Annotated in this window: 51 protein-coding genes, 3 tRNA genes and 1 riboswitch (1 of these 55 cut by a window edge); of the genes, 25 read left to right on the forward strand and 29 right to left on the reverse strand. The window is 60.9% G+C overall.

What is annotated here, in order from left to right:
* Window positions 1–26: 26 nt before the first annotated feature.
* Entirely contained in the window at window positions 27–881 is an 855-nt protein-coding gene (locus tag IFT59_RS16500; RefSeq protein WP_113165336.1) for a transporter substrate-binding domain-containing protein, read from the reverse strand.
* A gap of 103 nt (window positions 882–984) precedes the next feature.
* Here IFT59_RS16500 and IFT59_RS16505 point away from each other — a divergent pair, with 103 nt between their 5' ends.
* Window positions 985–2,907, forward strand: coding sequence for a glycosyltransferase family 2 protein (locus tag IFT59_RS16505; protein WP_192087569.1), 1,923 nt, complete (start codon window positions 985–987; stop codon window positions 2,905–2,907).
* Window positions 2,908–2,921: 14 nt separating this feature from the next.
* On the opposite strand, the gene IFT59_RS16510 is transcribed toward IFT59_RS16505, so the two are convergent.
* Window positions 2,922–2,995 (reverse strand) — tRNA-Gly (locus tag IFT59_RS16510).
* 71 nt (window positions 2,996–3,066) lie between these two features.
* On the reverse strand, window positions 3,067–4,161 hold the full coding sequence (locus tag IFT59_RS16515) for a 2'-deoxycytidine 5'-triphosphate deaminase (RefSeq protein WP_192087570.1): 1,095 nt from the start codon (window positions 4,159–4,161) through the stop codon (window positions 3,067–3,069).
* A gap of 73 nt (window positions 4,162–4,234) precedes the next feature.
* Window positions 4,235–4,313: riboswitch (SAM riboswitch) on the forward strand.
* Window positions 4,314–4,359: 46 nt separating this feature from the next.
* Here IFT59_RS16515 and IFT59_RS16520 point away from each other — a divergent pair.
* Window positions 4,360–5,550 (forward strand): O-succinylhomoserine sulfhydrylase, encoded by a 1,191-nt coding sequence (locus IFT59_RS16520; protein WP_062578956.1) that lies wholly within the window; start codon window positions 4,360–4,362, stop codon window positions 5,548–5,550.
* A gap of 166 nt (window positions 5,551–5,716) precedes the next feature.
* Window positions 5,717–6,109 carry a Co2+/Mg2+ efflux protein ApaG gene (apaG, locus tag IFT59_RS16525; protein WP_062453923.1) on the forward strand — a complete coding sequence of 131 codons (393 nt, stop codon included), beginning with the start codon at window positions 5,717–5,719 and terminating at the stop codon, window positions 6,107–6,109.
* A gap of 13 nt (window positions 6,110–6,122) precedes the next feature.
* Here the strand turns inward: apaG and IFT59_RS16530 are convergent, their stop codons facing one another.
* The 3 genes from IFT59_RS16530 to IFT59_RS16540 all read right to left on the reverse strand — a co-directional run bounded on the left by IFT59_RS16530 (window position 6,123) and on the right by IFT59_RS16540 (window position 9,475).
* Window positions 6,123–7,112 carry an Hsp33 family molecular chaperone gene (locus IFT59_RS16530; RefSeq protein WP_092663650.1) on the reverse strand — a complete coding sequence of 330 codons (990 nt, stop codon included), beginning with the start codon at window positions 7,110–7,112 and terminating at the stop codon, window positions 6,123–6,125.
* A 199-nt stretch (window positions 7,113–7,311) separates the two neighbouring features.
* On the reverse strand, window positions 7,312–8,229 hold the full coding sequence (gene argF, locus IFT59_RS16535) for an ornithine carbamoyltransferase (RefSeq protein ID WP_062453925.1): 918 nt from the start codon (window positions 8,227–8,229) through the stop codon (window positions 7,312–7,314).
* A 49-nt stretch (window positions 8,230–8,278) separates the two neighbouring features.
* Window positions 8,279–9,475, reverse strand: coding sequence for an aspartate aminotransferase family protein (locus tag IFT59_RS16540; protein ID WP_192087571.1), 1,197 nt, complete (start codon window positions 9,473–9,475; stop codon window positions 8,279–8,281).
* Between the two features lie 451 nt (window positions 9,476–9,926).
* Between IFT59_RS16540 and IFT59_RS16545 the strand changes: the two genes are divergently transcribed.
* Complete coding sequence (locus IFT59_RS16545) at window positions 9,927–10,466, forward strand: GcrA family cell cycle regulator (protein ID WP_062453927.1); 540 nt, start codon at window positions 9,927–9,929, stop codon at window positions 10,464–10,466.
* Between the two features lie 196 nt (window positions 10,467–10,662).
* Complete coding sequence (locus tag IFT59_RS16550) at window positions 10,663–11,097, forward strand: PACE efflux transporter (protein WP_062453928.1); 435 nt, start codon at window positions 10,663–10,665, stop codon at window positions 11,095–11,097.
* Here IFT59_RS16550 and IFT59_RS16555 read toward each other — a convergent pair.
* Entirely contained in the window at window positions 11,036–11,824 is a 789-nt protein-coding gene (locus tag IFT59_RS16555; protein WP_192087572.1) for an ArsR/SmtB family transcription factor, read from the reverse strand. The genes IFT59_RS16550 and IFT59_RS16555 overlap by 62 nt on opposite strands.
* Before the next feature lie 124 nt (window positions 11,825–11,948).
* Between IFT59_RS16555 and IFT59_RS16560 the strand changes: the two genes are divergently transcribed.
* Window positions 11,949–12,863 carry a DMT family transporter gene (locus IFT59_RS16560; protein ID WP_192087573.1) on the forward strand — a complete coding sequence of 305 codons (915 nt, stop codon included), beginning with the start codon at window positions 11,949–11,951 and terminating at the stop codon, window positions 12,861–12,863.
* Here the strand turns inward: IFT59_RS16560 and phoB are convergent.
* The 7 genes from phoB to phoR form a co-directional block, all read right to left on the reverse strand.
* Entirely contained in the window at window positions 12,845–13,528 is a 684-nt protein-coding gene (gene phoB / locus IFT59_RS16565; protein ID WP_062453930.1) for a phosphate regulon transcriptional regulator PhoB, read from the reverse strand. The two genes, IFT59_RS16560 and phoB, sit on opposite strands and share 19 nt — an antisense overlap.
* A gap of 125 nt (window positions 13,529–13,653) precedes the next feature.
* Window positions 13,654–14,367: a phosphate signaling complex protein PhoU gene (gene phoU / locus IFT59_RS16570; RefSeq protein ID WP_062453931.1), complete on the reverse strand. Its 714-nt coding sequence runs from the start codon at window positions 14,365–14,367 to the stop codon at window positions 13,654–13,656.
* Between the two features lie 51 nt (window positions 14,368–14,418).
* Window positions 14,419–15,234 carry a phosphate ABC transporter ATP-binding protein PstB gene (gene pstB / locus IFT59_RS16575; protein WP_062453932.1) on the reverse strand — a complete coding sequence of 272 codons (816 nt, stop codon included), beginning with the start codon at window positions 15,232–15,234 and terminating at the stop codon, window positions 14,419–14,421.
* A 15-nt stretch (window positions 15,235–15,249) separates the two neighbouring features.
* Entirely contained in the window at window positions 15,250–16,566 is a 1,317-nt protein-coding gene (gene pstA, locus IFT59_RS16580; protein ID WP_062453933.1) for a phosphate ABC transporter permease PstA, read from the reverse strand.
* Window positions 16,563–18,047 (reverse strand): phosphate ABC transporter permease subunit PstC, encoded by a 1,485-nt coding sequence (gene pstC / locus IFT59_RS16585; RefSeq protein ID WP_062453934.1) that lies wholly within the window; start codon window positions 18,045–18,047, stop codon window positions 16,563–16,565. The genes pstA and pstC overlap by 4 nt, the downstream gene beginning before the upstream one ends.
* 187 nt (window positions 18,048–18,234) lie before the next feature.
* Window positions 18,235–19,269: a substrate-binding domain-containing protein gene (locus IFT59_RS16590; protein WP_062453935.1), complete on the reverse strand. Its 1,035-nt coding sequence runs from the start codon at window positions 19,267–19,269 to the stop codon at window positions 18,235–18,237.
* Between the two features lie 195 nt (window positions 19,270–19,464).
* The gene (phoR, locus tag IFT59_RS16595) at window positions 19,465–20,781 is read right to left on the reverse strand and encodes a phosphate regulon sensor histidine kinase PhoR (RefSeq protein ID WP_192087574.1); all 1,317 of its coding nucleotides are present in this window, start codon (window positions 20,779–20,781) and stop codon (window positions 19,465–19,467) included.
* 97 nt (window positions 20,782–20,878) lie between these two features.
* Here phoR and ppk2 point away from each other — a divergent pair, with 97 nt between their 5' ends.
* The gene (gene ppk2 / locus IFT59_RS16600) at window positions 20,879–21,757 is read left to right on the forward strand and encodes a polyphosphate kinase 2 (RefSeq protein WP_062453936.1); all 879 of its coding nucleotides are present in this window, start codon (window positions 20,879–20,881) and stop codon (window positions 21,755–21,757) included.
* Between the two features lie 50 nt (window positions 21,758–21,807).
* Here the strand turns inward: ppk2 and IFT59_RS16605 are convergent, their stop codons facing one another.
* Window positions 21,808–23,079 (reverse strand): hypothetical protein, encoded by a 1,272-nt coding sequence (locus IFT59_RS16605; protein WP_156461797.1) that lies wholly within the window; start codon window positions 23,077–23,079, stop codon window positions 21,808–21,810.
* 295 nt (window positions 23,080–23,374) lie between these two features.
* On the opposite strand from IFT59_RS16605, the gene IFT59_RS16610 reads away from it, so the two are divergent.
* Complete coding sequence (locus IFT59_RS16610) at window positions 23,375–24,331, forward strand: NAD(P)H-dependent flavin oxidoreductase (RefSeq protein ID WP_192087575.1); 957 nt, start codon at window positions 23,375–23,377, stop codon at window positions 24,329–24,331.
* 116 nt (window positions 24,332–24,447) lie between these two features.
* Window positions 24,448–24,523 (forward strand) — tRNA-Thr (locus IFT59_RS16615).
* A 33-nt stretch (window positions 24,524–24,556) separates the two neighbouring features.
* Here IFT59_RS16615 and IFT59_RS16620 read toward each other — a convergent pair.
* Window positions 24,557–25,282 (reverse strand): response regulator transcription factor, encoded by a 726-nt coding sequence (locus tag IFT59_RS16620; RefSeq protein WP_192087758.1) that lies wholly within the window; start codon window positions 25,280–25,282, stop codon window positions 24,557–24,559.
* A gap of 2 nt (window positions 25,283–25,284) precedes the next feature.
* Window positions 25,285–26,517, reverse strand: a complete 1,233-nt coding sequence (locus IFT59_RS16625; protein WP_192087576.1) for a GAF domain-containing sensor histidine kinase — start codon at window positions 26,515–26,517, stop codon at window positions 25,285–25,287.
* Between the two features lie 239 nt (window positions 26,518–26,756).
* On the opposite strand from IFT59_RS16625, the gene IFT59_RS16630 reads away from it, so the two are divergent.
* The 5 genes from IFT59_RS16630 to IFT59_RS16650 all read left to right on the forward strand — a co-directional run bounded on the left by IFT59_RS16630 (window position 26,757) and on the right by IFT59_RS16650 (window position 32,176).
* Complete coding sequence (locus IFT59_RS16630; RefSeq protein ID WP_192087577.1) at window positions 26,757–27,764, forward strand: substrate-binding domain-containing protein; 1,008 nt, start codon at window positions 26,757–26,759, stop codon at window positions 27,762–27,764.
* Window positions 27,765–27,851: 87 nt separating this feature from the next.
* Window positions 27,852–29,336, forward strand: a complete 1,485-nt coding sequence (locus IFT59_RS16635; RefSeq protein WP_192087578.1) for a sugar ABC transporter ATP-binding protein — start codon at window positions 27,852–27,854, stop codon at window positions 29,334–29,336.
* A complete protein-coding gene (locus IFT59_RS16640) occupies window positions 29,333–30,274 on the forward strand; it encodes an ABC transporter permease (protein WP_062578936.1) in 942 nt (313 codons plus the stop codon). Before IFT59_RS16635 ends, IFT59_RS16640 begins: the two co-directional genes overlap by 4 nt.
* Complete coding sequence (locus tag IFT59_RS16645) at window positions 30,271–31,218, forward strand: ABC transporter permease (protein ID WP_174195545.1); 948 nt, start codon at window positions 30,271–30,273, stop codon at window positions 31,216–31,218. The genes IFT59_RS16640 and IFT59_RS16645 overlap by 4 nt, the downstream gene beginning before the upstream one ends.
* A 40-nt stretch (window positions 31,219–31,258) precedes the next feature.
* Window positions 31,259–32,176, forward strand: a complete 918-nt coding sequence (locus IFT59_RS16650; protein WP_192087579.1) for an SMP-30/gluconolactonase/LRE family protein — start codon at window positions 31,259–31,261, stop codon at window positions 32,174–32,176.
* A 172-nt stretch (window positions 32,177–32,348) separates the two neighbouring features.
* Here IFT59_RS16650 and IFT59_RS16655 read toward each other — a convergent pair whose 3' ends face one another.
* Both IFT59_RS16655 and IFT59_RS16660 read right to left on the reverse strand, forming a co-directional pair.
* On the reverse strand, window positions 32,349–32,603 hold the full coding sequence (locus IFT59_RS16655; RefSeq protein WP_062453958.1) for a DUF6074 family protein: 255 nt from the start codon (window positions 32,601–32,603) through the stop codon (window positions 32,349–32,351).
* Between the two features lie 115 nt (window positions 32,604–32,718).
* Complete coding sequence (locus IFT59_RS16660) at window positions 32,719–33,831, reverse strand: NAD(P)/FAD-dependent oxidoreductase (protein ID WP_197978147.1); 1,113 nt, start codon at window positions 33,829–33,831, stop codon at window positions 32,719–32,721.
* Between the two features lie 85 nt (window positions 33,832–33,916).
* Here IFT59_RS16660 and IFT59_RS16665 point away from each other — a divergent pair, with 85 nt between their 5' ends.
* Together IFT59_RS16665 and IFT59_RS16670 are read left to right on the forward strand one after the other, a co-directional pair.
* Window positions 33,917–34,867, forward strand: a complete 951-nt coding sequence (locus IFT59_RS16665) for a D-2-hydroxyacid dehydrogenase (protein ID WP_249407645.1) — start codon at window positions 33,917–33,919, stop codon at window positions 34,865–34,867.
* A gap of 29 nt (window positions 34,868–34,896) precedes the next feature.
* A complete protein-coding gene (locus IFT59_RS16670) occupies window positions 34,897–35,742 on the forward strand; it encodes a GNAT family N-acetyltransferase (RefSeq protein ID WP_192087581.1) in 846 nt (281 codons plus the stop codon).
* Between the two features lie 64 nt (window positions 35,743–35,806).
* Here IFT59_RS16670 and IFT59_RS16675 read toward each other — a convergent pair whose 3' ends face one another.
* Complete coding sequence (locus tag IFT59_RS16675) at window positions 35,807–36,199, reverse strand: PRC-barrel domain-containing protein (RefSeq protein ID WP_062453961.1); 393 nt, start codon at window positions 36,197–36,199, stop codon at window positions 35,807–35,809.
* 262 nt (window positions 36,200–36,461) lie between these two features.
* Here IFT59_RS16675 and IFT59_RS16680 point away from each other — a divergent pair, with 262 nt between their 5' ends.
* From IFT59_RS16680 to IFT59_RS16695, 4 genes are all read left to right on the forward strand, one after another.
* Complete coding sequence (locus tag IFT59_RS16680) at window positions 36,462–38,159, forward strand: long-chain-fatty-acid--CoA ligase (protein ID WP_192087582.1); 1,698 nt, start codon at window positions 36,462–36,464, stop codon at window positions 38,157–38,159.
* Between the two features lie 135 nt (window positions 38,160–38,294).
* A complete protein-coding gene (locus IFT59_RS16685) occupies window positions 38,295–39,548 on the forward strand; it encodes an alpha/beta hydrolase (RefSeq protein WP_192087583.1) in 1,254 nt (417 codons plus the stop codon).
* Between the two features lie 101 nt (window positions 39,549–39,649).
* A complete protein-coding gene (gene pgi, locus IFT59_RS16690; RefSeq protein ID WP_192087584.1) occupies window positions 39,650–41,266 on the forward strand; it encodes a glucose-6-phosphate isomerase in 1,617 nt (538 codons plus the stop codon).
* Window positions 41,267–41,442: 176 nt separating this feature from the next.
* Entirely contained in the window at window positions 41,443–41,607 is a 165-nt protein-coding gene (locus IFT59_RS16695; protein ID WP_082471821.1) for a DUF3096 domain-containing protein, read from the forward strand.
* A gap of 60 nt (window positions 41,608–41,667) precedes the next feature.
* Here the strand turns inward: IFT59_RS16695 and IFT59_RS16700 are convergent, their stop codons facing one another.
* The 4 genes from IFT59_RS16700 to pyrC form a co-directional block, all read right to left on the reverse strand.
* On the reverse strand, window positions 41,668–42,594 hold the full coding sequence (locus IFT59_RS16700) for a carbohydrate kinase family protein (RefSeq protein ID WP_192087585.1): 927 nt from the start codon (window positions 42,592–42,594) through the stop codon (window positions 41,668–41,670).
* Window positions 42,595–42,685: 91 nt separating this feature from the next.
* Entirely contained in the window at window positions 42,686–43,381 is a 696-nt protein-coding gene (locus tag IFT59_RS16705; protein ID WP_062453965.1) for an orotate phosphoribosyltransferase, read from the reverse strand.
* Between the two features lie 160 nt (window positions 43,382–43,541).
* Entirely contained in the window at window positions 43,542–44,717 is a 1,176-nt protein-coding gene (locus IFT59_RS16710; protein WP_192087586.1) for a GGDEF domain-containing protein, read from the reverse strand.
* 113 nt (window positions 44,718–44,830) lie between these two features.
* Window positions 44,831–45,874 carry a dihydroorotase gene (gene pyrC / locus IFT59_RS16715; protein WP_192087587.1) on the reverse strand — a complete coding sequence of 348 codons (1,044 nt, stop codon included), beginning with the start codon at window positions 45,872–45,874 and terminating at the stop codon, window positions 44,831–44,833.
* Window positions 45,875–46,127: 253 nt separating this feature from the next.
* Between pyrC and IFT59_RS16720 the strand changes: the two genes are divergently transcribed.
* A complete protein-coding gene (locus IFT59_RS16720) occupies window positions 46,128–47,054 on the forward strand; it encodes a tetratricopeptide repeat protein (protein ID WP_082471820.1) in 927 nt (308 codons plus the stop codon).
* A 39-nt stretch (window positions 47,055–47,093) separates the two neighbouring features.
* On the opposite strand, the gene IFT59_RS16725 is transcribed toward IFT59_RS16720, so the two are convergent.
* The 5 genes from IFT59_RS16725 to IFT59_RS16745 form a co-directional block, all read right to left on the reverse strand.
* On the reverse strand, window positions 47,094–48,131 hold the full coding sequence (locus tag IFT59_RS16725; protein ID WP_113109420.1) for a 4-hydroxyproline epimerase: 1,038 nt from the start codon (window positions 48,129–48,131) through the stop codon (window positions 47,094–47,096).
* A gap of 66 nt (window positions 48,132–48,197) precedes the next feature.
* Entirely contained in the window at window positions 48,198–49,727 is a 1,530-nt protein-coding gene (locus IFT59_RS16730; RefSeq protein ID WP_162734929.1) for a glycosyltransferase family 39 protein, read from the reverse strand.
* Window positions 49,728–49,840: 113 nt separating this feature from the next.
* Window positions 49,841–49,917: transfer RNA gene (locus IFT59_RS16735), tRNA-Arg, on the reverse strand.
* A 136-nt stretch (window positions 49,918–50,053) separates the two neighbouring features.
* Window positions 50,054–51,574 carry a sensor histidine kinase gene (locus IFT59_RS16740; protein ID WP_430255847.1) on the reverse strand — a complete coding sequence of 507 codons (1,521 nt, stop codon included), beginning with the start codon at window positions 51,572–51,574 and terminating at the stop codon, window positions 50,054–50,056.
* A gap of 206 nt (window positions 51,575–51,780) precedes the next feature.
* Window positions 51,781–53,817, reverse strand: a complete 2,037-nt coding sequence (locus IFT59_RS16745) for a methyl-accepting chemotaxis protein (protein ID WP_192087588.1) — start codon at window positions 53,815–53,817, stop codon at window positions 51,781–51,783.
* 484 nt (window positions 53,818–54,301) lie between these two features.
* Between IFT59_RS16745 and rpmH the strand changes: the two genes are divergently transcribed.
* The 4 genes from rpmH to IFT59_RS16765 all read left to right on the forward strand — a co-directional run.
* On the forward strand, window positions 54,302–54,436 hold the full coding sequence (rpmH, locus tag IFT59_RS16750) for a 50S ribosomal protein L34 (RefSeq protein WP_062578914.1): 135 nt from the start codon (window positions 54,302–54,304) through the stop codon (window positions 54,434–54,436).
* Window positions 54,437–54,461: 25 nt separating this feature from the next.
* Window positions 54,462–54,854: a ribonuclease P protein component gene (gene rnpA / locus IFT59_RS16755; protein ID WP_062453971.1), complete on the forward strand. Its 393-nt coding sequence runs from the start codon at window positions 54,462–54,464 to the stop codon at window positions 54,852–54,854.
* Window positions 54,854–56,662, forward strand: a complete 1,809-nt coding sequence (gene yidC / locus IFT59_RS16760) for a membrane protein insertase YidC (RefSeq protein WP_062453972.1) — start codon at window positions 54,854–54,856, stop codon at window positions 56,660–56,662. Before rnpA ends, yidC begins: the two co-directional genes overlap by 1 nt.
* A gap of 193 nt (window positions 56,663–56,855) precedes the next feature.
* Window positions 56,856–56,919 carry the beginning of a DMT family transporter gene (locus IFT59_RS16765; RefSeq protein ID WP_113109417.1) on the forward strand. It continues 893 nt past the right edge of the window, so 64 of the gene's 957 nt are visible here — the first part of the coding sequence; it begins with the start codon at window positions 56,856–56,858; its stop codon lies beyond the right edge, outside the window.

Consider the following 56,919-nt stretch of genomic DNA (forward strand, 5'->3'; position numbering starts at 1 on the left):
GTATCTTGAGAAAAAATTCCTTGGTCTCAATAGAGGCCGTTCGGGAAATAGCGCAGGTAGAGTTCCTGCAGGCGGCCGTTGCGCGACAATTCGGCCAGCGCCTGATCAAAGGCGGCGGCAAGGGTCGGATCGTTTCTGCGGACCATGATGGTCAGGCCCTCGCCTAGAAATTTCTGCGACAGGTAGGGGCCGTCGAACAGGCTGCAACAGGTCTCCGATGCCTCGCTTGCGACCCAGAACGGCAGGCGAAGGCCATCGGCAAAGACGGCATCCACTTGTCTCTCCTTCAGAGCTTCCAGCATGTCCTCGTAACTGTCGAACGACTTTTGCGTGAGCTTCGGGAAGAACGCTCTTAGCATCGCCTCATGCGCCGTTCCCGCGACGACACCGACCGGACGATCGCTGAGGTCCGATACCGTGGTCGCAGCCAGTGTCGCCGCGTTGTTGCGGGCAAACCTTGCCGGGATACCGAGATAGGGCCTGGAAAAAAGAAAGCGCTGCCGCAGCGACGGAGTTGCAGCGACCGCTGCCATCACGGCCTCCCCGCCCCCGTCTTCCAGGGTCTTTTCGAGATCCGCGAAGGGCATGGCCTGAATCTGGCACTTTGCCTCGATCTTCAGGACCGTGCAAATCTCGCGGGCGAGATCGATGTTGAAGCCTGACAGCCGGCCAGATTGATCTGCGAAATTGAAAGGGGGGAAATCGACAGTCGTCAGGATGCGCACGCGCAGGATTGTCGACAGATCCTGGCGCTCCACGCGTTCTCGTGCGTCAAACATCAGCGGAAGCTGGGTCGCCGGGGTAGAAGGCGGAGCGGTGGAGGCCGCAAGTGCCTGCGATGCGGACAGAAGTCCGTGTATCACCACCACCAAAAGCTGCATAAACTTGAAAACACCACTGCTTTTTAGGGATGTAATCAGGTATCGCATCTTTATGATCCGTGTGGGGCAATAGGGGTTCGTCTGCGGACGGTGTAGCAGCAACATGCGCTCAGAGGAACATGCTTCGCAGCCGACCTATCACGACGAAACGGGGGCGCCGCCGACCGACGAGACCGAGTCCGGGCAATTGCTCGACTTTCGTCCCGGCATCCAGGTCGAGCTGACAGCGCTTGCGGCCCTCGGTTTCTCGAAACCGTTGATCGCCAAGCTGGCTGGCCTCTCCAGGCAAAACGGGACGACGGTCGAGGCCGAGCTTCTGGCATGCGGCGACGTGAGGGAAGACGCCTATTACGGTGCCATCGCCCGTCTGCTGCGACTTCCCTTCGTCTCGTCGCTCGATCCCGCGCTTGTCGTTATCCTGCCCTCGACCGACGCCCAGCTGACACGCCCGACCATGGTGAGGATCGCCCATCGCAACAAGGCGCAGGAAATCGCCATCGTGCCGGAGGCGGCGCGACTTTCGCAGATTGCGGCAACGATTGCGACCCTGCCGCTTGTGGGCCGCGATCTCGTCATCACCACGCCGAGCGCCATTCGCGAATCCGTCTGGAAAGCCGATGCAGCGCGCCGCATCCGCGAGACCACGAATACCCTGTTCGAGCAGAGACCCCTGCTGTCGGCCCGCGTTGTGCTCGCAGGCCACCAGGGCTTTTACGGTGGGTCGTTTCTGACGACCCTTGCCTGTCTCCTGCTGATTGCACCGATCGATACGCTGCTTGCGCTGCATATCGTCCTGTCGCTCACCTATTTCTCGACGCTCTGTCTTCGGCTTTCGGCGATGATCCGGCAAACGTTGGTGGCGCCTGAACGCGTGCCAGTCGCTCCACCGTTCGGGCTGCTGCCGCGTTACACTATTCTGGTCGCACTCTACCGCGAAGAGGACATGGCCGAGCAGTTGGTCGCAAGCCTCAAGCGGCTGGACTGGCCCGCATCTCTGCTCGACATCAAGTTCGTATGCGAAATCGACGACCGGCAGACGATCGAAGCCTTGAAGGCGCTTGAGCCTGGCCCCCAGTTCGAGATCGTCGAAGTGCCGGCCTATGGTCCGCGGACGAAGCCAAAGGCTCTCACCTATGCGCTGAAAGGTGCGCGCGGCGAATTCACGGCAATCTACGACGCCGAGGACAGGCCGCACCCGCTACAACTCCGCGAGGCGTACCGGCGGTTTCGCGCGGCACCATCCGAACTTGCCTGCCTGCAGGCACCACTGATCATCACCAACGCCCGGGAAAGCTGGTTGAGCGCGTTGTTTTCGCTCGAATATGCAGCGCTGTTTCGCGGCCTTTTGCCGATGCTCGGGAGAATGAACATGCCGCTTCCACTCGGCGGCACGTCCAACCATTTCCGCACCAGCGCGCTGATCGCAGCCGGCGGATGGGATCCGTACAACGTGACGGAAGACGCCGATCTTGGCATGCGGCTCTACCGGCTCGGCTTTACCGCCGACGTGATGCGGCACCATACGCTGGAGGACGCGCCTTTATCGATCAAGGTGTGGACGTCGCAGAGAAGCCGCTGGTTCAAGGGCTGGCTGCAAACCTGGCTGGTGCTGATGCGCGACCCGGCGCGGCTGATCGGCGAAATCGGCATCAAGCCTTTCTGCGTGATCCAATTGCTGGTGGGCGGCATGCTTTTGTCATCGCTGCTGCATCCGCTGATCCTCGTCTTTCTCGGCGTCGGCTTCTCGGCAATGCTGCGGGCGCCGATCGACACGCTGCCGCTTGAGGTCGTCGGCCTGTTCGCGATCGACTTCACCAACATTCTCGGCAGCTATCTCATCTTCCTCGGCCTCGGCATCGGATCGATGACCGACCACGAAAAACGCCTCGTCGGCCGCCGCTGGGTTGCCGTGCCGCTCTACTGGATGATGACATCCTTCGCCGCCTGGAAGGCGCTACGGGAACTCAGGACAAAGCCCTTCCACTGGAGCAAGACACCCCACATGCCGCGCCGGAAGGAGAGCTGATCGGGAGAGGGGATTGGAGCGGGTGAAGGGAATCGAACCCTCGTATTCAGCTTGGGAAGCTGCTGCTCTACCATTGAGCTACACCCGCGTCGGGGGAAGGTTTCCAACAATGGGCCCTGTCTGTCAAGGTCGCCGGGGTGGAAGCGTCCGGGGGCGCTTCTAGCTGCGGAAATGCTTGGAGAGTTTGAGGCCCTGCGCCTGATAGTTCGAGCCGAGGCCGGAGCCGTAGAGGCCCTGGGGTTCTTCCAGCATGTGCTCGTAGACGAGGCGACCGACGATCTGGCCGTCTTCGAGGATGAACGGGACCTCGTGGCTGCGCACCTCGAGGACGGCGCGGCTGCCGCGGCCGCCGGCGGCTTCGTGTCCGAAGCCGGGGTCGAAGAAGCCGGCGTAATGGACGCGGAATTCGCCGACCAGCGGGTCGAACGGTGTCATTTCGGCCGCGTAGAGCGGTGGCACATGGACGGCCTCGCGCGAGACGAGGATGTAGAATTCATCCGGATCCAGAATCAGTTCGTTGCGGCCGCGGCTGTGGATCGGCTCCCAGAAATCGAACAGATCATGCTGGGCCTTCTTGTCGACATCGACGACGGCCGTGTGGTGCTTGCCGCGGTAGCCGATCAGGCCATCGTTGTCGCCGGCAAGGTCGATCGATAGCGCTATGCCGCCGCCGGAAATGTTCGGCTGCGCGGCGGCGACCAGCGTTTCGGCTCCATGCAGCGCCAACAGCTCCGGCTCCTGCAGAAGGGCGTTGCCGACGCGGAAGCGGATCTGCGACAGGCGCGAGCCCTGGCGCACGACGATCGGAAATGTGCGCGGGGAAATTTCGAGATAGAGCGGACCGCGATAGCCTGAAGGGATCTTGTCGAACTCCTGGGCGCGATCGGTGATGACGCGGGTAAAGATATCGAGGCGGCCGGTGGAGCTTTTCGGATTGGCCGAAGCCGACATCTCGGCCGGCAGATCGAGGCTTTCCATCAGCGGCACGATATAGACGCAGCCGGTTTCGAGGACGGCGCTTTCGGAGAGATCGATGACGTGCAGGCTGAGGCGCTCGAGCTTGTCGGACACGAGGCTCATCGGCCCCGGCATGAACGAGGCGCGCACGCGAAACGCCTTCTGGCCCAAGCGCAGATCAAGGCTCGCCGGCTGGATCTGGTCCTGATCAAGCGCCCTCTCGGACTTCAGCCGTCCTTGTTCGAAGAGCGCCGCAATTGCGCGGTCCGCCAGAATTCCCGTGTCGCGAGCCATCATGTCTCTTTCAGATTTTGGGGGCGACAAAACCAAATGCGGACCATTGACGCAAGCGGAAGCGAGGCGTAAGGCAGCTTTATCCCGTGGTGATTTGGCCGGTCGGCTTGCAGCCACGTTAAACAAGTGGCTAAAAAGACCGGGTTGAAAACCGGTCTGCGATTGCGGCCGGTTTTTTTGTATCACGAAGGTGATGAACACATGAGCAAATCCCCGAACAAGAACTGGCGCCCGGCCACCACGCTCGTCCATGGCGGCACGCTTCGCTCGCAATATGGCGAAATGTCTGAAGCCATCTACCTGACGCAGGGCTTCGCCTACGACAGTTCAGAAGCCGCCGAGGCCCGTTTCAAGGGCGAGGCCGACGGCTATATCTATGCCCGCTACGGCAGCCCCACCAACGACATGTTCGAAAAGCGCATGTGTGCGCTGGAGGGTGCAGAAGAAGCCCGCGCAACCGCCTCCGGCATGGCCGCCATCACGGCAGCGCTCATGTGCCAGCTTCGCGCCGGCGACCATATCGTTGCCGCGCGGGCCCTGTTCGGTTCCTGCCGCTGGGTTGTCGAAACGCTCGCCCCGCGCTACGGCATCGAATGCACGCTGGTCGACGGTCGCGACCTTGCCAACTGGGAAGCGGCGATCAAGCCCAACACCAAGGTGTTTTTCCTGGAAAGCCCGACAAACCCGACGCTGGAAGTGATCGACATTGCCGGCGTTGCCAAGCTTGCCAATCAGGTCGGCGCCCGTCTGGTGGTCGACAACGTGTTCGCAACGCCGCTCTTCCAGCGGCCGCTGGAACTCGGCGCCCATGTGGTCGTCTATTCCGCCACCAAGCATATCGACGGCCAGGGCCGCAGCCTTGCCGGCGTCATCCTTTCGGACCGCGAATGGGTTCTGGAGCACCTGCAGGACTATTATCGCCATACCGGTCCGGCGATGTCGCCGTTCACGGCATGGACACTGATCAAGGGGCTGGAAACGTTGCCGATCCGTGTTGCCCAGCAGACGTCCAATGCGGCGAAGATCGCCGATTTCCTGGCCGAGCAGTCCAAGGTCGCGAAAGTGATCTATCCCGGTCGCAAGGATCATCCGCAGGCCGATATCATCGCCAAGCAGATGACGGGCGGATCGACGCTGGTCTGCTTCGAGCTGAAGGGCGGCAAGGAAGCGGCCTTCAAGCTGCAGAATGCCATGGAGGTGGTCACCATCTCCAACAATCTCGGCGACACCCGCTCCATCATCACGCATCCGGCAACGACGACGCACAAGAACCTCAGCGACGAGGCCCGTACGGAACTGGGAATTTCGCCCGGCACCGTGCGCTTTTCGGCCGGCATCGAGGATGCGGACGACCTGCTGGAAGATTTCGCGCAGGCGCTGAAGCAGATCTGATCGACTTTACGCCGAACGATGGGTAGACCCGGAACGCTCCGGGTTTACCATATCAGTTATCCCTATCATCAAGAACGCGACATTGCCTCAGATGCAAGCCGCGAGAATTCTTGACCTTTCTCCCCCACTGTACGATATCGGCACGATGAGCAATCTTGAGGTGCCAATGTACCGCGCCCGCACCAGAGACATAGACGTCGCCGTCGAGCCCTATTATCTCGAGGAGCAGTCGAGCCCCGAGGACAGTCGTTATGTCTGGGGATACCGGATCGTGATCGAGAACAAGTCCTCGATCAGCGTCACGCTCGTGCATCGCTACTGGAACATCACGGACGAAAACGGGATCGTCGACGAGGTCGACGGACCAGGCGTCGTTGGCGACCAGCCGCGACTGGAGCCCGGCGACAGCTACGAATATTCGTCCGGGTGCCCGCTCGACACGCCATCCGGCGTCATGTTCGGCACCTACGATATGAAGACGGACGAAGGCGAGACTTTCAAAGTCGACATTCCCGCCTTCTCGCTGGATTCACCAGGCGTCGTGCGCGTTCTGAACTGACCCGCGAGGCGGATCAGGCGCTTTCGAATTCTTCCGTCACGAACTTGTAGGTGGTCGAGCAGAACTCGCAGGTTACCGCGATTTCTCCATCTTCCACACTCGCGTGGATTTCTTCCGCAGAGAACCCGTCCAGAACGCCCTTGATCTTGTCGCGCGAGCAGCTGCAGCGGTCGAACACCGTCTGCGGATCATAGACCCGCACGCCGCGCTCGTGGAACAGCCGGAACAGCAGCCGTTCGATCGCCACCTGCGGATCGGTCAGCTCGTCCGTATCGATGGTGCCGACCAGCGTGCTCGCCTCTAACCAGGCATCGTCCTCGACTTCGACGGCATCGCGTTCGTCACCGTCGCCGCCGTGCAGGTCGGGCTGGCGCATGCGCTCAGGCGCCTGCGGAAGGAACTGGGCGACAAGTCCGCCGGCGCGCCAGTTGTGGCGCGGGTTGCCGTCCTCGTCGCGGTCGATGAGTTCGGCGACGGCGAGGCGAACCCTGGTCGGGATCTGTTCGGACTGGCGGAAGTAGACGCCGGCCATTTCTTCAAGCGACGAGCCGTCCATCGGCACGATGCCCTGATAGGGCTGCATGCCGCGGCCCTGATCGATCGTCAGCGCAAGAAAGCCATGGCCGAGCAGTTCGGCAGGCGAGATCTTGCCGTTCTCGACGGCCTCGGCCAGCGCATCCTCGTCATAGCGGGCATAGGCGCGCAGTGCGTCCGGCGTGGAGAAATCGGCAACAAGCAGGTCGACCGGGCCGTCACCCTTGGTCTGCATGGTGAACTTGCCCTCGAATTTCAGTGAGGTGCCCAGCAATGCGGTGAGCACGACGGCTTCCGCCAGAAGCCGGGCGACCGGTGCCGGATAATCGTGCCGTCCAAGGATCGCGTTGAGAAGTGGCCCGAGCTGGACTGCACGGCCGCGCACATCGAGGCCATCCACCTGGAAGGGCACGACGCGGTCGTCGCCGGCAAAATCGAGTTCGTTCAGTTCAACAGTCGCTTCCGCCATGAGTTAACTCCTTCGCGCCGGCGCTCTCAGTTCCTCGAACGCTTTTACACAAGCGCCAGCCGCAGCGGAACCGCCGGCCGGGGATTTGAGAACGTTGACGATATCGTGTTGAAGCGCCGCACTCGTTCGGCGGCGCGCTTTGAAAGCCGTCAGATGGTGGCGGCTCTCATCGAATTCAAGTCGGAAGCGCTTTCGATCCTCAGACGATGCCGAAGCACCAGGCTAGGATCGACTTCTGCGCATGAAGGCGGTTTTCCGCCTCGTCGAACACTACTGACTGCGGTCCGTCGATGACCTCGTCGGTGACTTCCTCGCCGCGATGGGCCGGCAGGCAGTGCATGAAGAGCGCGTCCTTGTTTGCCTGATCCATCAGCGCCTTGTTGACCTGATAGGGCTGGAAGATGTTGTGGCCGCGCGCCTTGTGCTCCTGGTTCATCGACACCCACGTATCGGTGACGACGACATCAGCGCCGGTGACCGCCCGTTCGGCGTCGTGGCAGAGCATGATCTCGCCGCCATTGTTGCGCGCCCAGTTCAGGAACTTGTCATGCGGCTCGGAGCCCATCGGCACGGCCATGTTCATCTTGTAGCCGAACCGCGCCGAGCCTTCGACGAGCGAGTGCAGCACGTTGTTGCCGTCACCCGTCCAGGCGATGGTCTTGCCTTTGACAGGACCGCGATGCTCCTCGAAGGTCATCAGGTCGGCCATGATCTGGCAGGGATGGGTATCGTCGGTCAGCGCGTTGATAACAGGCACGGTGGCGTGCTCGGCCATTTCCCGCATGCGGTTGTGATCGGTGGTGCGGATCATGATCGCATCGACATAGCGCGACAGGACGCGTGCCGTATCGCCGATCGTCTCGGCGCGGCCGAGCTGCATTTCCGTGCCGGACAGGAACAGGGTCTCGCCGCCGAGCTGGCGCATGCCGACATCGAAGGAGACACGGGTGCGGGTGGACGGCTTTTCAAAGATCATCGCCAGCATCTTGCCGGCGAGCGGCTGGTCGCCCTTGCCGGCCTTGAAGGCCTGCTTGCGGCTCTTGGCGTCGTCGAGAATGGTGCGGAGATCCTCCGGCGAAACCGCCGAAAGATCCAGGAAATGCTTTGGTGATGCCATGCTATCGTCCCCTATCGAGGGGAACCGTTACCGGCACCCCTCATCTCGCTCAGGCTGTTTTCTTGAGTTCTGCCTGGGTCAGCTTTTCGGCTGCCCGTTCGATCCGTGCGAGCCCCTCGCGGGCTTCCTCGGCCGTGATCGTCAACGGCGGCAGAAGGCGCACGACGTTATCGCCCGCAGGTACCGACAGCATTTTCTCATCGCGCATTGCAACGACCAGATCGCCAGCAGGCACCCTCGCCTTGATGCCGAGCATCAGGCCTTCGCCTCTGATATCTTCGATCACATCAGGGAAACGGTCCTTCAGGCTTGCCAGTCCCTGGCGAAACACGAGCGCAACATCGCGGACGTTTTCAAGGAAGCCATCGGCCAGCACGACATCGAGCACTGCGTTGCCGCAGGCCATGCCGAGCGGATTGCCGCCATAGGTCGTGCCGTGAATGCCGGGCTTCATGCCGGAAGCAGCCTCTGCTGTTGCAAGGCAGGCGCCGAACGGGAAGCCGCCGCCGATGCCCTTGGCAACAGCCATGATATCAGGCGTGATGCCTGTCAGTTCGTGGGCGAAGAACCGGCCGGTGCGGCCAACCCCGCTCTGCACTTCGTCGAGGATCAGCAGCAGACCCCGGTCGTCGCAGATGCGACGCAGCTCGCGCAGGAATTCCTTGTCCACGACGCGCACGCCGCCCTCGCCCTGGATCGGCTCGATCAGCAGGGCGCCGGTGTTTTCGTTTATCGCAGCGTTGAGGGCATCGAGATCACCGAATGGGACCTGATCGAACCCTGGCGCCTTCGGGCCGAAGCCTTCCATGTATTTTTCCTGACCACCGGCGGCGATCGTCGCGATGGTCCGGCCGTGGAAAGCACCCTCGAAGGTGATGATGTGGAATTTCTCCGGATGGCCCTTGGAGAAATGATAGCGACGCGCCGTCTTGATGGCGGTCTCAAGCGCTTCGGCGCCGGAATTGGTAAAGAACACCTTGTCGGCGAACGTGGCATCCACCAGACGGCGGGCCAGACGCTCCTGCTCCGGGATCTCGTAGAGGTTGGAAAGGTGCCAGACCTTCTCGGCCTGCGACTTCAGCGCGTTTACCAGATGCGGATTGGAATGACCGCAGGAGGTGACGGCAACGCCTGCCCCGAAATCCAGATATCGCTCGCCACCTTCCGTCACAAGCCATACGCCCTCGCCTCGATCAAAGCGCAAAGGTGCCCGGGCAAACGTGTCGTAAAGTGCGGCTTCAGCCATGGCGACATCACTCCTCTGGGTAGGTTCCGACCCCCCTCTCCAGACCTCTCCGGAGACCGGGAATGCGGCCTGAAAAATCAAAAATGCCGCCCACCGGGCGGCGCGGGCACTATCATGGCTAAGTGCCTCCATGTCAACAAAACTTGGTGTTTTATAGGGCTTTCGGGGCATATGCCGCGATGCAACCTGATGCTGTATTGCGGCATTTCGGTCTGTGACAAAAATGACTCTTGAGGGCAGCAAGTTGGGGAAAACCGCGAAATCGATTCGCGGCGATTCGAGCGACTCTTGCCACGGAGTCAGCCACACACTAGGTTAATCCTCAATTACTAGAACGCATGCGGCGGAACTAGTCACCTCGAAGCATAGATTGCGTGGGTGCGGCGGATTTATTTCGCCGCAGAGGTGAACGGATTCTGTCTGCCAGCAACGTTCAAAGGCGGAGAACGGCATGAACTGGACTGATGAGCGCGTCGAGCGACTTAAAAAACTATGGTCGGAAGGTCTCAGCGCCAGCCAGATTGCAGCCCAACTTGGAGGCGTAAGCCGCAATGCCGTGATCGGCAAAGTGCACCGTCTCAACCTTCCGGGTCGCGCCAAAGCAGGCGGTTCGGCGTCGGCCAATCGCCCGGCATCTAAGCGCCCAGCGCCCGCAGCTCCGCGCGCGCCGAGCTTTGCCGGACGCGACACAGCCCGTCCCGCAGCACGGACGGTGGGTGCAAACGCACTCAAGGAAGATCAGGACGTCAACGTCGCCGAACCGGTGAAATACACCGCTTCCGGCAGCGTCGTTGTGCCGATCTCGCGCCGTCTGTCGCTGACGGATCTCACCGAGCGCACATGCAAGTGGCCGGTTGGCGATCCGCTGACGGACGACTTTCATTTCTGCGGTTGCGATGCGCAGGATGCGTCGCCCTATTGCAAATATCACGCGAAGCTTGCCTACCAGCCGGTGCACGAGCGCCGTCGTCCGGCTGCTCGCGCGTCCTAAGTCAGGCGGCTGCGGAAACAAGATCGAAGGCGGGCTCTGGCCCGCCTTTTGCGTTTTCGGCATGGCTGACTTGCGCTGAAAAAACTTGCCTCGCACTCCCTGGGCTCCTATTTCGGCCTCGAGAGAGGACGACCTCCCCCTGAATGGGCATAACGCCGGGACGACCCGGCATGAACCTCACCTAAAGGGGAAGATCATGCGCTCGATAAGAGACCGTATTCGCCACGCCATCAGCTTTGAAATCATCGGGCTTCTGATGATGGTGCCGCTCGGCGCTTTCGTCTTCGACATGCCGGCCGAACATATGGGCATTGTCGGCGTCGTGTCTGCGACGGTCGCGACCGGCTGGAACTACCTCTACAATCTGGGTTTCGACCGCTTTCTGCAGGCGCGACGGGGTACGACGCTAAAGACGCCTGCCTTGCGCATTGCTCATGCGGTGCTGTTCGAAATCGGTCTGCTGGTCGTGCTGATGCCGTTTATCGCGTGGTATCTGCAGATTACCCTTCTCCATGCGCTGACAATGGATATCGCGATCGCGCTGTTCTACGTGGTCTATGCCTATCTCTTCAATCTTGGCTACGACAAGTTGTTCCCGCTGCCGGAATGGAAGACCCAGGAAGCCGCCTGACCATCAGAGTTTCGGACGGTGCAATACGCCAGTCCGATGGAAGCCTGAATTTGTCAGCAAACCCGATCTCTCCGGCGCGCGTGATCCGCAGAGCCCGGGTTTCCTCTCGGCGGCTGATCCAGCCGACGCCAAGAGCGCGGTCCAGCAGCGCCGCACCCATTTGTCCCGCCAGATGCGGCCGTCGCTCGCTCCAATCGAGGCATGTCCGGCAGAGCGGGCGTTTCGAACGGGTCAGCTGGTCGAGATCGATCCCGAAATCACAAAAGAAACGCCGGCCTTCATCGGTGATCAGGCCGGCTCCATCGCCGAGCAGCAGATAGCCGTTGCCGGTCAGGGAGTCGGCGAGCGCGATGGCGAGACGGCCGGCCATGTGGTCGTAACAGGTGCGGACTAGCCGTAACGCCTCGTCTTTCGGGCCGACAGGATGATGGCGCTTCGGCCCATCCGCGGCGACTGCCATCAACGCGTGGATCGCGTGCGCGACTTCCGGAGAGGCAAGTCGGTAATAGCGGTGCCTGCCCTGCTTCTCGACCTCGATCAGGCGAGCCTGCGCCAGTTTGCCGAGATGGCCGCTGGTGGTCTGCGCGGTGACGCCGGCGTGGCGTGCCAGTTCGCCTGCCGTCAGCGCCTGTCCGCCCATCAGCGCGGACAGCATGTTGGCGCGCGCGACATCGCCGATCAGGCTTGCAACCTCCGCAATCGTGTTTCCTGAAACCATATTGGACATGATCCGGTTCTAGCACCGGAAAACTTTGCCGTCAGCGGTCAACGGTTCGGCCGTCGCCGAAGCATTTCTTTTCCTCTCTCCGCTAAGAGGGGCGGAGATTGCATGGATGGGGATAGGAACTGGAATGGCGGACACTAAAACAAGCATGGCAACGGATCTGTTGCTGCTCCTCACGCTCGCGACGCTTTGGGGCGCGTCCTACACGCTGATCAAAGTCGGTGTGGAGACGATTTCGCCTGTCACCTTTATTGCCGTCAGAACACTGGTCGCCGGGCTCATTCTCGCTGCGGCACTACGCCTTCGCGGATTGAAGCTGCCGACCGACCGGCAGACCTGGAAGCTTTTCACGGTTCAGGCCTGCCTCAACAGCGCGGTCCCCTTCACCCTGATTGCCTGGGCCGAACAGACGACCGATGCGGGCCTTGCCACCATTTTGAGTTCCACGACACCGATCTTCGCGTTTCTGCTGACGGCGCTGATCACGCGCCATGAAAGCGTCTCTGCGGCCAAGCTGTTTGGAGTTGCCGCAGGCATTGTCGGCATATGCCTGATCGTCGGCATTGAGGCGCTTGCCGGCTCGGGCGAGAACCTCTGGGCTCAACTCGCCATCGTGGCGGCGACGATCTGCTATGCGGCGGCTGCCATCTTCGGCAAGAATTTTAAGGGATTGGACCCGATGATGCCCGCCGCGGGATCGCTGATTGCAGGCGCGGCCATCCTCATTCCCGTGAGCCTCGTGGTCGACAGACCCTGGACGCTGACTCCCAGCACCGATTCCATGCTCGCCCTGTTGGCGCTCGCGGTATTTTCGACGGCGCTCGCCTTCGTCATCTATTTCCGGCTCGTGCAGACGCTCGGCTCCGTCGGCACGACGGCGCAGGCCTATCTGCGGGTGCCGATCGGCGTTGGCATCGGTGTCGTGTTTCTCGGCGAAACGCTTGCCTCGACAGCCTGGCTCGGCCTGGCCTGCGTGGTGGCCGGTGTCATTGCCATGACGCTGCCGGCTAGGAGACGCGGTGCTCAGGCTTCCATCGAGTAGCCGGCACCGCGGACCGTGCGGATGACGTCCTGCATGTTGGAGAAGTTGAGTGCCTTCCGCAGGCGCCCCACATGCACGTCGACGGTGCGTTCGTCGACATAGATGTCATGGCCCCAGACGCCGTCGAGCAACTGCGAGCGCGAAAAGACGCGGCTGGGCGACGCCATCAGGAATTCCAGAAGTCTAAACTCTGTCGGCCCGAGGCGAACTTCGCGGCTCTTGCGGTGAACGCGATGGGTTTCGCGATCGAGTTCGATATCGCCGCATTTGAGGACGCTCGAAAGGACCTCCGGTCGGGCACGGCGCAGCATCGCCTTGACGCGGGCCATCAGTTCCGGCGTCGAGAAAGGCTTGACCACATAGTCGTCTGCGCCGGTGGCAAGCCCGCGAACGCGCTCGCTTTCTTCGCCGCGCGCCGTCAGCATGATGATCGGCAGGCGTTCCGTCTCCGGCCGCATACGCAGGCGACGGCAGAGTTCGATGCCTGAAACGCCCGGCAGCATCCAGTCGAGAATGAGAAGATCCGGAACGCGCTCCTGAAGCCTGATTTCCGCTTCGTCACCGCGAAGCACGGTATCGACCTCGTAACCCTCGGCCTCCAGGTTATACCGAAGGAGGACGCTGAGGGCCTCTTCGTCTTCCACGACTGCGATCTTCGGCTGCATTCCGACTTGCTCCGTCACTCGTCCCGAACTGCACTTAGATCCGCCAGATCCGCTCGCGCTGCTTCAGGTCATTGGTTTTGGCAGTTATCGTCCCGAAACCGGCAGGCGATTTCGGGAGAGCTGCATCATGTCCCGGCGGAGCCGAGCATGTTGGACGTATCGTCCTTCGGACGTTCGCCCTCCGGCTGTGCGCCGGTCGCGATGTAGTAGATGGTCTCGGCGATATTGGTCGCGTGGTCGCCGATGCGCTCGATGTTCTTGGCGCAGAACAGGAGATGGGTGCAGGTGGTGATGTTGCGCGGATCCTCCATCATGTAGGTGAGGAGTTCGCGGAACAGCGAGGTGTACATCGCGTCAATCTCTTCATCGCGCTGGCGGATGATTTCGGCTTTTTCCGCGGAGCGGTTGGCGAAGACATCAAGAACGTCCTTGAGCTGCACCAGCGCCAGTTCGGAAAGATGCTCCAGACCACGGGCGAGCTTGCGCGGGACGCCTGTTCCCTGCACGGCGAGCACGCGCTTGGCGGTGTTCTTACCAAGGTCGCCGACGCGTTCCAGGTCAGCTGCAATGCGCAGCGTGCCGATGATTTCGCGAAGGTCGGCCGCCATCGGCTGGCGCTTGGCGATGGTGACGATCGCCTTGTCCTGGATATCGCGCTCGGCATGGTCGAGAATGACGTCGTCCGAGATGACCTTCTGGGCCAGCGCCGAGTCGGAGTTGACGAGCGCACGCACGGCGTCACCGCACATCTGCTCCGCCAGGCCGCCCATTTCGGAGATCCGGCGGTTCAGGTATTTCAGTTCCTCGTCATAGGCCGAGAGAATATGGGTCGAAACCATGTGTCTGATCCTTGATGTCTGCAGTTGCGGCTGACGGGCTCTGCGCCCGCATCAGCCGAAGCGGCCCATGATGTAATCCTGGGTGCGCTGGTCATCCGGATTGGTGAACATCTTGTCGGTATCGTTTTCCTCGACCAGGTGGCCGAGATGGAACATTGCCGTGCGCTGTGAAACGCGGGCCGCCTGCTGCATCGAGTGGGTGACGATCACGATCGTGTAGTTGGCGCGCAGTTCGTGGATCAGTTCCTCGACCTTGGCCGTGGCGATGGGGTCGAGTGCCGAGCACGGCTCGTCCATCAGAATGACTTCAGGCGAAACGGCGATCGCACGGGCGATGCAAAGGCGCTGCTGCTGACCGCCGGAAAGGCCGGTACCGCCTTCATGCAGGCGATCCTTGACTTCTGCCCAGAGGCCGGCGCGCTGCAGGCTTGCCTCGACGATCGCGTCCATTTCCGTCTTGCCGCGGGCAAGACCGTGGATGCGGGGACCGTAGGCAATGTTCTCGTAGATCGACTTCGGGAACGGGTTCGGCTTTTGGAACACCATGCCGACCCGGGCACGCAGCTCCACGACGTCGATTTCCTTGTCGTAGATATCGTCGCCGTCGAGCGTGATCTTGCCGGTGACGCGGCAACCCTCGATCGTGTCGTTCATGCGGTTCATCGTGCGCAGGAAGGTGGACTTGCCGCAGCCAGACGGACCGATCAAAGCAGTGACGGTATTTTGGCGGACATTCAGGTTCACGTCATAAAGAGCGCGCTTGTCACCGTAATAAACGGAGACATCCTTGCCGATCATCTTATATGCAACGTCGTTCATTTTCTTGTCCAGCGCCTTCTCAACTGCAGCTTCTGACATCATGTTCATTGCTTCCCCCTTCCTCTACCAACGCCGTTCGAAGCGGCGTCGCAAGAGAATTGCGCCAACATTCATCAAGATCAGGAACAGGAGCAGGATCATGATCGCTCCCGAGGTTCGTTCAACGAAGGCGCGTTCCGCCTCGTTAGCCCACATGTAGATCTGTACCGGCAGCGCTGTCGACGGATCCATCGGCGTGGTCGGATAGTTCGCCACGAAGGCGACCATGCCGATCAAGAGGAGCGGCGCGGTTTCGCCAAGGGCGTGCGCGAGGCCGATGATCGTACCGGTCAGGATACCGGGCATGGCAAGCGGCAGGACATGGTGGAAGATGGTCTGCATCTTCGAGGCACCGAGCCCGAGCGCTGCAGCACGGATCGACGGTGGCACTGCTTTCAGTGCCGCGCGGGTGGCGATGATAATGGTCGGAAGCGTCATCAGCGTCAGCACCAGGCCGCCGACCAGCGAGGCCGAGCGCGGCAGGCCCATGAAGTTGATGAAGACCGCGAGACCCAACAGACCGTAGACGATCGACGGGACCGCTGCGAGATTGTTGATGTTGACCTCGATCAGGTCGGTGAACCGGTTCTTCGGGGCAAACTCTTCAAGATAGATCGAGGCTGCGACGCCGATCGGCAGCGACAGGACGAGCACGATCAGCATCATGTAGAAGGAGCCGATCAGAGCGACGCCGACGCCGGCTGCTTCCGGACGGCTGGACGCGCCGTTGAAGAAAATGCCGGTGTTGAATTCCTTGGCGAGCGCACCGCTGTCGGTCAGCTGCTTCATCCATCCGACCTGCTGGTCGGACACCTTGCGGCTGGTTTCCGCCACGTCGAGATTGATCTGGCCTTTCACGGCGCTGTCGATATCGCCGGCCGCCAGAAGCGAAACCGTCTGAGTCGTGCCGATGATCTCAGGATCGGAAACGACCATATCGCGCAGCTGGCCACGAACGCCGTCCGAAATCATCTGGTTGACGGCACGCAGGCCCTGGCGATCGGTTTCGGCGACGCCCAGAACCTTCGCCAGCGCATTGCGGGCGACGATCGGGTAGTTGGCCGTCATCAGCTTGGCCGGATCCGTAGCCCGCACATTATCCTTGTCGATGATCTGCTGCGAGAACTCGACAGGGATCGTGATCATCGTCTGCTGAAAGGCGGTATAGCCCTTCGAGACGACCGACCACAGAAGGAGCATCAGGAACAGGATGCCGAACGAGAGAGCAGCGATGCCATAGGCACGGAAGCGGCGCTCGGCGGCGTAGCGGCGTTTGATACCGATATCGCGACGGGCAGGCTTGGCCAAGACGCCGGCGGTGGAGGAAACCACGTCGGTCATTCGTACTGCTCCCGGTATTTGCGCACGATGTAGAGCGCGTAGATGTTGAGGCAAAGCGTGATCGCAAAGAGCGTGATGCCGAGTGCGAAGGCGACAAGCGTCTGCGGCGAGGTGAATTCAAGGTCGCCCGTCAGCTGGCTGACGATCTTGACGGTCACCGTCGTCATCGGCTCGAACGGGTTGAGCTGCATGCGGGCGGCGACGCCGGCGGCGAGCACTACGATCATGGTTTCGCCGATGGCGCGCGAGGCGGTCATCAGAAGTGCGCCGACGATGCCCGGCAGTGCTGCCGGCAGGACGACCTTCTTGATGGTTTCGGACTGGGTGGCGCCGAGACCGAGCGAGCCGTCACGAAGCGTTCCCGGCACGGCGGTTATGATGTCGTCCGACAGCGACGAGACGTAAGGGATCAGCATGATGCCCATGACGAAGCCGGCGGTGAGAACGCTCTGTGCCTGGATGAAGTTGGCGTAATCGCCGGTGACAAGGCCGTTCAGCTGCGAAGACAGGTCGCGCAGGAACGGGCCGACCGTCGTCAGGGCAAAGAAGCCGTAGACGATGGTGGGAATGCCGGCGAGAACTTCGAGCAGAGGCTTTGCCACGGAGCGGACACCGCGGGAGGCGTATTCCGACATGTAGATCGCGGAAAACAGACCGCTCGGGACGGCGACGAGCATGGCGACGAAGCCGATATAGAGTGTGCCGAGAAGCAGCGGGATAAGGCCGAACTGACCAGCCGAGTCCGTGGCGCCGGCGGCCGCAAAGCGCGGATCCCACACGGTGCCGAAGAAGAACTCCCACGGCGGGATGCTGGTGAAGAAGTGCGTCGCTTCCGTCAGCATCGAGGCAACGATGCCGACCGTGGTCAGGATCGCGATCGAGGATGCGACGACGAGGCTTGCGAGGATCACCTTCTCGACACGGTTGCGAGCCCGAAACCGCGGCGCGATGCGCGTGTAGGAAAAGCCGGCGCCGATCAGGGCTGCCAGAAGGACTACCGCGGTCATAACCCAGTTGCTGATCTTGGTCATGACGTTGAGATCGCCAGCGGACTCGACCATGTATGGTTCGGGGTCGCCGGCAAGCGGGACGCCCTTAGCGCCAAGCGCTGCGCGCAGTTCGACGGGATTTCCGCCGATGCGCTCGATCTCGTCCAGGCTCAATACGTTCATGCCGCGCGCGAGCGAGCTTACCATGCCGAAGGAGAGACCCTGTTCGGCCGGCGAACGCGCCTTTACGTCTTCAGGAAAGCCATCGAGGACAGTGGAGTTGATATAGAGGGGGCTGACGACCAGCCACGCGGCCAGGATGAGAACCGATGGCAGAACGGCGCAGAGTGCGACGAAGGTGCCGTAGTAGCCCGGACGTGAATGAAGCTTTGAGGAACGGCCGCCGGCGATTGCCAGGGCGTGCCTGGTTCCGACAACGTAACAAGCGATCGCAATTATCGCCAGAATCAATAAAATCAATGGTGTGCTCATTAAAATCCCCCGGCCTACCGCCATCGACGGCACCCATTACCGCACAAATCCCACCATCGGAATCAATATGTTTCGCCATCCAAAACGCAGCGACTGACGCCAAGCTTTGCTTCTGTCGCGCGACGGACAAGTCGCCGCCTGGCACGAAAGAAAACCGGCGCCGCAAGAAGCGGCGCCGGAATTTTGATTACATGGTCTTGCCGGCTTCGAAGTCCTTGCGGACCTGTTCGCGCTGATCGTCCGGAGCAGCAACCAGGCCGTATTCGGCGAGCGGGCTGTCAGGGCCGATCATTTCGTCGGAGATGAAGAACTCAACATATTCCTTGAGGCCTGGAATAACGCCGAGGTGAGCCTTCTTGACGTAGAAGAACAGAGGGCGCGACACCGGGTACTTGCCCGAAGCAATGGTTTCGGTGGAAGCAACGACATCCGAAACGGTCGCGACCTTCAGCTTGTCCATGTTGTTTTCATAGAAGGCCAGGCCGAAAACGCCGAGGCCGGTCTTGTTGGCCGAGATGCGGGCCAGCGTTTCGGTGTAATCGCCGTCGATGTCGACAGCTGCGCCGTCCTTGCGAACTGCAACGCACTTGGCAGCAGCCTGCTTGGCATCGGTGATGGCAGCCTTGATGACGTCGGTCGCGCCGGCTTCCTTGCAGCCTTCAGCCATGATCTTCTCTTCGAAGACTTCGCGGGTGCCGTGCTTGGAGCCTGGGATGTAAGCTGCGATCGGGCCCTTCGGCAGGGTCGCATTGACTTCCGACCAGTTCTTGTAAGGGTTGGCAACGAGCTTGCCGTCGACGACGACTTCAGCGGCCAATGCCTTGTAGAGATCCTTCGGGGTGATCTTCATGTCGCCGTTCGACGAGTCGGCGGCGAATACGATACCGTCGTAACCGATGCGGATTTCCTGAACGTCCGTGACGCCGGCAGCCTTGCAGGCTTCGGCTTCGCTCTTGTTGATCTTGCGCGAAGCATTGGCAACGTCGATCGTGCCCTCGCCGACGCCGGAGCAGAATGCCTTCAGACCGCCGCCCGTGCCGCCGGACTCAACAACCGGTGCCTTGAAGTTCGGGTTGGTCTCGGCAAAGGTCTCGGCAACGATCTTCGCATAGGGAAGAACGGTGGAGGAGCCGGCAACCTGAACCTGGTCGCGTGCGGATGCAACGCCGGCAAAGGCAACAGAGGCCACGAGGGCTGCTGCGGAAAGTTTGAACATGTTCATCGAAGTTCTCCCGGTATGGGTTTCCAGAAATCTTGTCATGCCGGCCTCTTAGACATTTGCCGGCTCTCGGCCCGCTGGTCATAGCCGCCCTTGGCCTTAGCTTTTATGTCACTTCGGTGAAACATTTGTGACAATTCAAGCTGTTGAAAATATTGACGTTCTGGAAGAGACCGGGAAAACTGGGTTGGTTTTATGTCAGAATCGGACGGTAAACTCCGTCCCCTTGCCGAGTTCCGACTTCACAAGCAGGCGGGCGCGGTGCCTGGTGAGGATATGCTTGACGATGGCAAGCCCCAATCCGGTGCCCTTCTTGGAGCGGCTGTCGGCGACGCTGACGCGGTAGAAACGCTCGGTCAGGCGCGGAACGTGCTCCGCCGGTATGCCCGGCCCCTTGTCGATGACATTGACTTCAACCGGCAGCCTGCCGCCGCCTTTCAGGAAGACATCGACGAACTTGCCCTCCTGGCCATACTTGCAGGCATTCTCGATGAGGTTCTCGATCACTTCGATCAGTTCGTCTCGATCGCCCAGCACATCGACCCTGCCTTCGGGAAGATGCAGGCGGATTTCGACGCCCAGTTCCTCAGCCAAAGGCAAGAGCGCGTCGCTGACATGGATGATCAGCGGCTTCAGGTCCACGGTCTGGTCCGGAGCAATATGCGACTTCAGTTCCAGCCGCGACAGCGAGAGAAGGTCGTCCACCAGTCGGCTCATCCTGGTCGCCTGGTCGAGCATGATGCCGAGAAAGCGTTCCTGCGCCTTCGGATCGCCGCGAGCCGGGCCCTGGATTGTCTCGATGAAGCCTCTGAGCGAGGCAAGCGGCGTTCTCAGCTCATGGCTTGCATTGGCGACGAAATCGGATCGCATCCGGTCGATGCTTCGCAGTTCGGAGACATCGCGGAACGACAAGAGGTAATAGTTTCCCATGCCAGGTGCCAGGTCGGCGATATCGATCGGCGCCACGCGCAGGATGAAGACCCGTTCGGACGGAAGTCGCTCGGAATGTTCGATCTGGTTGGGTTGTCCGGTCGCGATGGTTTCGCGCAGCATGTCGAGAATACCGGGCGACCGCAGCCGCGCCGTCAGATGGGTGCCGATCGGCAAATCGCCAAAGGACCGCTCCGCCGCCTTGTTGCGGTAGAGAACGGTGATGTCTCCACCCAGCACCACGACCGGCATGTCCAGCGTGCCGAGAGTTGCCGAGATCAGCGGCAGCGGGTCGAAGACGGGTGGCTCCGGAACAGGCATTTCAACCGGTACGACAGGCATCTCCGGCAAGGGCCGGGACAGTACGGCGACGACGAGGGGAAGCCAGAGCGCGAAGACCAGAAGATCGTTCGCGCCGGCAACAAAAGCGATCACCGCGATCGTCGAGAGCAGCAGAAGCAGCAGCCACTCGCGCCGGAAGCGAAGTGCCAGCTCTTGCGCAAACCCGCGCTCTTCCTTCGGCAACGCTTCCACGCGCGAACCCCTTTTTGTTTGGTCGAACTTGCGGTCATATAACGCTTGCATGACAGATATGCATCGGTCCTGAGGGAAACCTCAAGCCTTGCAAACCGTTGAAGCAGTCGCAGCCGTTTCGGCCGCCGAAGGAAAAAGGACAGCAATCATGGCAGAGACAAGCAGCCGGTCAGCGGAACTGGAAATCGATGGCAAGCTGAGGCATTTCGACATTGACGATCCGAAACTGCCCGGCTGGGTGCATGATCACGCGCTGGAATCCGGCGGCTTTCCCTATGACCACAAGTTGGACAAGGAGAAATACGCCAAGCAGCTGGAGAAGCTGCAGATCGAGCTCGTGAAGGTGCAGTACTGGCTGCAGGATACCGGCAAGCGGATGATTGCGCTGTTCGAGGGGCGGGATGCTGCCGGCAAGGGCGGTACGATCATGTCCATCCGCTCCTATATCAATCCGCGATCTGCACGCGTGGTGGCGTTGAGCAAACCTTCGCCCACCGAAGCGGGCCAGTGGTATTTCCAGCGTTACGTGTCGCACTTCCCGACGTCGGGCGAGATCGTGCTGTTCGACCGCTCCTGGTACAATCGCGCGGTGGTCGAGCCTGTCATGGGCTTCTGCAAGCCGGGCCAATACGAAGCCTTCATGAAGGACGTTCCGCAATTCGAGGAGATGATCGTCGACGACGATATCCATCTGTTCAAGTTCTGGCTGGATATCGGCCAGGAAATGCAGCTGAAGCGGTTTCACGACCGGCGCCACGATCCGTTGAAGATCTGGAAGCTTTCGCCGATGGACATCGCGGCACTGAACAAATGGCCTGACTACACCGCAAAGCGCGACCAGATGCTGGAGCGAACACACAGCAAGCTTGCGCCATGGACGGTGGTGCTGGCAAACGACAAGCGGCGTGCGCATCTGAACGTCATCCGCCACATCCTTGGATCCCTCGATTACGAAGGGAAAGACAGGGACGCGATCGGTGAGATCGACGACAAGATCCTCGGATTTGGCAGCAAGTTCCTGAAATAGAGAGAGACCGGTGAGCGAGCCGGACGACGTTGTCGTCCGGCGTTCGGGGTTCAGCCTGCGGGCAAAATGCGGACGGAGTAGAGCAGGACCGGTCTGTCGGAACCGTCGAGGCCGGTATTGATCAGGATGCGGCCCGGCGCGTTTGGCGCGATCGCCCGGTCGAAGCTGACCTTGAACAGGGCTTCCAGTCGCTCCTGGGTTGCTGTGAACCGATGTCTTGCGCAGCCCCCAAGGCTGCCGAAATCGCAGCGTATCGACATCTGGACACCTTGGTTGCCGCCAGCCTGGACGGTGACTGCGATGGTGGCCGGCCCGCCTGCCAGGCGCTGCAATACATCCGCCGGAACCGTGACGGCGATATCACCGCCGGTTTGCGGGGTTGCCGACAGGAGCCGAACGGCTGGACCTTCCGAACCGGTTGCAGCCTCTGCCTTTGCCTCGCGACCGACCTGCAACGTATCGATCTGCTTCGGTTCGAAGACCTGCGCCCATTCATCGGAAAAGCCGCCGCGAGGATCAAAGCGCGCATTGGGACCGGCCTGCGATTGCGACGCCCGGTTGGCGGCCTGCAGGGCCTCGTCCATCACCGACTGAACCAGACCCGAATTATAGAAATACCAGCAGGCGACGCCGACGACTGCAAGCGAGATGATCCATTTCAGCAGCCAGGAGATCAGCCGCTGACGACGGCTCTTGCGCGGCTTGGCTGCAGGGTTCGTCTCGGCGTCGCGCGATCCGCGCCGCTTCCTGCCGCGCTCGGGCTTGGCAACAGGCGGTTGGCCACGTTGCACGCGGTCCGGCTCGACCGAGGTCAGTCCATCCATCTGCGGCACTTCGGATGAAGCCGGACGGAAATCCGGTCGCGCGGCGCCGAGACTTCCGAGATCCCCGGCCGACTGGACATCGTTGGGCTGCCTCTGGTCATTTGCCGGGGATGGCGCGCGTGTTGCGCCGCCGAGACCGGTATCCGGATCGGGGACGGCTACCCTTTCATCCGCAACGATCGGGGCCGCGACATCTGGAGCTGCGGCTCTGGCCGTGGCGGCAGGTGCGACGACCGGGTCGATGACAGGATGAGTGATCTCGTCAGGCTCGATAGCGGGACCGGCCAGCCGGTCCACTTCCTCCGTCTCGATCTCGCGGATCTTTTCTTCCAGCCGCTTTTGCTGCTGCATGACAATCAGCTTGTCGGTCACGCCCTGGCGCTGCAGACCTGCTTCCAGCGCCTGTCGCGCCGACTGATAAATCCGTGCCCGCGTGTCGCCATCGGTCCGATCGGAACGATCAAGGGCATTCCTGATGGCTGTTTCCAAACCGCTCACTGCGGATCCTTCCGGTTGTGCATACCCGACTGCCGGCCTTGCTGAAAAGACGGCGTTAATTTTCGGTAACCTCTCCGTCGCCGAACTGCAAGCCGGTGGTCAATGGCCTTCCTTCGCCAAGATTGGGGAGAAGGTATGGTTAGGCTTGAGAATGCCGCGGAAACAGCCGCTTATCGAGCCGCCAGTGCGCAAGGCACGCATACCTTCCCCAGACGGAGCCATCTTTCCCGAGCCGAGTGCATCTGCTAAAACCGATATTACGTGTGCGTAAACGTAAACCAAAAGGAGATTGCCGATGCTTCCGGACGTGCTGAGACAAGGACTGCGAATTCCCGTCGTGGCGTCGCCGCTGTTCATCATCTCGCATCCGGCACTGACCTTGGCGCAGTGCAAGGCCGGCGTTATCGGCGCCTTCCCTGCCCTCAATGCTCGACCGGAAAGCCAGCTGGACGAATGGCTTGCCATGATGACCGAGGATCTTGCCACGTATAATGCGGCCAATCCCGACCGGCCCGCCGCCCCGTTCGCGGTCAACCAGATCGTCCATACGTCCAACAAGCGGCTCGAACACGATCTGACGATGTGCGTGAAATACAAGGTGCCGATCGTCATCTCCTCGCTCGGCGCAGTGCCGGAAGTGAATGCAGCCGTGCATTCCTATGGCGGCATCGTGCTGCATGACGTCATCAACAACCGGCATGCCAAGTCCGCGATCCGCAAGGGCGCCGATGGGCTGATTGCTGTCGCAACCGGTGCCGGCGGGCATGCGGGGACGCTGTCTCCCTTCGCGCTTGTCCAGGAAATCCGCGAATGGTTCGACGGGCCGCTGCTGCTGGCCGGCTCGATCGCCACCGGCGGCGGCATTCTGGCGGCACAGGCGATGGGGGCCGACATGGCCTATATCGGCTCACCCTTCATAGCCACGCACGAAGCGCGCGCGGTTGACGGCTACAAGCAGATGATCGTTGAATCCTCCGCCGCCGATATCGTCTATTCCAACTATTTCACCGGCATCCACGGCAACTACCTGAAGGGGTCGGTGACGGCGATGGGGCTTGACCCGGATGCGCTTCCGAGCGCCGATCCGACCAAGATGGATTTCGATGCGGCGGTGAGCGGCCCGAAGGCCTGGAAAGACATCTGGGGCGCCGGCCAGGGCGTCGGCGCCGTCAAATCAGTGACCTCAGTCGAGGATCTGGTCGGCCGCTTGGAGCGCGAATATGCAGACGCGCGCACAAGGCTCGCCCTCTGATAGTCCATAGAGCGCATCGATAAAATGTCACGCCAATCGAAAACCGGCTTGAAATCACGCCCCATTGCCTGTATCAGCGCCTTCACTCGCAGAAGGCAACACCTTGCCCTGCGTAGGCCGCTTTAGCTCAGGTGGTAGAGCACATCATTCGTAATGATGGGGTCAGAGGTTCGAGTCCTCTAAGCGGCACCATTTTTTCCCAACTCCCCACCGCCCACCCCCCAATCACATCCGCCCCGTCGCCTGCAAATCGCGTTCGGCGCGTTCTAGCGCGCTGGTGTTGAGGACTTTTCGCTGGAGGGCGACGGTGACGGCGCGTGTGCGGAGGTTGAACCAGCCTTCGCTGCCTTCGTGGTTGCGGCCGCAAGATTCGTAGACATCTAGTTTTTCGTAGAGCTGCTGCAAACGGTTCTGGACGCTGCGGAGCGACAGGTGCTTGCGGTGGGCGATCGCCTTGTCGGTGAGGCCGAGCGCGACATCGATGAGGATTTCGTATTCGACATCGCTGAGGCCGAGCGAATTGCCGAGGCTTTTCTGCTGGATGCCGCGCACCTCGCGGTCGATGACGCATTGGGATTCCATGAAGACGCTGCGCAGCGCCAGCTTCAACCGGTCTTCGGATGCGGATTTCAGGACATAGCCGTAGGTTGCGCCCTCGGGCACGATGCGCGAGACGCCGCGCACATAGGCCTCGTCGGAATAGTTCGACCAGAACAGGATTTTCGTATCGGGACGTTCGCGCCAGATGGTGCGCGCGGCTTCGATGCCGTTGCGCTCGCTCATCTGCAGGTCCATCACCACATGCTCGATGCGCGAGGAGCGCGCCTGCGCCTCGCCGATGAGGCCGTTTTCCGCCTCCACAACACTGCGGCACTCGGGAAGGGCCGCACGCACCGCCTCGTTGAGATAGGAGCGGTGAAGCGCGTCGTCCTCGATGATCAGGACATCCATCATCATCCTATCTCCATCCCGGTCGTCGGCTGTATCGGAAGGGTCAGCCGCACGAGCGTGCCGCGATCTTTGGCGCTGGTGATCTCGAACCTTGCGGAGATCAGCCGCGCGCGGGTCTTCATGTTGTCGATGCCGTGGCCGGCGCGGTTTTCGGGCGCGCCGATACCGCTGCCGTCATCCTTCACCTCGATCGAAAGAGCCCTGCCCGACTGGCTCAGCGCCACGTCGATCCGGTCCGCCTGGCCGTGGCGGATGGCATTGTTGACCGCTTCCTGGACGATCCGGAACAGGGCGATCGCGACCGTCGGATCAAGATCGCGAAGCGTGCCGCCGGTCTCGTCGGTCATCTCCCAGGTGATCGTCTGGCCGCTTTCGCGCACCGACCGCTCCAGATGGTTCTCGATCGCTTCGGCGACGCCGAACAGTTGCAGCACAGTGGGCTTGGCTTCCTCGATGATCTCGCGAAGATCGTGCATGCATTGCTGCATGGCCCGACAAAGCGGTTCCAGCGCATCGCCCGGCACGCTCGCAACACCCGTCAGCTTCTCCATGCGGCGCGTCAGCCGGGTGAGGTCGGCAAGGGTCTGGTCGTGAAGATCCATGCCGATCCGCTGTCGCTCCGCCTCCAGGGCCTCGGTCAGTTTCAGGGCGCCGAGCCGCAGACCTTCCTCGCGGGCGCTGGCTTCGGTCTGGATCACGGCCGAGCGCTTGGCCTGTTCGGCAGCCCGCAGCGCGAAGAAATAGGGTGCGAGCAGATCGGCCACGGCGCGGGCGTTCTCGACATCTTCCATCGTGTAGCAGTCGTATTGCCGGCTGGAACAGCTGAGCGCGCCGATCACGTCGCCCTGGGCTTTGAGCGGAACATGGAGACGGCTTTTCAGCGACAGCTCGATGATGGGGCTTGCAAACGCGCCCTCGAAATGAAAGCGCGGATCGGTCAGGGCATCGCCCGAGAGAAGATAATCCACCTCGCCGGCCAGCAGCGTGCGGATCGGGCTGCCGGTCAGGAGCGCCGGCGGCTCCTTGCTCCAGGCGGTGTCGAGGCCGCTCTCATAGGCGATGTGGTATTTGCCATCCAGCATCTTGATGCAGACATCGAGATGGTCGTGCGGGATGATATGGCTGATCTCCTCGCCCACCGCCTTGATGATCGCATCGAAATCGAGCTGGCCTGCCAGCAATCTCGAGATGCCGAGATAGCGGTCAAACAGCGAGTTGCGCGCCGGATTGAGCATGATCAGGCCTCCTCCCAGGCCCTGGCGATATTAAGCGCCAGCTTTTCAGTCACGTCCTGCGGGAACCCGCAGACTTTGCGCGAAAGCCCGCAGAAAGCGTGCTTGGATGCGCCTGTACAACATTAGAAAACTCCTCCATTCTCGGTTTACTGAGCAAAAGGGGCTCAGGGCAATCATTATCTCCGGACACCCGTTGAGGAGCGGCCCGGGGATATAGAGGGAGCTTTTGGGAGGAAATCATGAATATCAGAACGATGCTTGCGGCATCCGTTGCCGTCGCGTGCCTGTGTGGTCCGGCGCTTGCCGATACCGCATCCAAGAAGATCGCGCTTTCCAACAATTATGCCGGCAATTCCTGGCGACAGGCGATGCTGACGAGCTGGGACAAGATCACCAAGGAAGCCGTTTCCAAGGGCGTGGTCGCAGCCGCTGATCCGTTTACCACGGCCGAAAACCAGGCGACCGAACAGGCGGCCCAGATCCAGAACATGATCCTGCAGGGTTATGATGCGATCGTCATCAATGCCGCGTCTCCGACCGCACTCAACGGTGCCGTGAAGGAAGCCTGCGACGCCGGCATCACCGTCGTGTCCTTCGACGGTATCGTGACCGAACCCTGCGCATGGCGCATCGCGGTCGACTTCAAGAAGATGGGCGAAAGCCAGGTCGACTATCTCGCGAAGAAGCTGCCGAAGGGTGGCAATCTTCTCGAAATCCGCGGCCTTGCCGGCGTTTCCGTCGACGACCAGATCCATGCAGGCATCCAGGCAGGCGTTGCCAAGCACACCCAGTTCAAGGTGGTCGGCTCTGTTAACGGCGACTGGGCGCAGGACGTGGCCCAGCGTGCGGTTGCCGGTATTCTGCCGAGCCTTCCGGACGTGGTTGGCGTGGTGACGCAGGGCGGCGACGGGTATGGTGCGGCACAGGCATTTGCCGCCGCCAAGCGCCCGACGCCGACGATCGTGATGGGCAACCGCGAGGACGAGCTCGTCTGGTGGAAGCAACAGAAGGACAAGGACGGGTACGAGACCATGTCGGTCTCGATCGCGCCTGGCGTCTCGACGCTCGCCTTCTGGGTCGCCCAGCAGATCCTCGACGGCAAGGAGGTCAAGAAAGACCTCGTCGTGCCGTTCCTCAGCATCGACCAGGCCGGCCTCGAAGAAAGCCTGAAGACCACCCAGAAGGGTGGCGTGGCGAATGTCGAATATTCGCTGGCAGACGCTAAAAAGGTGATCGACGCCAAGTAGCGTCGCCTCCCGCGTGCCGGGCCGTGAGGGCTTCGACCTCTCGCGACCCGGCATGATTTCCCATCAGACAAACAGACTGCGATCTGCATGAGCGAAACCTTGAACCGACAAGAGGTTGTGGCCGCGCGCGGCATCCGTGTGACCTTCGGAGCCGTGAAGGCGCTTGATGGCGCCGACCTCGTGATCCACGCGGGCGAATGCGTCGGGCTGGTCGGCCATAACGGTGCCGGCAAATCCACCATCGTCAATGTCATCAATGGCGGCTTATCTCCCCATGAAGGCTCGCTCCGCTACAGCGGCAACGATGTGCGGGGCATTTCGGCTGCGCGTGCCAACGGCGTGCGCTGCGTATTCCAGGAACTGTCGCTGTGCCCGAACCTGACGGTCGGCGAAAACGCCCGCATCATGCATGCGGAGCTGAAAGGCTGGAACTGGCGCGGCCGGGCGCTTGCGCTGGTCGAAGCCCAGCTGAAGGACATTTTTCCCGGCCATGCGATCGATTGCGACAGCACTGTCGACGACCTCTCGATCGCCGAACGGCAGATGGTGGAGATTGCCATCAGCTTTGCCGGCATCTCGGCCCCGCCGAAACTGGTCATTCTGGATGAGCCGACGTCATCGCTCGATGCCGGACTTGCGGCACAGCTGATGGCCTATATCCGCAAGTTCGTGTCTGCCGGCGGATCAGTGCTGCTGATCTCGCATATTCTCGGCGAAATCCTCACCACCTCCAACCGCATCGTTGTGATGAAGGATGGACGCGTGGTGGCAGACCGCGCCGCCTCCGAGTTCAATAACCGTAGCCTTGTCGAGGCGATGGGCAATGTGGTGCGCGAACAGGAGCTATCGCGCCCCGCGGTTGCGAAGTCGGGCGCTCCGGTGCTTTCGATGCCGGCGCGGCGTGGGCGCGGGCACGGGAACGCACCGAGCAATGCCCTGCCGTTCGAAGCCTATCGCGGCGAGATGATCGGGCTTGCTGGTCTCGGCGGCCACGGCCAGACGCAGGCGCTGCTCGATCTTTACCTTGCGCGCAACAGCAACTGGTTTCCGACAAAGAAGCGCGACATTGCCTTCGTCGCCGGCGACCGCAGCCTCAACGGCACGTTCCCGCTCTGGAGCATCCTTAAAAACCTGTCGATCGCCTCGCTCGACCAGCTGTCATCGAAGCGGATGATCGATGGCGACCGGGAGACTGCGCTCGGCGAAGGCTGGAAGAAGCGGATCGAGATCCGCACGCCCGATATGGGCAACCGCATCCTGTCGCTTTCCGGCGGCAACCAGCAGAAGGTTCTGTTTGCGCGGGCGCTCGCCACGACCGCCGACATCGTGCTGATGGACGATCCGATGCGCGGCGTCGATATCGGCACCAAGCAGGAAGTCTACGAGATCCTGCGCTCGGAGGCCGCCAACGGCCGGACCTTTATCTGGTACTCGACCGAGATGGACGAAATCCGGCTCTGCGACCGGGTCTATGTGTTTCGCGAGGGCGCGATTGTCGCCGAACTGGTGGGTGAGGAGATCAGCGAGAAGAATGTGCTTTCTGCCTCGTTTGCGCAGGGAGAAGCGGCATGAAGATCTCGTCCGGCACCATTCGCCTGATCATTCCCGCCGCATCGCTGGTGCTGCTGCTGGCGGCCGTCTTCTATATGCAGCCGCGCGCCATGAGCTATAACGGCCTCAACCTGCTGTTCAATCTGGCGGTGCCGATCGCGCTTGCGACCATCGCCCAGATGCTGATCATGTCCGTCAACGACCTCGACCTGTCGATGGGCACGTTTGTGAGCTTCTGCGCCTGTGTCGCCGCAACGCTTTTGCAGACCTCGCCGGCACTCGGCATCCTGATCCTGCTCGGAGCGATCGCGACCTATGCCGTCATCGGCGTCGTCATCCATCTGCGCGAACTGCCGTCGATCGTCGTTACGCTCGGGATGAGTTTTGTCTGGGGCGGGCTTGCGGTGCTGATCCTCCCCTCGCCTGGCGGTACGGCACCGGGTTTTGCGCGATGGATCATGACCGCCAAGCCGCCGCTCGTGCCGATGGCGATCGTTGCCAGCATCCTCATCGCCGCCGTCACCCATTATATCGTGATGCGCTCGTCGTTCGGGGTTCTGATGCGCGGCGTCGGCGGCAACGACCGTTCGGTCGAACGGGCCGGCTGGTCCGTGATCGGCATCCGTGCCGGAACCTACGCGCTGGCCGGGCTGTTTGCCGTGCTTGCCGGTATCGCGCTGGTGGGGCTTACCACCTCTGCCGATGCCAATATCGCGCTGCGCTACACGCTGTTGTCGATCGCGGGCGTCATCCTTGGTGGCGGCGAGTTCGTCGGCGGCAAGGTGTCGCCGATCGGGGCCGTCATCGGGGCGCTGACGCTGACGCTTGCCGGGTCTTTCCTGTCCTTCATGCGGATTTCGCCGGACTGGCAGATCGGCGCGCAAGGGGCGATCCTGATCGTCGTGCTTGCCCTTCGCCTTGCCCTCAACCGTCTCGAAAAGCGGGAGAAGAGCCAATGACCATGCAACGTCTTCTCGTCGCCAAGCCGTGGATCTGGTCGTTTGCAGCGACTGCCGTCGTCTGGATCATCACCGTTCTCTTTACCGGCGGGGCAAGCTCGTTCGGCCTGTCGCAGGCAGCGCTGACCTTTGCCGCCTTTTCCGTCATCGTCGGCATCGGCCAGATGTTCGTGATTACGCTTGGGCCGGGCAATATCGATCTGTCCGTGCCGGCGACGATGACGCTATCAGGCACGCTTGCCCTGAAGCTGATGGACGTACAGGACGGCATGATCGTCGTTGGACTGCTCGCCTCTGTTGGCATCGGTCTCGTCGTCGGGCTGGGCAATTACATCCTGATCAAGCTCTTGCGCATTCCGCCGATCATCGCGACGCTGTCGATGAGTTTCATCGTGCAGTCGGTGGCGATCTGGAGCAATCGCGGCCTGCGCATCAAGCCGCCGGAAACGCTGGCGGAATTTGCCACATCCGGTTTGTTCGGCATTCCCAACGTGGCGCTCGTGGCGTTGGTCCTGTCGGCCGTCGCCTGGGTGCTACTTGAGAAGTCGATCTACGGCCGCTGGATCTCGGCGATCGGCCAGAGCACGTTCGCGGCCCGCATGACCGGCATTCCCGTCGATGGCACGCGGCTTGTCACCTATATGCTGTGCGCGGTTCTCGCTTCCGTCTGCGGTTATCTCCTGGCGAGCTTCTCCGGCGGTGCTGCGCTCAACATGGGCTCGGAATACCTGCTGATGTCGATTGCCGTCGTGGTCATCGGCGGCACGGCGGTGGCGGGCGGAAATTCGAACATACCGGGCATCTGGGGCGCCTCGCTGTTCATGTTCCTGGTCGTGTCGATGCTCAACACCTATGGTTTCGGCGCCGGTGTGCGCCTCATCCTTACCGGCACGATCATCATCGCCGTCATTCTTCTGGCCGGCGGTCGGCAATCGGGCCGATAATCTTCAAACAGTTCAGACAGTTTCAACCGGACGCAATGCCATGTCGCAGACATCTTCACATTACGAAATCCACGACGACCGCTTCCGGCACCTGATCGTTCCGAGTTCAGGCCTGGAGGAGCTCTATTCCGACTGCCGCTGGGCGGAGGGGCCTGTGTGGTTTTCCGATCTGCAATGCCTGATCTGGAGCGACATTCCCAACCAGCGGATGCTGCGCTGGGTGAAAGATGGCGGCGTTTCGGTGTTTCGCACCCCCTCCAATTTCACCAACGGCAATACCCGCGACCGGCAGGGGCGGCTTGTCTCCTGCGAGCATGGTGGTCGCCGCGTGACCCGCACCGAGATCGACGGCTCGATCACGGTGCTTGCCGAAAGCTATGAGGGCAAGCGGCTGAATTCACCCAACGACGTGGTGGTGCACTCGGATGGAAGCGTCTGGTTCACCGACCCGACCTACGGCATCAAATCCGATTACGAGGGCTTTCGGGCAGAGCCTGAACAGGCGACCCGCAACGTCTATCGGCTGGATCCGGAAACCGGCGAGATCGACGCCGTGGTGACGGATTTCGGCCAGCCCAACGGAATTGCCTTTTCGCCGGACGAAAAGATCCTCTATGTGGCCGACTCATCCTCCAGCCACGACCCGTCTGCGCCGCGTCATATCCGCGCCTTCGATGTCGTGGACGGCAGGCAGCTCAAAAACAGCCGGGTATTTTGCGATATCGACAACGGTCTTGCGGACGGGTTCCGCGTCGATGTCGACGGAAATGTCTGGACGAGCGCCGGAGACGGCGTTCATTGCTTCGGTCCCGACGGCAAGCTTTTGGGGAAAATCCTGCTGCCGCAGACGGCGGCGAACCTCACATTCGGCGGCCCGCGGCGCAACCAGTTGTTCATCACGGCAACGAAATCGCTCTATGCAATCTTCCTTGCGACGACAGGTGCTGGCCTTAGCTAAGCAAGTGTAAAATTAGCAAAACGCAATCCATGGTGAGGCAAGCTTCGGTTATTATTCAACAACCCGTCGCTCACCGCCAAGGAGCGTCACTCGGGAGGATTGGCTACCCGCCGTAGGCGGTCCTCCCGTCATTCACGCGTCACGCGATACCAGTCACGCGCTCCACGAAAAATCAGCCAGCCGATACGTCCGCGTCCTGTTCTGCAAACATCATCTGCAGTTCCATCTGGACGGCATGCATGAACAGTGCGGCCTGCCTTGAGATTTCCTGGTCGTCAGCGCCGCGCTGGCGCATGGACCGTGCAAATTCCGCCATTTCCGTTCTCCAGAACTGGTTGGCGGCGTGGCCATGAAGATCACTCAGGGTTTCAGCACATCGTCTGACATCACCAGTGCGTCGATCGGCCGGGAACTGTAAGAGCGTCATTTCAACTCCGTAAATACCGGGCGAATCGCCCGTACTGAGCGAAACAATGAGCTTTACTCCTTCACAAAAGCTGAACGAGGCTCGCAGAGGTGCGTTCCCAAACCTCGCGAAATCGTTAATATATTAGTTTTTCTAGATATTCGGAGATTGCCATCGACGATGTCAGCCCGGGCGACTCTATTCCGTAGAGCGCCGCATACCCCGGGTGGCCCGTTTGCGTCGGTCCCTGAATGATGAAATCTCCCCCGCCGCCTCCCTTGGGACCGACGACCTTGGGGCGGATGCCGGAATAGGCGGGAACAAGCGTGCCATCGGCAAGGCCCGGCCAGTAACGGCGGATGGCGGAATAGAACTTCTGCGATCGATCGGGATCGACGTCATAGTCGACCCTCTCCACCCATTCGACGTCAGGGCCGAACCGTGCCTGACCGGCCATGTCCAGCGTCAGATGCACGCCGAGCCCGCCGGGTTCCGGCACCGGATAGATCAGCCGTTGCGCTGGCGCGCGGGCCGAAAGGGAGAAATAGGATCCCTTGGCATAATGGCGTTCGGGGATGGTCGTGGGGTTGAGACCTTCGAGACCGGCGGAAATGCCCCACGCGCCGAGGCCCGCCGCATTGACGACCAGCTTTGCGTCGACATCGACAGGATCGGCTCCACCGACCGACAGGCGTACCGAATCGCCCCGCAAGGTGCCGCTGAGAACCGGCGAGTTGAGGACGATGCTGCCGCCGTTGTTCTCGATATCGGCGATATAGGCTTCCATCAGACGGTGGCTGTCGATAATGCCGGTCGAGGGTGAAAGCAGCGCCTTGAAGCCACGGATATCAGGCTCCATGGCCGCCAGTTCCGCGCCGTCGACCAGCCGGCAATCCTCGACGCCATTCGCCCACGCCTGCTTCAGCAGCTTGTCGAGATAGGCGACCTCTGTCTCGTTGGAAGCAACGACGAGCTTGCCGCAGCGCCGGTGGGGAATGCCGCGCTCCTCGCAGTATTGGTAGAGACTGTGTTTGCCGGCGACTGAAAGTGACGCCTTGAGGCTTCCTGTCGCGTAATAGAGTCCGGCATGGATGACTTCGCTGTTGCGGGCGGAGGTAATGCTGCCGGTCAGTGATTCGGCCTCCAGCACGATCACCTCGCGGCTGGAGAGCGCAAGGCGACGCGCGATCGCCAGCCCCACCACACCGCCGCCGATGACGACGCAATCGAGCTCCAGTATTTCCGCCATGCCCACTCTCGCAGTTTCCGCCTTCCACGCGGCATGACGGATGTTATACGAGAAATCCGGTGAGGCCAGAGGAGGAAAGCCAGTGCTGAAGATCGTATTCCTGGATCGCGACACGATCGGCCCTTCGGTAACGATCACAAGGCCGGGGTTTGCGCATGAGTGGATCGAATACGGTAAGACGCCGGAAGATAAGGTCGCAGCGCGCATTGCCGATGCCGATATCGTCATCACCAACAAGGCGCCGGTGCGTGCCGCCTCGATCGCGCAGGCATCGCGGCTGAAGATGATTGCGGTCGCCGCCACAGGTTATGACGTGATCGATCTGGCAGCGGCAAAGGAGCGCGACATCGTCGTTTCGAACGTGCGCGGTTATGCGGTCAACACGGTTCCGGAGCATACATTCGCGCTGATCTTTGCGGTGCGCCGCTCGATCATCGGCTTCCGGCAGGACGTGATCGATGGCGAATGGCAGAGGGCGAACCAGTTCTGTTTCTTCAACCATCCGATCAAGGATCTTGCCGGCTCGACGCTCGGCATTTTCGGCGGCGGGACGCTGGGCAAATCCGTGGCACGGATCGGCGAAGCGCTGGGCATGACCCCGCTCTTTGCCGCTCGCAAGGGATCGACGGAGGTTGCGCCGGGCTATACGGCGTTCAACGAGGTGCTCGAGCGCGCCGATATCATCACGTTTCATATGCCGCTGACGCCCGAGACCCGCGATATGATCGGCATCGCGGAATTCCGGCGGATGAAGCGCAAGCCGCTGGTCATCAACACGGCGCGCGGCGGGCTGGTGAACGAGGCCGACCTGGTGACGGCACTGAACGAGGGCTTGATCGGCGGGGCGGGCTTCGACGTGCTGACGAAGGAGCCTCCGGCACCGGACAATCCGCTGCTTGCCGTTCTCGACCGGCCGAACGTGATCGTCACGCCGCATGTCGCCTGGGCAAGCGACGAGGCGATGCAATCGCTCTGGGCACAGGTCATCGACCATGTGGAGAATTTCGAGAAAGGCGCACCCTCCAACGTTCTGTAGACAGTGTCGGTGGGTGGAGGTCTTGATCAATGCAGCGAACGGAAGCCGTCACGCGTCGCAGCCTTGCGGAAACAACGATGGAGGATGCAGCCGCCGCCTTCACCGAAGGCTTTCGCGGCTACGTGGTGAAATTCACGATTTCGCCTGAGGCGTTAGCTTTGCGCATGGCGCGTGAAGATGTCGACCCTGAAGCAAGCGAAGTGTTTTTCGACGGTGACAAGCCCGCCGGGACCCTGCTGATTGCGCGACGGGGGCGACGGTCGCGCGTCAGTGCGCTCGGCATCGGCCCGACGATCCGCGGTCAGGGCCTCGGGACCCGCGTCATGACGGATGCGATTGCCGCTGCAAGGGCACGGGGCGATGACGTCCTTATCCTCGAAGTGATCGATTCCAATATCCGCGCTCGTGACCTTTATCTGTCACTCGGCTTCGAGACGTCCCGCAGGCAGGTTGGCTTCAGCCGCAGCCGGACAAGGCCAGTACCGGACGTGCAAGCAGCAGCCGAATGCGACCAGATGGAAGTGGCCGCGATGCTGTTCTGTTTTGCGGATGCACACCCGACATGGCAGACGGATCCGGTCTGTTTCCGCCATCCCGGTTCGCCGCTGAAGAGCTTTTCGATCGGGACAAAGGCGGTCGCATTGCTTGATGATACCAAGCACGACGTGCGGATCTATGGTTTCGCGGTCGATCCGGCGGAACGGCGCAAGGGTCTCGGCCGCGCCTTGGCCGACAGCCTCGCGGCGCGCTATCCCGGTCGCAGGCTATATACGGCAGAGAATATTGCAGCCGGGTTGCTTGATCCCTTCATGCGCCGCATCGGATGGCGACGCAGCCGGCTGACGCAGTCCGAGATGGTGCTGAGGCTGGATTGAACGGAAACGCAAAAAGGCCTCGCACGCGGCGAGGCCTTTCGATCAAAAGTAGCTTATTGAGCGACTACATCCAGTATGGCGGGACGCCGTAGTAGTCGTAGACCGACTTGTCCTTGGCGCTGTAGAAGCTGTCGTCGTCGATATCCTTGTAGCGCGGCGCGCCGGAGATCTGGTCCTTGGTAAGGTCGATCCGGTAACCGTCCAGCTCCTCGTCGTAGTGAAGCTTTTCCCACGGCAGCGGATAGTAATCGTCGCCAATGCCAAGGAAGCCACCGAAGCTCAGGACGGCGTAGGCAACGCGGCCACCCTTTTTCTCCAGCAGAATTCGCGCAATCGAGCCGATCCGCTTGCCATCGGCGCCGTAAACTGCGGTGCCTTCGACCTTGTCGCTGGCAATCAGCGAAACGGTATCCTTGACATAGGGGTCCTGCCCCGCACGCGGTTCATGATGCATCATAACGCAACTCCTTTTTGTCGTGTCGTTATGGTTGAAAAACGGCTTGCGGCCGTGGAGGTTCCGCACTTTGCGTCCAAAAGCTTGTCGAGTATCAAGTCTCGGCACATTGACGCTTACGTCAAAGTTAGATAGCAATTCACGATAGGTTGCGCTGGTCTGTTGGGGCTGACGCATGGCATAATCATCGACGATGGCCGGCGGAGGAGGAAGCCGCCAGCCAGCTGCGCCTGATGCGCGCAGATCGATATGGGAGGAGACGCAGATGAGCGAATTGTCCAAGCAGCCCGCCACAGCGAGGGAAAAGATCTGGCTTGCCAGCTACCCGCCCGGCGTTCCCCCAGAAATCCCACCCCTGGCACATGCTTCGCTCGGCGCTCTCTTCGAAAATAGCTGCGCCCGTTATGCCGATCGCCCGGCCTTCTCGAGCATGGGCAAGGCCATCACCTTTCGCGAGCTTGAAGCCGAGAGCCGCAAGATCGGCGCCTGGCTGCAATCGACGGGCTTGCAAAAGGGAGACCGGGTGGCGGTGATGCTGCCGAACATCCTGCAGAACCCTGTCGTTGTCTACGGCATCCTTCGGGCAGGCTATACGGTCGTCAACGTCAACCCGCTCTACACACCGCGCGAACTGCAATACCAGCTGGAGGATTCGGGTGCCAAGGCGCTCTTCGTACTGGAAAACTTCGCCCATACGGTAGAACAGTCGCTTGCTGGCACCGATGTGAAGCATGTGGTCGTAGCAACGATGGGCGACATGCTGGGCCTCAAGGGCCATATCGTCAATCTCGTCGTGCGAAAGGTCAAGAAGCTCGTTCCAAACTGGTCGTTACCCTCGGCCACAAGCTTCAAGCAGGTGCTCTCCGAAGGATCGGGCCAAACCCTGACGCCGCAGGATGTGGGACCTCAGGATGTCGCGTTCCTGCAATATACGGGCGGCACGACGGGTGTTTCCAAGGGCGCGATCCTGACGCACGCCAATCTTCTTTCCAACGCATCGCAGATGGGCCTGTGGCTGGACACCGCCTTCCTGACAAAGCCGCGTCCGCCGCAATTGCAGTTCCTGTGCGCGCTACCCCTCTACCACATTTTCGCGCTGACGGTGAATTCGCTGATGGGGGTTGCGACCGGCAGCCACAATATCCTGATTGCCAATCCGCGCGATATCCCGGCCTTCGTCAAGGATCTGCAGAAATACAAGATCCACGTCTTCCCCGGGCTCAACACGCTGTTTAATGCGCTGATGAACAATGCCGATTTCCAGAAGCTGGACTTTTCGGCGCTGCTGCTTGTGTTCGGCGGTGGCATGTCGGTGCAGCGGCCGGTCGCCGAGCGCTGGCTTGAGATGACCGGTTGCCCGATTACCGAAGGCTACGGCCTGTCCGAGACGTCGCCGGTCGCCACCGCCAACCGGATGGATGTCCAGGGATTCACCGGCATGATTGGCTTGCCGATCTCGTCTACCGATATCTCGATCCGCGACGACGACGGGCTGGAGGTCGAACTCGGCGGCGTCGGCGAAATCTGCATCCACGGCCCGCAGGTGATGGCCGGATACTGGAACCGGCCGGACGAGACGGAGAAGGCGATGACCCCGGACGGATTCTTCCGCACCGGCGACATGGGCTACATGGACGCTGCCGGCTATATCAAGATCGTCGATCGCAAGAAGGACATGATCCTTGTCTCCGGCTTCAACGTCTATCCGAACGAGGTTGAGGAAGTCGTGGCGAGCCATCCGGGCGTGCTGGAATGCGCAGCAGTTGGCGTCAAGGACGAACATTCCGGCGAGGCGGTCAAGGTGTTCGTCGTGCGCCGGGATCCGGAACTGACCGAGGCCAATATCAAGGCGCACTGCATTGCCAACCTGACAAACTACAAGCGCCCTCGCTTTATCGAGTTCCGCGACGCGCTGCCGAAAACGAATGTCGGAAAAATTCTGCGGCGCGAGCTTCGGCAATAGCCATTCGTTGCGCTGCTGCGACAAGCGCTGCCCAACTGCCCCCCGTCCGAGGAGAGATCACCCGTTTGAGGTGGACCTTGGACGCCTGCTCCGTTAGCCGTTGAGGATAATTAACTTTTGGCATGTGGAGTTCGCTTGGATAGAAGCGCTGGACCCTTTCGTTGCATCGTCATTGCTGCGCTCTTGGCAGCCGCCCTTTCGGGCTGCGCCGGGCGGCCTGAAGGCGTGCTCGTTCCAGCCGCGGCAGGGGCTGCGGAAACCAAGGGCATATCCAAGGTAGACGTTCTCGTCGCCACCACCCGCCGACCCTCCGAGACGCCGGGCGTGCTGTTTTCCGGAGAGCGCGACAAGACCCCGAGCGTGACCGAAATCAGCGTCTCGATACCCCCCGATTCCGTCCGCAAGATCGGCGAGGTCCAGTGGCCGAAAAAGATCGTGGCGGATCCGACCAAGGAATTTGCGACGCTTTCGGTCACGCCGCTCTCGCCGCAGCGCGCCAGTGAGTGGCTGCGCGGCAACCTGCCGAAAAGCCGACGGGTAATGGTGTTCGTGCACGGGTTCAACAACCGCTACGACGACGCCGTCTACAGGTTCGCCCAGATCGTCCACGACAGCGGAACCGATGTGGCACCGGTCCTCTTCACATGGCCTTCGCGCGGCAGCATCTTTGCCTATAACTACGACAAGGAAAGCACCAACTATTCCCGCGACGCGCTGGAAGACATGCTGAGCCGGCTTTCCAAGGATTCCCAGGTCAGCGAAGTGACGATCATGGCGCATTCGATGGGTTCATGGCTGACAGTCGAGGCGCTGCGCCAGATGGCGATCCGCGACGGTCGCGTGGCACCGAAGATCACCAACGTCATCCTTGCCTCGCCGGATCTCGATGTCGACGTGTTCACCAACCAGTTCTCGGCGCTTGGTCCCAAGCATCCGAAATTCACGTTGTTCGTTTCGCGCGATGACCGTGCGCTCAATCTGTCGCGACGGATTTCGGGCAATATTGATCGGCTCGGGCAGGTGGATCCGACCGTCGAACCCTATCGTACCGAATTCGAGAAGGCCGGTATTACCGTGCTCGATCTGACGGCGCTGAAGGGGAACGATCCGCTCAACCACGGCAAGTTCGCCTCAAGCCCGGATGTCGTGAAGCTGATCGGCAACCGGCTGATCGCCGGCCAGGAAGTGACCGACAGCGATGTCGGACTTGGCGAGCGTCTGGGTGCCGTAGCACTCGGCACGGCGCAGACGGTTGGCAGTGCGGCAAGCGTTGCCGTCTCAACACCGATCTCGATCTTCGACCCGCGCACGCGGCGCAACTACGCCGAACAGGTAGATCGCTTCGGCCGCGCCATCGGCAACACGGCCGAAAGTGCCATCGTTCCGTAAGGCCAGAAGTCCAGGCACGCAGCGAACATCGCGCGCAGCGCTTGATTTGAACGCGAAAGCGAATAGGTTCCCACGCATCCATCCGAATGCGAGGAACGTCCATGCAGACCATCGTCAACGAGCTGAAATCCACTGCCGAGAAGACAAATGCCACGGATATCCGCGCGGCATTCGCTGCTGATCCCGGCCGGTTCGGGAAATTCAGCGTCAGCTTCGATGACCTCATCATGGATTATTCCAAGACTGCGGTGAACGGAGAGATCCTTGCCCTGTTCGAGACGCTGGCGGAAGCTGCCGGTGTTGCGAAAAAGCGCGATGAGATGTTTTCGGGCGTTGCCATCAACTTCACGGAAGACCGGGCCGTTCTTCACACCGCCCTGCGCAACCGTTCCAACACGCCTGTTATGGTCGATGGCCGGGACGTGATGCCTGACGTCAACGCCGTGCTTGCGGCGATGGGCAAATTTTCAGACGGCATTCGCTCCGGCAGCCTGAAGGGCGCAACGGGCAAGGCGATCACCGACGTCGTCAATATCGGCATCGGCGGCTCCGATCTCGGCCCGGTCATGGCAACGCTGGCTCTTGCACCTTTCCATGACGGCCCGCGCGCGCATTTCGTTTCCAATGTCGATGGCGCCCATATTGCCGACACGCTGAAGCATCTCGACGCCGAAACGACGCTCTTCATCGTGGCGTCCAAGACCTTCACGACGATCGAGACGATGACCAATGCCGCCACGGCGCGCAAGTTCATCGCCGACAAGCTGGGCGACGATGCGGTGAAGCACCACTTCTGCGCGGTCTCTACGGCGCTCGACAAGGTTGCGGCCTTCGGCATCGATTCCGACCGGGTGTTCGGCTTCTGGGACTGGGTCGGTGGTCGCTACTCGATCTGGTCGGCGATCGGCCTGCCGCTGATGCTTGCCGTCGGTCCTGAAAACTTCGGCAAGTTTCTCGATGGTGCACATGCGATGGACACCCATTTCCGCACGGCGCCGACCGCGCAGAACCTGCCGATGCTGCTCGGCCTGATCGGCTTTTATCACCGCAACGTGCTGGATTACCCGACCCGCGCGATCCTGCCCTACGACCAGCGGCTGCTGCGCTTTCCGGCCTATCTTCAGCAGCTGGACATGGAATCGAACGGCAAGGGCGTGACGATCGACGGCACCCCGGTCGAGGGCAATTCCGGCCCGGTCGTCTGGGGCGAACCCGGCACCAATGGCCAGCATGCCTTCTACCAGCTGATCCACCAAGGCACGAGCGTCATTCCGGCCGAATTTATGATTGCAAAGACTGGCTTCGAGCCGGAGCTTCGCCATCAGCACGATCTGCTGATCGCCAATTGCCTGGCGCAGTCGGCGGCCCTGATGAAAGGCCGGACACTGGATGAGGCCAAGGCGCAGCTGGCAAAGGCCGGCATGGACGAGGCGAAGGCCAGCCACATCGCGCCGCATCGGGTCTTCACCGGCAACCGCCCGTCGATCACCTTCGTCTACGACAAGCTGACGCCGTTTGCGCTCGGCCGGCTGATCGCGCTCTACGAGCACCGGGTCTTTGTCGAAGGCGTGCTGTTCCGCATCAATTCCTTCGACCAGTGGGGCGTGGAGCTTGGCAAGGAACTGGCGACCGGTCTTTTGCCAGTCGTGCAGGGCAAGGCCGCCGCTGACGACCAGGACGGCTCGACGCAAGGTCTGGTGAAGGCATTGATTGGCTGAGACGCCTTAGGATGAGCCGGGTTCGCCCGGCTCATCCTTGATACCACGGAAGCGCATGCCGCACTCGTCGTGATTGGCGCTCCGAGCAACCAATAGCTCCTCACCGAGTTTGTGAAGGCGCGGACACTTCTGCCGTTGCTGGCGAAACGCCCATAGTCTGACCAGGAGCCAAGACAATGCAATCGATCGTCTTCATACAGCCGCTCGTCGCGCTCATCGCGGGGATTGTCATCCTTCTGATGCCGCGCATTCTGAATTACGTGGTGGCGCTCTATCTGATCTTCATTGGCGTTACTGGCCTTTGGCCCAATGTGATGCAAAACATCCCGATGCCAAATTAAGCCTGTCCTGCCGCTGCCTCGTTCTTCAACGAGGACAGCTGGCAGGCGACACGGTCCTTGTCAGAGCCCGATCTCGTGGGCAAACGGCGGGTTCGCCCCTGCTCGCGAGACGGTGACTGCCGCAGCCTTGGCGCCGAGCGCCAGAAGGGCCGCAATCTGATCTTCGGACAGGCTTGCGACCTGTGTCTTGGTGAGCAGGTTCTGCATTTTCAGCGAGGCCAGCACACCGGCGTCGAACGTATCACCGGCACCGACGGTATCAACCACCGTCACCTTCTCGCTCGGCACGGTCACCTTGTGATTGGCGGTGTAGCCGACTGCACCATCGGCGCCGCGGGTCACGACGACGAGCTTTGCGCCGTGATGCAGCCAGTGGCGGGCAAGCGTGTCCTCATCGCCTTCAAGGCCGAACCAGGCAAGGTCTTCATCCGAAAACTTGACGATATCCGACATCGCCGCCATGCGGTTGATGCGGGCGAGATGCGAGGCCTTGTCCTTGATAAAGCCGGGACGGATGTTCGGATCGAGAGAGATGACGCGCTTGCCCTGCTCGCGGGCCATCAGCGCTTCGTAGGTCGAGCCACAGGGTTCCGGGATGAGGCTGATCGCGCCGAAATGCAGGGCTTCGCAATCGTCGCCGATCGCTGGCAGGTCGGCCTCGGTGATCATGCGGCCGGCCGTGCCCTCGTCATAGAAGGCGTAGGTGGCATGGCCATCCACCAGCTTGACGAAGGCAATGGTGGACGGGCGGGCGGTGATGGCACAGTAGCTGAAATCGACATTGCTGCCGCGCAGCGTCTCGCGCAGCACATCGCCCATCATGTCGTCGGCAAGGCCTGTGAAGAAGCCCGTGTCCACGCCGAGGCGCCCGAGCGCGATGGCCGTATTGAAAATGGCGCCACCGGCATAGGGCGCAAAGCCCTTTTCGCCAAGCGTGGTTTCACGCGGAAGCATGTCGATAAGAGCTTCGCCGCAGCACAGGATCATGGATTTCCTCCCAAGGAATTTGCCTGTTTTCGACAGGAATAAGCGAGCTTTTGTCCGTTGACCAGAGCAAAAGCTCGCGTTCCGCGAATGCTTAGCGCGGCAGTTCGCTGATGCCGCCGTTGCGGGCCGACCATGCCAGCGGGGCATCCAGAAATGCCTCGACTTCCGACAGCGTGTTCTCGTCGAACAGCTTCTGGTCGCGGGCGACCGAAAGCACGTTGCGCCATGTGGCAATGTGGTGGAACTGCACCTTGCCATCGGCAAAACGCAGCGCGCCCTCGTCGAAGATACCGTAGTAGAACAGGGCCATGCCATGATCGACGACGCCGCCGGCAGCGCGGATGGCATCGATGAACTTGAACATCGAACCGCCGGCCGTGGTCAGGTCCTCGATCACGAGGACGCGTGAACCTTCGGGCAGGTTACCCTCGATCTGGGCGTTGCGGCCATGGCCCTTGGGCTGCTTGCGCACATAGATCATTGGCAGCGCCAGGCGGTCTGCCAGAAGGGCAGCGAACGGAATGCCGGCGGTCTCGCCGCCTGCGATGCAATCGAATTTTTCAAAGCCGGCGTCACGCAGAAGCGTCGACACGGCGAAATCCATGATGGTGGAGCGGATGCGCGGGTAGGACAGCAGCTTGCGGCAATCGATATAGACCGGGCTCATCATGCCTGAGGCAAACTTGTAGTGCTTTTCGGCATTGAAATGCACCGCACCGATTTCCCACAGCATCTTGGCCATGAGTTCGGCCATAACGCTACGGTCCGGAAATGTGGTCTGAATCATGCGCCCGCTCCTTTGCTCGATTCATCGTGTCGCAAGTCCCGGCGGTAAGACCGCATGACATTCTTGTCGGAACTGCATCTAGAAACCACGCGCCGCAATATCAGCAAGCGGGAGACCGCGCCAGCGCAAGGCGGGTACGATTTACTGAATTCAGGCGTTTTCAGGCGCTGGTGCGATTTTCGCCCGACGACACTGACCGCAGGTAGCCTGAGACCTGGACGCGGTCACGCCCGGCCCGCTTTGCTTCGTAAAGTGCCGCATCGGCGAGACTGAGCACAGTTTCGAAAAGCACGCCCGATTGGGAACCCACCGCGATTCCGGCGCTGACCGTGCAGCGCACGCGGTCAACCCCGACCGTGATGTCACGGGCACCGAAACGATTGCGGATATCGTTGGCGATCCGCTCGGCGCGCCCCGGCAGAACATTGTCGAGAATGACGGCGAATTCCTCGCCGCCCAGTCGCGCGGTGTTGGGGCCCGGCGTTTCCACCAGCAGATCCTCGGCAAAGATCTTCAGCACTTCATCGCCGACCGCATGACCGTACTGGTCGTTGATTGTCTTGAAACGGTCGATGTCGAACACGATGACTGCGCTGGAGGTGCCCAGCATCCGACCGCCGTTGCGCTCGAACATGGCGCGGCGGTTCATCAGTCCGGTCAGCGCATCGGTCATTGCCTCGCGCCGATGCAGCGCTGCCATGCGCCACTGGTGAAGCGCCAGCGAGAGCGCGCCGATGCCTGTCATGCCGGCGATGCAGATGCCGATATTGAGCGTCTCGGCCCAGTTGTTCGGGGCGTGACCCAGCACCCACTGCTGGTTGGCTATGAGGACGGATGCACACAGAACGAAGGAAAATCCGCTCATCGCATAAAGGATGGCCATGCCGGTCAGCGGACCGGGCGCTTCGCTGCGCGCCAGCCAGTATTGCCATGCCGTACCGCCAAGAAGCAGCGCTGCTGCAATGTTCATCAGGATGAAGCCCAGCCCGTCGAGACCGCCGATCATCAGCGGCAGCCCCGGGGCGATCGCCGCAAGCGCCAAAAGTGCGGCAAGCCGCCAGGGCTTTGCACCGGTGCGGAACTGGACGGAGGCACCGTAGATAACGCTGAGGCCGGAGATCATGAACACGTATGCGACGGATGCGGTCAGGGTACCGGCTTCGGCCGTGTAGAAGCCATAGGCGAAGATGCCGGTTACCGTCATGCTCAATGCGATGACCAGCGTCAGCAGGAAAGAATCGGTCCGCCTTGAAAACCAGGTGCCGAACAAGGTCACCATCAGGCACGCGGCAGAAACGCCGAGTGCAAGCAGAAGAGATTTATAGTCTAGCGTCATGCCGGCAAACTCTTCGGTGATCGAAGTCAGGTAACGGGCGGAAAACTATCTCCCGTTTGTCTCCAAATTATTACCAAGCAACCGTCAAGCTTAAATTTCCTGCCAAATGCCGCTTAGGTTTCAACGACTTCCCAGTGCAGCGGAAACATCGGATCAAACACGGTGATGAGGCCAGCCCCCGTGTCCCGTTTGTCCGGGAAAGCAACCGGATCAGCCTGGCGAACCATCGAGATGCGTTCTTCGTTGGGCGCCAGACCATACCAAGCCGGGCCGTTCAGCGAGGTGAAGGCTTCGAGCTTGTCGAGCGCGTTATCCTGTTCGAACACATGGGCAAGGCAGCTCATGGTGTTGAGCGAGGTATAGATGCCGGCGCAACCGCAACCGCATTCCTTCAACGGATCCACATGCGGCGCCGAATCGGTGCCGAGGAAGAAGCGGGCATCGCCGGAAGTCGCAGCGGCTCTCAGCGCCAAGCGATGGTTTTCGCGCTTGGCGACCGGCAGGCAGTAATAATGCGGGCGGATACCGCCGACGAGAAGCGCGTTGCGGTTGATGATCAGGTGATGGGTGGTGATCGTTCCGGCCAGATTGGATTCGGCCGACTTGATATAGTCGATGCCGTCGGCCGTGGTCACATGCTCCATCGTCACCTTCAGTTCCGGCAGGCGCTTGCGCAGCGGATCGAGAACGGTCTCGATGAAGACGGCTTCGCGGTCGAAGATATCGACGTCCGGCGTCGTGACTTCGCCGTGTACGCAAAGCGGCAGGCCGATCTTTGCCATGCGCTCCAGCGCCGGCATCGCCTTGTCGAAATCGCGCACGCCACCATGCGAGTTGGTGGTGGCACCGGCGGGGTAGAGTTTGACTGCGGTGATCAGGCCGCTGTTCTTGCCGTCTTCGAGATCATTGGGATCGGTCTGTTCCGTCAGGTACAGCGTCATCAGCGGTTCGAACCGGTCGCCAACAGGCAGCGCCGCCATGATCCGTTCGCGGTACGCTCTTGCGTCTGCGGTCGTGACCACCGGCGGGACCAGATTGGGCATGATGATCGCGCGCGCGAAATGCCGGCTGGTATCGCCGATCACCCCTTCGAGAACCGCGCCGTCGCGCAGATGCAGATGCCAGTCGTCGGGGCGGCGGATACTGATGGTATTCATGGGGCCTCTGGGCGGTTGTTGGCGCTGGAAGAGTTCATCCCCCTTAGCATCAACATTCCGCTCAAAACAATCACCGCGACAACAAACTGACGCGGACGATAGTGTGGAACCCCATCACTACACGCCCCGATTACACGCAAATGTGCACAGGCTGGATACCATTTATCAATGAAAGCTTAAGATCGGCAGGAACCAGTCCGCATTTCCGGCGTTCGTCCACCAATCGAACAGTTCTACCAGCCGGAGCGAGAAGATGAAATCCCTTAATTCGAAAGTCAACAGGGGATTGGCAATTGCAGCAGGCGCTGCCGCAGCTTTCTGTGCATTGACGGTTTCCCTGAGTGCCCAAGAGCGTTCCAACCTCCTCGTGACTGTAGCTCTTCAGACCGAGTGCGACCAGCTTGCCGGCAGCCCGTTCGACGAGCAGCGCAATGGTTCATTTGCTCCGGTCGATATCGCAAACATCGACGTGAAGGCCGTTGATGCGTGCCGCACCGCTTACGAGGCGACCGGCAACCCGCGTTTCGCCTATCAGCTGGGCCGCGCGCTCAACAATTCCGAACAGGCCGATCAGGCGATGACGGCTTATAATGTAGCTGCCGAAGCGAACTACCCTGCAGCCAAGGTTAACTTCGGCATGCTGATGGGCCGCTTGGGTGACGAGCAGCAGGAATTCCGTCTCTATACCGAAGCCGCAAACGGCGGTAACCGGCTCGCAGCCTACAATCTTGGCGTCGCCTATCGCGATGGCCTGGGAACTCAGGTCGACGTCACCAAGGCGCTCACCTGGTTTGAAAAGGCAGCTGCTGAAGGCGACGATACCGCTGCGTTCAACATCGGCGCGATTTATGACGAAGGCACGATGTTGCCGGCCGACGATCAGACGGCGATCGCCTGGTACGATCTGGCTGCACAGCGCGGCAATACCGATGCGATGATCAACCTCGGCCTGATGTACGAAAGCGGCGAGGGCATTACGGCCGACGCGCAGAAGGCGGTCGACCTCTATCGCAAGGCTGCCGAGAAGGGCGACCTGTTCGGCGCACAGAAGGTCATGGAATTCCAGGAACTCGGCATGATCCCCGCTCAGCCGAAGCAGGACATGAACGAGGGTATGAACACGCTGGTTCTGAAGCAGGGCGACATTGAGACTCCTGCCAAGAACGGCAGAGATATCTAAGACCGTCGAGACGACGCAAGGCTCGCCAACGGCCTCCGCTTAGATCTCTCCGGCTGACGGACCCCAGACATCCGTCATCGCGAAACCATCGGCCAGTGGGTCGAACGGATCAAGCGCGATCTGGTGCAGACCAAATGTGAACCCGCGTCCCGCTATCGTCGGAATGATCGCAGGTTTACCGGCAACCGTCGTTTCGGCAGCCAATCCCACTTCGAACTGAGTGCCGATGATGGAGCGCGAGATGAAGCTGTCTCCGACCTTTGCCCTGCCGCGCGCGTGAAGCGTTGCGAGATTGGCCGAGTTGCCGGTGCCGCAGGGCGACCTATCTGCCCGGCCCGGCCACATGGTTGTGCAGGTTCTGACCGTGCCATCCGCCTCCGTATCGCGAAACATCACATAAGCAACCCCGGAAATTTCGGGAATTTCAGGGTGCACGACCTCGACCTGCCGGTTGACCAGATCCTTCAGGATCATGCCGGCCTTGACCAGTTCCGCGGCATTGCCCTTCTCGATCTTCAAGCCGATCTGATGGACGTCAACCAATGCATAGAAGATGCCGCCGTAGGACAGGTCGAGCGTGATATCTCCCCATTGCGGTGTGCTGATCGTCACATCAAGCTGATGGACGAAGGACGGCACCATGGTGAGCTTCACCTTCTCGCACCGTCCGTCCCGACAGGTAGCAATGGCCCTGACGAGGCCTGCAGCCGTTTCCAGCGTCACAACCGTCTCGGGCTCCTTCATCTCGACGATACCAGCTTCCAGAAGCGCGGTGGTGGCGCAGATGGAGTTGGACCCGGAACTGGCATGCGCCTGATCCGGCTGGAGAATCACGAAGGCTGCATCCGCATCCGGATGCTTCGCCGGCAGCAGCAGGTTGACGGAACCGATCGGGGCGCCACGCGGCTCCAGGCAGAGGAAGCGGCGCAGTTCGTGGCCCTTGGGATCGGAATTCAGCCAAGCAAGCTGGGCTGCGACCGTATCGCCCGGGATCTTCGGGACGCCACCGATTGCGACCCGTCCGATCTCACCTTCGGCATGGACATCCAGCAACTGGATCGTACGTTTCCATCTCATGTTTCGCCCCTGACGCGCTTGAACCTGTTGCCGGATCTCACCGGCATGATCTCTTTGAAACCGGCCTCAGCGAAGCCAGAGGTACCGGAAGCCCATGTTTCGGTCCGGCGCGCGATGATACGGAACGAGCCTTGTCCGGAAATCGGTGGCGGAAAGACCAGTCGCGCTTTCCAGCATTGCCGCATCGAGTTTCGGCTCGACAACGGCACCGTCTCCATCCGCCTCGATCACCAGGACCGGCGGCGCGAGATCCCGCATCGCGCGCTTGCCCGATGCACTGTCGATGTCGAACACCGGTACATCGGGAAACTGCATGCGGATATTGCCGGAAAGATGCATCCCGAGCGCCAGAATGGTTGCCGGGCGATCCTCGGTGCGGATCTGCTTTGCCAGGTCAGCAAACGGCATATTGATACGGCCCGGAGGTCCAAGCAGGCCTGCCGTCAGAACCTTTGCCGGCCCCGGTACCAGCACGACCACCATGATCACCAGAAACACGGGGACCAGCCGTTTGAAACCCAAACCAAGGTCGGCCCCGGCGCGATCGAATTTCAGCAGCAGATACAACGGCAACGCCAGCAGATAAGGGTCGAGCCAGCGCTCGGTGATCCGTGTCGTTCCAGCCACGAGGACGACCGCAACCACGCCGACCAGCGAGAACAGCATGATGCGGCCAAACAGCGTGGTCCAGCGATCCCCTGCCCTGACCGCCCGTTTGACCGACGACTTGAATGCAAGTGCCAGCACGACGACAGCCAGTGCGCCGAAGGCGAGGCAGGCGACGAGGAGCGATCCGAGCGCCTTGGTGACGCGGAAAATACCCTGCGGCGCATCCGACTCAACCATTTTGCCGAGCGTGCCACGCGTTGCGAGATCGAGATTGCCGAGAAGCCAGACCGCGTGCGGCAGGACGATGGCAATGCAGATGACGGCGGCAAGCAGCATGCGCGGATCAAGAAGACGCGCGCGCCAGTCCCGATCGAGCGCAACCGCCACGATGGTCGCGGCAGGAAGGATGACGAAATTGTACTTCGAGATCGTACCGATCCCGATCGCAATGCCGATGATCGCATATCCCTGCCAGTCAGGACGCACCAGCGTGCGGCAAAGACCGTAGAAAAACAGGGAGGTCGCCATCAGGAGCGCGATCGTGTGGGTAAGATCCTGCTGCGGCATGAAGGAAACCTGCGGCAGCAGCGTCAGGCTGAGCATAGCAAGGCCGGCAAAGCTGCGGCTGACCTGCAGTTCCCGCGCGGCAAGGCCCATGAACAGATAGACCAGGAACAGCATTCCGAACCGGGGCAGCGCCAGCGACAGCAGCGAGATGTCCAGCGCGCCAACGAACAGGTTCTGTACCCAGTTGTAGAAAGGCGGCTGCGGTCCGTAGCCGAGCAGCCAGAACTGCGAGTTGAGCGACTGCTCAGCCTCGTCGAGCGTCAACGAATTGGGAAGCGACACGCGAATGGCGATGCTGAGTATGAAGTAGATGCCGAACAACACCGCGACCGGCTTCACACCGCCGGAAAGAAAGCCGGAGATGCCCCCACTAGCGCCGGAGCCACCGTCTCTCGATGACAGCATGTTTGCGTTCTGCATGGTTCTCGCTCCGAATTGACGGAACAGCAGGTCGCATATCCCCTATCGACAAATCAACAAAAATGATTGCCGGCGGACCGAGAGTTGAGAGAACATTTTTGGGAAGAAGAGAATGGCGCACCCGAAGAGATTCGAACTCCTGACCCCCAGATTCGTAGTCTGGTGCTCTATCCAGCTGAGCTACGGGTGCGTCTGCAAGCAGTGTGTTTTGCTTGCGTGGCGATCCTCTAAATGCTGCGGCAAAGGATTGCAAGCGATTTTCGGTCAGCGGCTGTCATTTTCATGTCAAATAGTTCGCAAGCCCCTGAATTTGCGTGATTTTGCGATCAGGCGCGGGCGCGGTAGTCGTCCAGCGATACGGGACGGTCGGGAATTTCGATGCGGAACTGAGTACCCTCGGTCGGCTTTTCCACCAGCGCAATCGTGCCGCCATGGGCAAGGACAAGCTCGCGTGCGATCACCAAGCCAAGACCGGTGCCGCCGGACCGGGCCGAACCGCGGAAGGCCGAGAACAGGTTCTCGCGGGCCTTGCGGGGCATGCCGGGGCCGGTGTCGTCGATCATGATGCTGACGACGCTGCCGACCCTGTGGGCTGAGACCGTGATGCGGCGCGCAATCGACTTGTCGTCCGGCTCGAACGTCACCAGCGCCTGCAGCGCGTTGCGGCAGAGGTTGTGGATCACCCGGAAGATCTGTTCGCTGTCGCAATCGACCTCGAGATCGACGGCGATCTGATCGTGAAATTCGATGCCGGCATCAGGATCGATGGCCAGGATGTCGCGGACTTCCTGGAAAAGTTCGGCGAGAAGAATCCTACGTCGCTTCGGCGCGGCTTCCGAGGCCTGCCCGTAAGCCAGCACTTCGGTCGTGTAGCCGACTGCGCGGTCGATCGTGCGCAACAGTTTTGGTGCGAAGCTGCGCACCATCGGATCTTCGACATCGGTCAGGCGGTCCGACATCAGCTGCGCTGACGCAAGGATGTTGCGCATGTCGTGGTTGATCTTGGAGACGGCGAGACCGAGATCGGCCAGGTTGCGCTGTTGTTTCAGCGTCCGCTGCAGCTCAGTCTGCATGGCCGACAAATGCCGGCCGGCGACGGCGAGCTCGCCACGAGACCGGTCGGCAGTAAACACACGCGCAGGATCTTCCGGCTGCTCGGAAAATTTCTGCATGCTTTTCGTCAGGCGCCGGATCGGCAGGATCATCATGCGGTTGATGGCGAGGAAGATAAGAACTGCCGTGATGATCGAAATCAGCAGCGACAGGAGAAACATCATCTTCGCGTATTTGAGCATATCCTTGCGCAGAGCATCGTCGGTCATGACCAGTTCGATGATCATGTCACTTTCTCCGATCGGGCCGTAGATGCGCATGACGCGTCCGCCGCCCAAAAACAGCGTGTCCAGCGCGTCGCGCATCGTCACCAGAAGCGGCGTATCGGTCAGATCATACTGCTCGTCGATCTGCGGCGGCACATCGACTGCTGCCAGCAGGCGCGAGGTCCCGTCCTTGCGCAGCGCAATCACCTTGGTTCCTGTGGCAAGAAGCGTGTCGTCCTGCACGGCGCGGGGCAGTTCCGCCGGTTGAAGTCCGTCGATGACGATTCCGGCCGCAGCGGCAGTATCCAGCCGGTCACGCAGCCAATTCATCCGCATGCCGGCAACAGACGGCATGAAGATCAGGATTTCGGCCAGCATCACGAAGACGATCGTCAGCCAGAGAAGACGACCGGAGAGCCCACGGAAAAGCTGCGGCATCTGCTCGGCAGACGCCCTGGAGGCTGCTCCGGTCTGCGCCGATTGCTCCTGCTTTGGAGTTTCGGCCGCATCATCCATGTGGCTCGTCATCGTTATCTCGCCTGTCCAGCCGTTCGGTGGTGGCTGCAATCATCTGCATATTCTAGCTTTCTGGCGCATTTTTTCCACCCCCCAACCGGAAGTCGGCCTTGGAGCGTTTCCTGGGCTAGATTGAAGCACGACAGAACCGACAAAAACAAAGGGCCCGGATGGACGATACCACCTGGGCCCCTGTTCGCTTGCACGGGTGGTTCGGCTCAGAACTCTTCCCAGTCCGCGCTTGCCGACGGCGCCGCTGCCGCAGCGGCGGATCCGCCGCCAAAGGCGCGGGCGATCGACTTGGTCATGGTCTTGACTGGGGACACGCGGGGCGCCGGTGTTCTTGCAGAGGCAGAACCGGAAGCGACCGCGACGGGTGCACGATGACCCGACGATTCGCCGTCGATCCGGAACTTGGATACGAGTGCGAAGAGATTGTCCGCTTCACCGGAAAGCCGCGAGGTCGCGGCGGATGTTTCTTCCACCATCGCGGCATTTTGCTGCGTCACCTGATCCATCTGGTTGATGGCGCTGTTGATCTCCGCCAAGCCGGTCGCCTGCTCGCGCGATGCAACCGCGATCGAGTTGATGTGATCGTTGATGCTGATGACGCGGGATTCGATGTCGGACAGGGCATGGCCGGTGTTCTGGACGAGACGCACGCCGGCCGCTACTTCGTCACCGGACTTGCCGATCAGCGCCTTGATATCCTTGGCCGCGCTGGCAGACCGCTGCGCCAGTTCGCGCACTTCCTGTGCGACGACGGCAAATCCCTTGCCGGCTTCGCCCGCACGAGCTGCCTCGACACCGGCGTTGAGCGCCAGGAGGTTGGTCTGGAAGGCGATCTCGTCGATGACGTTGGTAATCTGGGCAATCTCGCGCGATGCCTGCTCGATACGGCCCATGGCGTCGACGGCGCTGCGCACCACCTCACCGGACTGCACGGCACTAGTCTTGGCTTCGCTCACCATCACGGTCGCCTCGGTGGCCCGTTCGGTGGAGGTCTTCACGACAGCTGTGATCTCGTCGAGTGCCGCCGAGGTTTCTTCCAGAGCCGCTGCCTGCTGCTCGGTGCGCTTGGAGAGATCGTTGACGGCGGAGCTGAGTTCGGATGCCCCGTCGTTCATCGCGCCGGTTCCGGCACGGATGTTGCGCATGGTGCCACGCAGCGTGTCCATCGTCGCATTGACGTTCTGCTGCAGTTCGGCAAAGGCGCCCTTGAAATGGCCGGCCATGCTGTCGTCGAACTTGCCTTCCGCCAAGCTGCCGATGACACGGCGCGTTTCCGCCACGCCTGCATCGACACTTGAGACAAGCTGATCGACATTGCGTGCGAACCGGTCGAGGTTTTCATCGCCCCACTGCTTGTCTATGCGCCGCGAAAAATCACCTTCGACCGCTGCGCCGACGACGTTGGCCATGCGCGCCTGAAGATCATCGTTCTTCGATCGCATCTCTGCTTCGGCACCGCTCATCCGCGCCACCTCGAGGCCGTTCTTCTTGAACACGCCGACGGCCTCGGCCATGTCTCCGATCTCGTCGGCACGGCCGGCAAAGGGCACAGCTGCAGCGTAGTCGCCGGTGGCCAGGCGCTTCATCGAAGACGTGAGCTCGAGAATTGGCTGGCTTATCTGCTTGCGACCGAGCGAAATTCCGAATGCCAGACCACCCATCACACCCAGCAGGGTAGCGCCGAGCACGCTGTAGAAGATCATGTCGCCAAAGCCGTCGATTTCGGCGCTGAGCTTGTCCATCGCCGCCTGGTCGATCTTGACGATTGCGTCGATCTGCTCCTGGTAAGCCTTGCGGTTGGCGCGATTGGCGTCGTTATTGCCCTGAACGTTGGCGGCCTGTGGCCCTTCGGCTTGGCCCAGACGCGCAGTCTCGGAGCGGAAGGCCTTAAATTCCTGGAAGCGCGCGACGAGCTTGTCGAAGATTTCCTTCTCCTCCGCCGGGACGGTCGGCCCCCAAGCGGCGATGAGCTTCTCGATTTCGGCAAGCGATTTCATGATACCATCGCCGAACGGCTTGGCGCTTGCTGCGTCCTTGGCTGCATAGACGCCCCGCGCATCCATAACAACGGCCGTCACCATGCGGTTAAGATGCTCACCCTGGTACACGCGCTGCGCAACAGCAGCATAGTCTCTAGTCTGCTGATTGTATTTCTGGACTGCGAAGAGCGATATGCCACCGATGACACAGGTTACAACGCTCATCACACCAACGAGCATGTTGATCTTGGCTCTTATCTTCACAATGCATTCCCCCGAAGCGACAAATTAAAAAATGCGGAGGGCCCTAAACCCCTACATCTTGATGGTGCGAGAAATAGCACTGAGAGATTAACATTTATTGATGATCAAAAGCTCAATTAGTGAGCGCCTGCCTAGTCTAGTGCTGCCTCGCAACTGGCTGAAGTCTCCCGAATCCACGAAAATACATGGGGTCTACTCCGGGAAAGCACGGTTTTCATCCGTCAGGCTTACAGGACATGGAAAGCCCGTGTGGACACAAGCGTTAACGCGACATCCAGAATCCAGCCAGTTTCATCAGACACTTGCCCGGAACCGAGCGCAATCGCGGTGCTGCGATTGACTTTTCGCGCCTCTTCCCCTTATAAGCCGCGCACGTTCACAAGGCTCACAGTCGCACTGCGGCCGGCGCCCGAACGTTTCCTAAACGCTCTTGCTTTTAACGAAGCAAACTTCAAGAAGGGCCGCACACCGCGGTATTAAAAAAATGAAGCGTACCTACCAGCCGTCCAAGCTTGTTCGCAAGCGTCGTCACGGCTTCCGCGCCCGTATGGCAACCAAGGGTGGCCAGAAGGTTCTTGCCGCTCGCCGCTCACGTGGCCGCGCTCGTCTCTCGGCTTAACGCCGGGATGCCCGGATAGCGGGCGATGACGACCGAACCTACGAACAAGAAGACTGCCGGGCGGCTGAAAAGCCGGCCGCAGTTCCTTGCCGTGCGAAAGGGTGAAACCCGACGCGGCCGGACTTTCCTTCTGGAAGTCCTTGATCGACATCAGCCGGACGAAGCGCCGCGGGTCGGATTTACTGTTACCAAGAAGCATGGCAACGCGGTTGAACGAAACCGCATGCGCCGCCGCCTGAAAGAGGCGGTTCGGCACTCAGCCGCATTTGCAATGAAGAACGGACACGACTATGTCATTGTCGCGCGGAGGGAGGTCCTCAAGACCCCGTTTGCAGACATGACGGCACAGCTCATCGAGCGCATCGAAAGCCTGCCGAAATCGAAGCGGTCCGAGGAGACCCTTTCCAGGAAAGCATGATGGAAAAAAACCGCAATTACTTCATCGCGATCGCACTTTCTGTGATGATCGTCCTTGCCTGGCAGTTCCTCTATATGAACCCGAGGATGGAAGCTCAGCAGCGCGCCGACGAAGCACGGCTTGCGCAGCAGCAGCAGACCACCGAGCAGGCCGGACAGAACTTCACGCCGGAAAGCCCGGGCGCTGCAACCTCGACCGGCAACCTTCCTGGCGCAAACCAGGCGCAGGCGACGGCTACCCGCGAAGAGGCGCTTGCAAAGTCTCCGCGCGTTGCGATCGAGACCGCGGCCGTTTCCGGCTCCATCAACCTGGTCGGCGCTCGCTTCGACGATCTGAAGCTTCGCGAATATCATGAGACGGTCGACGACAAGAGCCCGATCATCACGCTATTCTCCCCGGCCGATACCAGAGACGGCTATTTCACCGAGCTTGGCTACATCGGCAGCGACACCAGCGGCACCGTACCCGGTTCCGGCACGCGGTGGACGCTTGCTGGCGGCGACCGGCTGACGCGCGAAACGCCGGTGACGCTGTCGTTCACGAACGACAAGGGCATCGTCTTCAACCGCACCATCGCGATCGACGAACACTACATGATCACGGTCAACGACAAGATCGACAACCCGACCCAAGAGCCGGTTTCGATCTCCTCCTATGGCCGCGTGACCCGTTACAACAAGCCGGCAACGCCGTCCGTCTGGGTCATCCACGAAGGCTTCATCGGCGTTCTCGGTGCAGACGGCAGCCTCAGCGAACATACCTATCACAATATCGAGGAAGAGGCTGTCGCCAACACCAAGGCGACCGGCGGCTGGCTCGGCATTACCGACAAATACTGGGCCTCGACGATCGTGCCGCCACAGGCGATGCCGTTCGAATCCCGCTTCACGCATTTCACCGACGGCCAGCCGCGTTACCAGGCGGATTACAAGGGCGACGCGCTTTCGATCGCTCCCGGCCAGTCGACAGAGCTGAAGAGCCTCGTGTTTGCCGGCGCCAAGGAAGTTCCGCTGATCGACCAGTATGTCGAGCAGCTCAAGATCCCGCATTTCGATCTGGTGATCGACTGGGGCTGGTTCTACTTCATCACCAAGCCAATGTTCAAACTGATGGACTTCTTCTTCCGTCACGTGGGCAATTTCGGCGTGGCAATCCTTTTGACAACCGTCGTCGTCAAGCTGCTCTTCTTCCCGCTGGCGAGCAAGCAGTATGCCTCCATGGCCAACATGAAGCGCATGCAGCCGCGGATGGAAGAGCTGAAGGCCAAGCACGGTGATGACCGCATGGCCCTTCAGCAGGCGATGATGGCGCTCTACAAGGAAGAAAAGATCAACCCGATCGCCGGTTGCTGGCCGGTGGTGCTGCAGATCCCTGTCTTCTTTGCGCTCTACAAGGTGATCTATACCACCATAGAAATGCGCCATGCGCCGTTCTTCGGCTGGATCCAGGACCTTTCCGCGCCGGACCCGACATCGCTGTTCAACCTGTTCGGTCTTCTGCCTTACGACGTCCCGCATTTCTTGATGATCGGCGTCTGGCCTATCATCATGGGCATCACGATGTTCATCCAGATGCGCATGAACCCGACGCCGCCGGATCCGACACAGGCGATGATCTTTACCTGGATGCCGCTGGTCTTCACCTACATGCTGGCGTCCTTCCCGGCCGGTCTCGTGATCTACTGGGCATGGAACAACACGCTTTCGGTGTCGCAGCAGGCCCTGATCATGAAGCGCCACGGCGCCAAGATCGAGCTGTTCGACAACATGAAGGGGCTGTTCAAACGAAAGCCCGCGGCGTCCAAATAGCTATTCTTCAGAAACCCCGGTTCGCCGGGGTTTTTCTTTGGCCGATTGAAAGCCTAGCGAGCGGAAAGCGACATTGGCTGGCGTGGGTGGATCAGTCCCGCCTTTAGGCCGGCGCTAGGTTGCCCGAGGCAAGTTCCGCAAGCAGAGTAGAACATGCTGACGCTGGAATTGCTCCAGCAACCGGAACAGTCCCATGCCCGCGCCCTTCCCGCCGCCCACCCCACCGGGTCCACCCTTGGCCGGCACGATCCCCGCGA

Source organism: Rhizobium sp. CFBP 8752, from assembly GCF_014842035.1.
Taxonomy (GTDB): Bacteria; Pseudomonadota; Alphaproteobacteria; order Rhizobiales; family Rhizobiaceae; genus Neorhizobium; species Neorhizobium soli.

Excerpts from the sequence above, each read along its gene's own strand:
- IFT59_RS16695 (WP_082471821.1), top strand. The coding sequence starts at position 41,443 with ATGCAATCGATCGTCTTCATACAGCCGCTCGTCGCGCTCATCGCGGGG.
- phoB (WP_062453930.1), bottom strand. The coding sequence starts at position 13,528 with ATGCAGCCGAAGATCGCAGTCGTGGAAGACGAAGAGGCCCTCAGCGTC.
- IFT59_RS16635 (WP_192087578.1), top strand. The coding sequence starts at position 27,852 with ATGAGCGAAACCTTGAACCGACAAGAGGTTGTGGCCGCGCGCGGCATC.
- IFT59_RS16540 (WP_192087571.1), bottom strand. The coding sequence starts at position 9,475 with ATGGCTGAAGCCGCACTTTACGACACGTTTGCCCGGGCACCTTTGCGC.
- IFT59_RS16545 (WP_062453927.1), top strand. The coding sequence starts at position 9,927 with ATGAACTGGACTGATGAGCGCGTCGAGCGACTTAAAAAACTATGGTCG.
- IFT59_RS16675 (WP_062453961.1), bottom strand. The coding sequence starts at position 36,199 with ATGATGCATCATGAACCGCGTGCGGGGCAGGACCCCTATGTCAAGGAT.
- IFT59_RS16610 (WP_192087575.1), top strand. The coding sequence starts at position 23,375 with ATGCTTCCGGACGTGCTGAGACAAGGACTGCGAATTCCCGTCGTGGCG.
- IFT59_RS16625 (WP_192087576.1), bottom strand. The coding sequence starts at position 26,517 with ATGCTCAATCCGGCGCGCAACTCGCTGTTTGACCGCTATCTCGGCATC.
- phoU (WP_062453931.1), bottom strand. The coding sequence starts at position 14,367 with ATGGTTTCGACCCATATTCTCTCGGCCTATGACGAGGAACTGAAATAC.
- IFT59_RS16560 (WP_192087573.1), top strand. The coding sequence starts at position 11,949 with ATGGCGGACACTAAAACAAGCATGGCAACGGATCTGTTGCTGCTCCTC.
- IFT59_RS16710 (WP_192087586.1), bottom strand. The coding sequence starts at position 44,717 with ATGACGCTAGACTATAAATCTCTTCTGCTTGCACTCGGCGTTTCTGCC.
- IFT59_RS16655 (WP_062453958.1), bottom strand. The coding sequence starts at position 32,603 with ATGACGCTCTTACAGTTCCCGGCCGATCGACGCACTGGTGATGTCAGA.
- IFT59_RS16505 (WP_192087569.1), top strand. The coding sequence starts at position 985 with ATGCGCTCAGAGGAACATGCTTCGCAGCCGACCTATCACGACGAAACG.
- argF (WP_062453925.1), bottom strand. The coding sequence starts at position 8,229 with ATGGCATCACCAAAGCATTTCCTGGATCTTTCGGCGGTTTCGCCGGAG.
- IFT59_RS16620 (WP_192087758.1), bottom strand. The coding sequence starts at position 25,282 with ATGGATGTCCTGATCATCGAGGACGACGCGCTTCACCGCTCCTATCTC.
- pgi (WP_192087584.1), top strand. The coding sequence starts at position 39,650 with ATGCAGACCATCGTCAACGAGCTGAAATCCACTGCCGAGAAGACAAAT.
- IFT59_RS16700 (WP_192087585.1), bottom strand. The coding sequence starts at position 42,594 with ATGATCCTGTGCTGCGGCGAAGCTCTTATCGACATGCTTCCGCGTGAA.
- ppk2 (WP_062453936.1), top strand. The coding sequence starts at position 20,879 with ATGGCAGAGACAAGCAGCCGGTCAGCGGAACTGGAAATCGATGGCAAG.
- rnpA (WP_062453971.1), top strand. The coding sequence starts at position 54,462 with ATGACGACCGAACCTACGAACAAGAAGACTGCCGGGCGGCTGAAAAGC.
- pstA (WP_062453933.1), bottom strand. The coding sequence starts at position 16,566 with ATGACCGACGTGGTTTCCTCCACCGCCGGCGTCTTGGCCAAGCCTGCC.
- IFT59_RS16670 (WP_192087581.1), top strand. The coding sequence starts at position 34,897 with ATGCAGCGAACGGAAGCCGTCACGCGTCGCAGCCTTGCGGAAACAACG.
- IFT59_RS16550 (WP_062453928.1), top strand. The coding sequence starts at position 10,663 with ATGCGCTCGATAAGAGACCGTATTCGCCACGCCATCAGCTTTGAAATC.
- IFT59_RS16640 (WP_062578936.1), top strand. The coding sequence starts at position 29,333 with ATGAAGATCTCGTCCGGCACCATTCGCCTGATCATTCCCGCCGCATCG.
- yidC (WP_062453972.1), top strand. The coding sequence starts at position 54,854 with ATGGAAAAAAACCGCAATTACTTCATCGCGATCGCACTTTCTGTGATG.
- pyrC (WP_192087587.1), bottom strand. The coding sequence starts at position 45,874 with ATGAATACCATCAGTATCCGCCGCCCCGACGACTGGCATCTGCATCTG.
- rpmH (WP_062578914.1), top strand. The coding sequence starts at position 54,302 with ATGAAGCGTACCTACCAGCCGTCCAAGCTTGTTCGCAAGCGTCGTCAC.
- IFT59_RS16705 (WP_062453965.1), bottom strand. The coding sequence starts at position 43,381 with ATGATTCAGACCACATTTCCGGACCGTAGCGTTATGGCCGAACTCATG.
- IFT59_RS16515 (WP_192087570.1), bottom strand. The coding sequence starts at position 4,161 with ATGATGGCTCGCGACACGGGAATTCTGGCGGACCGCGCAATTGCGGCG.
- IFT59_RS16650 (WP_192087579.1), top strand. The coding sequence starts at position 31,259 with ATGTCGCAGACATCTTCACATTACGAAATCCACGACGACCGCTTCCGG.
- IFT59_RS16725 (WP_113109420.1), bottom strand. The coding sequence starts at position 48,131 with ATGAGATGGAAACGTACGATCCAGTTGCTGGATGTCCATGCCGAAGGT.
- pstC (WP_062453934.1), bottom strand. The coding sequence starts at position 18,047 with ATGAGCACACCATTGATTTTATTGATTCTGGCGATAATTGCGATCGCT.
- IFT59_RS16660 (WP_197978147.1), bottom strand. The coding sequence starts at position 33,831 with ATGGCGGAAATACTGGAGCTCGATTGCGTCGTCATCGGCGGCGGTGTG.
- IFT59_RS16740 (WP_430255847.1), bottom strand. The coding sequence starts at position 51,574 with ATGACGAGCCACATGGATGATGCGGCCGAAACTCCAAAGCAGGAGCAA.
- pstB (WP_062453932.1), bottom strand. The coding sequence starts at position 15,234 with ATGAACATGATGTCAGAAGCTGCAGTTGAGAAGGCGCTGGACAAGAAA.
- IFT59_RS16590 (WP_062453935.1), bottom strand. The coding sequence starts at position 19,269 with ATGAACATGTTCAAACTTTCCGCAGCAGCCCTCGTGGCCTCTGTTGCC.
- IFT59_RS16500 (WP_113165336.1), bottom strand. The coding sequence starts at position 881 with ATGCAGCTTTTGGTGGTGGTGATACACGGACTTCTGTCCGCATCGCAG.
- IFT59_RS16630 (WP_192087577.1), top strand. The coding sequence starts at position 26,757 with ATGAATATCAGAACGATGCTTGCGGCATCCGTTGCCGTCGCGTGCCTG.
- IFT59_RS16720 (WP_082471820.1), top strand. The coding sequence starts at position 46,128 with ATGAAATCCCTTAATTCGAAAGTCAACAGGGGATTGGCAATTGCAGCA.
- IFT59_RS16555 (WP_192087572.1), bottom strand. The coding sequence starts at position 11,824 with ATGTCCAATATGGTTTCAGGAAACACGATTGCGGAGGTTGCAAGCCTG.
- IFT59_RS16520 (WP_062578956.1), top strand. The coding sequence starts at position 4,360 with ATGAGCAAATCCCCGAACAAGAACTGGCGCCCGGCCACCACGCTCGTC.
- IFT59_RS16680 (WP_192087582.1), top strand. The coding sequence starts at position 36,462 with ATGAGCGAATTGTCCAAGCAGCCCGCCACAGCGAGGGAAAAGATCTGG.
- IFT59_RS16645 (WP_174195545.1), top strand. The coding sequence starts at position 30,271 with ATGACCATGCAACGTCTTCTCGTCGCCAAGCCGTGGATCTGGTCGTTT.
- phoR (WP_192087574.1), bottom strand. The coding sequence starts at position 20,781 with ATGCAAGCGTTATATGACCGCAAGTTCGACCAAACAAAAAGGGGTTCG.
- IFT59_RS16530 (WP_092663650.1), bottom strand. The coding sequence starts at position 7,112 with ATGGCGGAAGCGACTGTTGAACTGAACGAACTCGATTTTGCCGGCGAC.
- apaG (WP_062453923.1), top strand. The coding sequence starts at position 5,717 with ATGTACCGCGCCCGCACCAGAGACATAGACGTCGCCGTCGAGCCCTAT.
- IFT59_RS16730 (WP_162734929.1), bottom strand. The coding sequence starts at position 49,727 with ATGCAGAACGCAAACATGCTGTCATCGAGAGACGGTGGCTCCGGCGCT.